The sequence below is a fragment of the Brachybacterium sp. ACRRE genome, assembly GCF_022346485.1.
GTDB classification, from domain to species: Bacteria; Actinomycetota; Actinomycetes; order Actinomycetales; family Dermabacteraceae; genus Brachybacterium; species Brachybacterium halotolerans.
The window spans coordinates 1-57,194 of record NZ_JAKRMO010000003.1; the positions used below are offsets into that span (position 1 = coordinate 1).

The following is a 57,194-nucleotide window of genomic DNA, read 5'->3' on the forward strand; positions in this document are numbered from 1 at the left end:
CCCCACTCCCCCGTCGTCCACACCCTGCGTATGCCTGTCCGGAATGTCCCACCCTCGTGATGTGCTGAGGTCTGGTCGTCCCGCGGGGACTGCGTGGTTCCCGGTCGGGACGGCGATCGACGGACGGCGACGAGGGGGTCGTGATGAGCACGGTGACGGAGGGACCGCCCGCGGCGAGCAGCGCGGAGAGGGGCGGGAGCGGTGGCACGGTGCCGCCCGAGGACGGCCCCCGCCTGCTCGACGACGCGGAGGCCGAGGAGCTCGCGACCCGGATCCAGGCGCATGCCGCGCACGTCGCGGAGGCCGAGTGCGCGCTGCTGGACCTCATCGGCGAGTTCGACGCGGGCGAGGGGACCCGCTGGTACGTGGGCGTGAAGTCGCTCGCGCACTGGCTGGGTTGGACGTGCTCGATGACGCCCGGCACCGCCCGCGAGCACGTGCGGGTCGCCCGGGCGCTGCGCGGGATGCCGCTGACCCACGAGGAGTTCGCCCGGGGCCGCCTGTCCTTCTCCAAGGTGCGGGAGATGACCCGCGTGGCGGGCCTCGTCGACGAGGAGACACTGGTGCTGATCGCGCGGGAGATGACGGCCGCGCAGCTCGCCTCTGCGCTGCGCGCATACCGGGCCGCGGAGGGCACGCGGATCCCGCAGGAAGCCCGCCGCGAGGCCTCGTGGCGGATGCGGGAGGACGGGATGATCGAGGTCCGCGCGGTCCTGCCCGCCGAGGTGGGCGCGGAGGTCGCCGCGGCGCTCGACCTCGCGACGCAGCGCGAGCAGGACGCAGGCGACGTTCCCGCGGACGCCGAACAGGATGTCCCGCCGATCATCGAGCAGACCCGGGCCGACGCCCTCGTCGACATGGCCCGCGCCTACCTCGACACGACGCCCGCCGACCGCAGCGGCGAGGACCGGCATCTCGTCGTCGTCCATGCGACACCGGACATGCTGGTGTCCGGGGAACCTCGGGGATCGGAACGGCACGAGGGGTCCGTGGCAGCACACCGCTCGGAACCCACACGGGATCTGACAGACCTGGCAGTCGGTGACGTTCCCGCGGGAACGCCTGCGACAGACGCCGGTACGCATTCAGCCACCCGCCCCGATGCGTCCGCCGCGTCCCCTCCCCTCCGGAACCGCTGCGAGATCGTGGGTGCGGGACCCCTCGAGGCCGCCACGGCGCAGCGGCTTGCCTGCACAGGGCTGATCGCGCTGCTGGTCACCGATGAGAACGGCGAGATCCTGCACCTGGGACGCACTCGCCGTCTCGCATCCCGCGCACAGCGCCGCGCCCTGCGCGTCGCCCAGCGCACGTGCGGCTTCCCGGGCTGCCATCAGACGAGGCACCTCGACGCCCACCACCTCGCGCCCTGGTCGAGCGGCGGCGGCACGGACATCGAGAACCTCGTGCTGCTGTGCCGGCGCCATCACGTGCTCGTCCACGAGGGCGGGCTGACGATCCGGCCGACGCGATCATCGGCGCCGCATGCGCCGGCCGACGGTCCGCGCTTCGACGTGCTCGACTCCACGGGCGCGCCCGTCCAGACGTACTGGCCGCACGTGCTCGAGCAGGCGGTCATCGTCCCGCTGGAGCCGGAGCACCCTCTCGTGCGGGACGGCGAGAGCGGTCCGCGCTACCAGTGGGGCGAGGGGGACACGAGGATCGCGCCGACGACCGCCGGCTTCGCATTCCGTCTGCGTGACGTCGTCGATGCGCTGTACGGGTCCGACCCCGACCCCGACCCCGACGAGTGAGCGGCTCTCAGGCGACGGACTCGCTCGCCGACCCCGAATCCTTCTCCGTCTCCGTCTTCTTCTCCTGCGCGTCCTGCGCCCTCACGGGAGCGGGGTTCGCGGCGAAGGTCCTCTCCCAGGCCTCGAAGGAGGTGAGCTCCGCGGCGGCCCGACGGTACTGACGACGCAGATCGTTCCAGTGACGGTAGAGGTCCGCATGGGTGCGCAGGCTGCGGGTGAGCATCTCCCGCACGTGATCGGGCCGGCGCTTGTACCAGGCGAGCTTCGTGCCGTCGGCGTTGGAGACCACGGCGCTGTCGTAGTGGCTGAGCGTCCACCACTTCGCATCCAGGTGCGGGATCTCTGCCTGCGGGTGCAGCCGCGAGGTCTCTCGCGGCGGAGCGAACATCTGCCGGGCCATCGTGCGCGCGGCCCACAGCGGCAGCCGGGAGCGGCGCGGCGGCGCGAATCCGCGGCCCTTGCGCGGGGGCTTGGCCATGCGCACGGCCGGGAACTGCTGGGCGTCGGTGAGCGTCGCGGAATCGTCGTACTGCTTGGCCATCGCGCGCAGCTCGGGCAGCTTGGTCCCGATCTGGTCGTGCAGGCCGTCGGGCCCGCGCAGCACGTCCTCCTGTGCCATCAGCCGCGCGGACTCGGTGTAGTACTGCATGGAGATCATGTGCTTGAAGTCGATGCTCTGCGACTCGGTGATCACATGGCCGCCGCGCTCGTAGACCGAGTGCAGGAGCGCGGTGATGATGCGGTTGCGCTCGTGGAAGTAGACCTGCCAGTCCAGGGCATCGCTCTTGTCGGTCCAGGTGATGTGCCAGACCGCGGCGCCGGGCAGGGACACCGTCGGGTAGCCGGCGGCCTTCGCGCGGAGCCCGTACTCGGCGTCGTCCCACTTGATGAACACGGGCAGGCTGAGGCCGATCGCGCGCACGGTCTCGGTGGGGATCAGGCAGGTCCACCAGCCGTTGTAGTCGACGTCGGCGCGGCGGTGCAGCCACGGCGTCGAGCGCAGCGGCTCGAAGCCGAAGTCGTGGCCGAGGCGTCCGCCGGGGCTGACCACGCGCGGCTGGATCGCCCACGGGTCGACGCCCTCGCCGAAGGCGTGCAGCACCGAGCGGTTGTTGAGGTCGAACATGTGCGCGCCCACGAGCATGGGCGTGGTCGTGAAGTCCGCGAAGGTCAGCATGCGCAGCAGCGACTCGGGCTCGATGTCGATGTCGTCGTCGCAGTTGATGACGTAGGTCGAGCGCCCGTTGGTCGCCGCCTCGTACATGCCGCGCGAGAAACCGCCGGAGCCGCCGATGTTGCCCTGCTCGATGATCTGCAGCTGCTCGCCCATCGCCGCCTGCAGCGGCGCGAGCTCCTCGTGGTCGCTGAGACGGTCGGACCCCTGGTCGACGACGTACATGGCGTCCAGCCGCTCGCGCAGGTCGTCGTCGCGGCTGATCAGGCCGATGTTGTCCAGGCAGTAGGACACCTTGTTCATCGTGGTCATGCCGATGGAGAAGGTGCCTTCGGTGCGGGCGAGGTCGGCGTCGGCAGTCCACTGGGCGTTCACGACGGCGACGGGGTCCGCCCCCGCGATCACGTCGAACCAGTACCAGCCGCCGTCGCCGAAGGCCGTCAGCGGGAGCTCGAAGACCGACTCCGTGTTCTCGCGCACCGTGCGGAACTCGTGGCGCTGGATCGCCCCGCGGGCGTTCGAGCGGTAGACGATGACCTGACCGCTGCCGGAGGTGCTCACCGTGAGCCGCACGGAGCGCACGGGCGTCCAACGCCGCCAGTAGCCGGCGGGGAAGGCGTTGAAGTACGTGCCGAAGGAGCGCACCGAGTGCGGGCCGACCTCGATGCTGTGGCGCGCGCTGAGCTCGTCGACGTCCGTGGTCGGGTTCTCCGCGCTGGGGGCGGCGGCCTCGTGGGTCTCCTCCTCCTCGCCGCCGAGGCCGAACGAGGCCGTCGAGATGCCCGAGCGGGCCGTGTGGGACTCGACGTAGAGGGGCACGATGTCCGGCGTCGGCACGAGCGGCATGATGAGCCGCTGGATCACGCGCTGCGGGGTCGACGGGGTGTTCGCGGCGTCGGCCTCCTCCGCGGAGGAGGGCATGGCTGTCGCAGGGGTGCTGGTGATGCTCACTGTGGGGGTCCTCCCGGCCGGCCCCTCAGGGGCGCGGCTGATCGTTCACTGGCGCAGCAGGTCGGCCAGCTTGTTGTCCACGAGGCTCAGGGCAGAGCCGATCGCCATGTGCATGTCGAGGTACTTGTAGGTGCCCAGGCGGCCGCCGAACAGGGTGCCCGGCTCGGCGTCCGCCATCTCCCGGTAGGCCAGCAGGGTCTCGCGGTCCGTCCCCGAGTTCACGGGGTAGTACGGCTCGTCCTCGCGCGCCGCGAAGCGGGAGTACTCGCGCTGGATGACGGTGCGGTCCGCGGGGTAGTCGCGCTCGGGGTGGAAGTGGCGCGGCTCGATGATGCGGGTGAAGGGGATGTCCGCGTCGGCGTAGTTCATGACCGACGTGCCCTGGAAGTCGCCCGTGCTCTCGAGGTGCTCGGTCTCCAGGTCGATGGTGCGCCACTTGAGGTCGCCCAGCTCGTAGTCGAAGTAGCGGTCGACGGGCCCCGTGTAGATCACCGGGAGCTGCCCGCGCACGGCGTCGCGGTGGTACTCCTGCGTGGTGTCGAAGTAGTCCGTGCCCAGCCGCACCTCGATGTTGGGGTGGTCGGCCATGCGCTCGAGCCAGGCCGTGTACCCCTGGGCCGGCAGGCCCTCGTGGGTGTCGTTGAAGTAGCGGTTGTCGTAGGTGTAGCGGACGGGCAGGCGGGAGATGATCCCCGCCGGCAGGTCCTTGGGGTCCGTCTGCCACTGCTTGCCGGTGTAGTTCTTGATGAACGCCTCGTAGAGGGGCCGGCCGATGAGCGAGATCCCCTTCTCGTCGAGGTTCTCGGGGTCGGTGCCCGCGAGCTCGCCGGCCTGCTCGGCGATCAGCGCCCGCGCCTCGTCGGGCGAGTAGGAGGCGCCGAAGAACTGGTTGATCGTGCCCAGATTGATCGGCAGCGGGTAGACCACGCCCTTGTGGTTCGTATAGACCTTGTGGACGTAGCCGGTGAACTCCGTGAAGCGGTTGACGTACTCCCACACGCGCTCGTTCGAGGTGTGGAAGAGGTGCGCCCCGTACTTGTGGATCTCGATCCCGGTGGTCTCGTCGACCTCCGAGTAGGCGTTGCCGCCGATGTGGTCGCGGCGGTCGATGATGACGACCTTCGCGCCGTGCTCGACGGCTGCGCGCTCGGCGACCGTCAGTCCGAAGAGGCCGGAGCCGACGATCAGCAGGTCAGGAGACGCCACGGGGATACCTTTCGACGGGTGCTCGATCGCGACCACCCTAGCCCAGCGCTGCGGCGCGTCCGCGCACTTCAGAGCCCTGATCAGGGCATGGCGTGCATGCTCCACCGGACGCTCACGGAGGCGTCACCGCCCGGCCGATCCGATGTCACCGGGTGTTCACCCGGCGTCGGGCCGGGCGAGGCCCAGGTCACGTCAGCGCATGCGCTCCACGAGCAGGCGGTACCCCAGACGGCGCATCCAGCCGGGCGCGAAGCGGTAGGCCCCGCGGCGCGCGAGGTTCGTCGCCGCCCCGATGGGCGTGGTGATGCCGTCGCGCAGGAAGGCGCGCTGCAGGCGCAGATCCGAGCGGAACATGCGGGCGCCGCCGCGGCGGGCGAAGAGGTCCTCGTCGACCCGGTAGTCCACGAGCACCTCGGGGAGGTTCGCGCTGCGCGCGCCGCCCAGCAGCATGCGCTCCCACAGCCAATAGTCCTCGAGGTGGTCGAGCTCGAGGTAGCCGCCGACGGCGAGCGCGGCGTCGCGGCGCATCATCACCGCCGGGTGCTGGAAGGGGCTGTGGCGCGGGAGGTAGGCGAGGATCTCGGCGTGCGTCAGCGGCCGCGTGCGCAGAGGGCCGGTGCCGACGGGCACCGCGTCGGAGAACTCCTGGAGGGTGCCGCTGATCAGGTCGAGGCCGCCTTCCTGCATCGCGCCGACCTGCAGGGCGAGGCGCTCGGGGCGGCAGAGGTCGTCGGCGTCGGCGCGGGCCACGAGCGCCGTGGCCGCGGCCTCGAGGCCGCGCTGGAGGGTGAGGGCGAGGCCCTGGTGGGCCTCGGCGCGCAGCACCCGGGCGGGACCGTGCTCGCCGGACTCGATCGCGGCGACGACGGCGTCGAGCTCGGGGGTCAGCGGCCCGTCGATGCTCAGCAGCAGCTCGGCCGGCGCGAGGGTCTGCTGCGCGGTCGCGGAGGCGACGGCCGCCGCGAAGCGATCGGCCCTGTCGCCGCGCCAGACGGGCATGAGCACGGTGACGTCACGGGCGACGGGCCGGTCCGACGGGACGGGGCCGTCCGACGGGACGGGGCGGTCCGACGGGGTGGTCGCGCTCATCGCCCGGCGGACCGCTCGACGCGGGCGATCGAGGACGCCGCCCCGGGGTCCTGGTCGAGGACCTGTGCGCCGGGCCGGGGGCCTCCGCGCAGGGCGTCGCGCAGACCGCGGGCGCCGACGCGCGCGAGCTCGGGATGGCGCACGAGCTGGCGCAGCCATCCGCGCACGGTGCTCCCGCCGTACATCGCGCGCTCCCAGAAGGTGAACGACCGCGTGCGGGTGAGCGCCCACAGGCGGTTGCGGACGTCGAAGTAGAAGCGGTCGCCCGGGGAGGCCTGCGCGTTGGCGAAGACCTTCGTGCGGTGCTCGACGACGGAGGCGGGGACGTGGATGCCGCGCCCGCGGCGCAGCAAGCGGCCGGTGTGCTCGAAGTCGTCGGACCAGATGAAGTAGTCCGCGTGCGGGAGGCCCAGGCGGCGCACGTCCTCGGCCCGCAGCAGCACCGAGACGTAGCTCGCGGTGCGGATCGGGTACCCGCCGGCGGCCTGTGCATCGGCCCGCTCCTGCGCGCTCGCGCCCACGCGCAGGCGCGGCAGGTTCATGGGGTGGGCACGGCCGTCGGTCCATACGGCCCGGGAGCTCAGCACGGACAGACGCGCGGGAGAGGCGTCGATCGCGTCCGTGAGGGCGGCCAGGGCGCCCGGCCGCGGGATGGTGTCGTCGTCCATGAGCCACACCCAGTCGGCGCGGTGCTGCTCGAGCGCGCGGGCGATGCCGGTCGCGAAGCCGCCGGCGCCGCCGACGTTCTCGTGCAGGTGCACCACGTCGGCCCCGATCGGGTGGGCGTCGGCCACGCTCCCCGAGGCGTCGGTCGAGGCGTTGTCCACGACCACGACCGCATCGGGCCGACGGTCCTGCGCCGCGAGCGCATCGAGGCAGGACTCGAGCAGCTCGGCGCGGTTGTACGTGACGACGACCGCGACGACTCTCACACCGCTGCTCGCGGCGTCTCGCGTGATGGGGGCGTCCTGCACGGGGTCTCCTCCGGGTCTGCGGGCGAAGGGCAGGTCACGGCGGCGCCTCCGCGTGCGTCGAAGTCTACGGAGAGCGCCCCGTGTTCACCCAGCCGTCCGGGCGCGCGCCACGAACACGTCACGTCCGCGCCGCGCAGCCGCTGGGCGCTCGGAGATCCCGGGGCTAGTCTGTCGGGCACGCGCGCCGACCCCGCTTCCCCCTCGTCGGCGCACACGACGGAAGGATCCTGCCCGTGGACGACCGGGACGAACGCTCGGCACGCCCCTCCGACCAGGAGGACCCGTTCGAGGACACCCCTCGCGCTGATCCCGCCCGCGGCGGCGCGCGCCCTCGCGCACCACGACCCGGCGCACCGCGCCGGCCCACCCCGCGCTCGCGGGCCCGCGCCGGCAGCAGCGTCCAGGCCGTCGGCCCCGCCTCGGGCGCACGCGCCCGACAGCCCGAGCAGCCCACGCGAGCCCTCCCCGTGAGCGAGAGGGCACCGCAGGGCCCCTCCGCGCAGCAGGGCTCCTCCCCCGTCTCCCCGTCCCGTCCGTCCTCCCGCCAGGCCGCCCCGGTGCATCACCACGAGGGCGCCGGCTCCGCGGGCGGCGGCGCGTCCGTCCCGCCCCCGGGCCCTCAGGGACCGGACCAGCCCGGCGGACCGCAGCGGCCCGGAGGCGCCCGTCGGCGCTCCCGCATCCCGCGGCCGATGCGGCTGGGCATGACCCTCGTCGCCCTGCTGCTGGTAATCGTGCTGGGCTGGGGCGCCGGACTCGCCCTCTGGGCGAACTCGCGGATCGAGCACGTCGACGCGCTCTCGGGCGCGGCGGACACGCCCGGCACGACGTACCTCATCGCGGGCTCGGACGCCCGCGGCGGCAAGAGCGTCGCCGATGACGGCACCGAGGGCGGGCGCGCCGACACGATGATGCTCCTGCACCGCGCCGCCAACGGGAAGTCGTACCTGGTCTCCCTGCCGCGCGACACCCTCGTGGACATCCCCGGGCACGGGAAGTACAAGCTCAACGCCGCCTACTCCTTCGGCGGGCCGAAGCTCATGGTCAAGACCGTGGAGGAGTTCACGGGGATGACCATCGACCACTACGTCGAGGTGGGCTTCGACGGCGTCACGGACACCGTGGACGCCGTGGGGCACGTGAACCTGTGCATCGACAAGGACGTGGACGACAAGAAGTCCGGGCTGAAGATGACCAAGGGCTGCCACGACGTCGGCGGGGAGCAGGCGCTAGCCTATGTGCGCGCCCGCTACTTCGACCCCACGGCCGACATCGGCCGCCAGGCCCGCCAGCAGCAGTTCGTCGCCGCCCTCATGGACCGCGTGACCTCGCCGGCGGTGCTGCTGAACCCCTTCGCGCAGGCGAAGCTCGCCGGCGCCGGCTCGGGCGCCCTGCTGACCGACGACCACACGGGCCTCGTGGACCTGGGACGGGCGGGGCTGGCCATGCGCCGCTCGATGAAGGACGGCACCAACCTGTCGATCCCGATCGTCACCGAGAACTACCAGACCAACAACTCGGGCGTCGCGATCCTCACCGACGAGACCGAGACGAAGCAGTTCTTCTCCTCGATCGAGGACGGCACCGCGACCGCGAAGTCCGGGGACTGAGCGAGGCTCAGCGGAAGAGCATGTCGATGACGATGTTCACCGAGTTGAGCATCGACTGGCCCTTCTGCTTCGAGTAGTCGGTGTAGAGGATGTGCACCGGGTGCTCGCGCACGGTCAGGCGCAGCCTCCCGATCTCCTCGACGATCTCGGAGGCGTGCGCCATCCGGTTCTGCTCGATGGTGATCCGGCGGCACGCGCCCCGGCCGATCACGCGCAGACCGTTGTGGGCGTCGGTGAGCTTCACCCCGGTGGTGAGGTTCGTGTAGCGCACGGCCGCGCGCAGCACGAGGCGCTTGAGCAGGCCCGGGCGCGTGCGCTGGTCGAGGAAGCGCGACCCCAGCACGAGGTCCACGTCCTCGCGCTCGCGCAGGCCGATCATCGCCGACGCGTCGTCGACCTGGTGCTGGCCGTCGGCGTCGAAGGTCACGACCTGGCGCATCGCGGGATCGCGCAGCGCATAGTCGATGCCGGTCTTCAGGGCGGCGCCCTGGCCCATGTTGAAGGGGTGACGCACCACGGCCGCCCCGGCCTCGGCCGCGATCTCCGCGGAGCCGTCGCGGCTGCCGTCGTCCACGCACACCACGAGCGGATAGCGGCGGCGCAGCTCGGTGACGACGTCGCCGATGACCTGGGCCTCGTTGAACAGGGGGATGACGAACCACGTCGAGGTGACGCCCGGGTCCGCCTGCTCGACGGTCCCGTCGGGGGACTCGCTCATCCACTTCCTCCCGGGACGACGTCCGCGCTGGGTGCGCTCAGGCCCAGGACGATACCCTGTCCACCGGGGACGATCCCGCGCTCGCACGCCGGGCGCGCCCCGCCCAGACAGCACGTCACATCCACGCGCCCGCGCGCGGGAGGAAGCAGGTACCGGTGAACACAGCCGTCGTCGCACTCGGGAAGATCGGGCTGCCGCTCGCCGTCCAGTTCGCCGAGGCCGGGAGCCAGGTGGTCGGCGTCGACGTGAACCCGCGCCAGGTCGAGGCGATCAACGAGTCCCGCGAGCCCTTCCCCGGCGAGGCCCATCTCGCCGAGAAGCTCGCCGAGCTCGTCCCCTCCGGGCGCCTGCGCGCGACCACCGACTACGCCGAGGCGATCCCCCAGGCCGACACCGTGGTGCTCGTGGTCCCGCTGTTCGTGGACGAGGAGACCTCCGAGCCGGACTTCGGCTGGATGGACGAGGCGACCCGCTCCCTGGCCCAGCACCTCACCGCGGGCACGACGGTCATCTACGAGACGACCCTGCCGGTGGGGACGCTGCGCGGCCGCTTCACCCCGATGATCGAGGAGATCTCCGGTCTCACCCAGGGCGAGGACTTCTTCATGGTCTTCTCCCCCGAGCGCGTGCTCACCGGGCGCGTGTTCGCGGACCTGCGCAAGTACCCGAAGCTGATCGGCGCGATCGACGACGAAGGCACCCGGCGCGCGCGGGAGTTCTACGAGTCGGTGCTCACCTTCGACGAGCGCCCCGACCTCGCACGCCCCAACGGCGTGTGGGACCTGGGCTCCCCCGAGGCAGCAGAGCTCGCGAAGCTCGCCGAGACCACCTACCGCGACGTGAACATCGCTCTGGCCAACGAGTTCGCCCTGTTCGCGCAGGACAACGGCATCGACGTCTACAAGGTGATCGAGGCCTCCAACTCCCAGCCGTACTCGCACATCCACCAGCCCGGCATCGCCGTGGGCGGGCACTGCATCCCCGTCTACCCGCGCCTGTACCTCTCGACCGATCCGCACGCCGAGACCGTGCGCACGGCCCGTGCCCTGAACGCCTCCGTGCCGGCGCGCCTCGTGCAGCGCGCGGAGGAGCTGCTCGGATCGCTCGCGGGTCTGCGGGCCGTGGTCCTCGGCGCGTCCTACCGGGCGGGCGTCAAGGAGACCGCGTTCTCGGGCGTCTTCCCGGTCGTCGCGGAGCTCCAGCGCCGCGGCGCGCAGGTGAGCGTGCAGGACCCGTTCTACTCCGACGAGGAGCTCTCCTCCTTCGGCTGGGCCGCCTGGCACCGGGGCGAGGACGCCGACCTGGTGATCGTCCAGACCAACCACCCGGAGTACCGGGAGCTCGGCGCGGGCGACGTCCCGGGCGTCCGCCTCGTCGTCGACGGCCGCGACATCACCACCGCCGAGAACTGGCAGGGCGTGCCCCGCCTCGTCCTCGGCGACGGGTCGGCCTCGACCCACGACGCGCCCTCCGACAGGGGCTGACGTGGTGGGCGCGATGGGGTCGACGCTCGTCATCCAGATCCTGCTGATCCTCGGGATCCTGGGGATCACGTTCTGGCTGTTCCGCACGCGCGGGGCCCGGCAGCTCGCCGTGCGGCGACTGCTGATCCTCGGCTTCGCGCTGTTCGCCGTCGCCGCCGTCGTCTCCCCCCGCCTGCTCACCCGCGTCGCCCACCTGGTGGGCGTAGGCCGCGGCGCCGACCTGCTGCTGTACGCGACCGTGATCGTCCTGCTGGGCGTCATCGCCCTGCAGGAGGTCCGCGCGAAGAACGAGGAGAAGCGCATCACCCACCTCGCCCGCCGGATCGCCCTGGACGAGGCCGAGCAGCCCGCCGCCTACCGCGAGCGCACGCAGGGCGGCGCATGACCGACCTGCTGCTCCTGGTGGTCGCGGGGATCGTGGTCCTCGCCGCAGCCGTCGTCCCCGGGTTCCTCGCCGTGCGCGTCCTCGGCGGCGGGCGTCTGCTCGCCCTCGCGCTCGCCCCCGCCCTGGGCTCCGCGATCGCGGGCGTGGGGGCGGTGATCGCAGGGAAGGCCGGCGTGCCCTGGTCGCTCGCGACCTTCGGGGTGCTCTCCGCGCTCATGATCGCGATCGGGCTGCTCGCCCGCCGCGCGGGCCTGCGCCTGCCGGCGACCGTGCTCGACGGGCGCCCTGTCGTCGAGGGCTCCGACGGGGCCGACGCCTCCGACGGGCCCGCTCCCCGTCGCCGCGTCCCGGGAGGCCCCTGGTGGATCCTCGGTGCGGCGCTCGTCGCGATCGTCCCGATCGCGTACGCGGCGGGAGGGGCCGACCGGGTGCTCGAGCGCTGGGACACCCTCTACCATCTCTCCGCCCTCGAGCGGATCCGCGAGACGGGCGATGCGTCGTCCCTGGTGATCGGCACGGTCGCGAGCACGACCGGGCAGCCGAACCCGTACCCCGGCGGCTTCCACGCGCTCGCCTCCCTGGTCCCCCTGGTGCCGATCCCGGTGCTGCTGAACGCCGCGTGCCTGGTGCTCGCCGTGGTGCCGTGGGTGAGCGGGCTGGCCCTGCTCGCCCGGGCCCTGTGGCCCGAGGTGAGCTGGGGGCCGTTCGCCGCGAGCGTCGTCGGGCTGCTCGCCCCCGCCGCGCCGTGGGACGAGTGGATCCATCTCTCGGCGATCCCGAACATGGTGGGCTTCGCGATGCTGCCCGGCGTGACCGCGGCGATCGTCGCTCTCTGGGGCGCCCTGCTGAAGGAGGCCTCCGGTGAGGGCCCGGGCGACGGTCCCGCCCCCGGCCACGGCATCCCCGGGCGGCCGGTGCCGCGGCATCTGGCCTCCGTGCTCGCGCTCGGCGGGGCGGGGCTGGGCCTTGCGCTCATGCACCCGAACGTCGCCGTCACGGCCCTGCTGCTGATCGCCGCGCTGAGCGCGGTGACCGCCCTCCCCCACGCCCGGCGCCGTCCCTGGCTGCTCGCCGTGCCGATCGCGGCGCTCGTGCCCGTCGGACTGCTCTCCTGGACTCCCCTCGCCGCGGTCGTCACCGACTTCGGCGGAGGGCTGAAGGTCTCGTGGTGGACGGGCCTGGGCGAGCTGCTGCTCGGCCTGCTCACGGTCTGGCCGATGGCGCTGGGCGTCATCCTCGCCCTGCTGTGGTGGCCGGGCCTCGTGGCGTCCTGGCGCAGCCCGCAGCGCTGGCTCGTGATCGCCTGGATCGTGATGGGCGTGCTCTACTTCGACTCCGCGATCGACTCGCCGCTGAACCTCTCGACCCTCTACTACCGCGGCCAGGACCGCCTCTCGATGCCGGTCACGATGCTCACGAGCGTTCTCGTGATCCCCGGCCTCCGCGCCTGGTCCCGGGTGATCGCGCCGCACGGCGAGAGGATCCCGCGCTGGGGCGCCGCCGTGCTGACACTCCTGGCAGTGGTCGCGGCCGCGAGCTCCGTGCCCACCCGGATCGACAATGCCCAGATGAACCTGGCCTGGACCTACGAGGGCCGCGGCCGCTTCCTCCAGCAGGACGAGGTCGAGGCCTGGGCGAAGGCCGCTCCGGAGATGGACACGAGCAGGAAGGTCCTCGCGAGCCCGTTCTCCGGTGCCTCCCACATGTACGCGATCCACGGACAGCAGGTGTACTTCCCCGTCGCCGGCATGGCCCTGACCTCGCAGGACAGGGCGCTGCTCTACGCCATCTCCGGGTCGAACGGCCCCGTGCCGCTCGCCGAGCAGTGCCAGATGCTCGAGGACGCGAACGTCGGGTACATCTACAAGGAGTACACCACCTACTCGTGGTCCTCCACGTTCGACCTGGTCAACCGCGCCTCCCAGGACCTCGGCACCACCGTGTTCACGACCGACCACTCGCAGCTGATCCGCGTCGACTGCGACTCCGGCACCTGAGAGGACCGCGCTCTCCCGGCATGACCTCCTCCGCCCCCTCGCCGGCGCCGCCCGCCCCGGCGCGCGAGTACCTGCCCCTCCTCGACGTCCTGAGGATCACCGCGATCCTCGGCGTCGTGCTGGTGCACGTGGTGGGAGGCGGCGTCGAGGCCGGGACCGTCGGGGTCGGCGTGACGGCGCTCGACATGGCGGCCTCCGCCGCCGTCCCCGTCTTCCTCATGATGACCGGCGCCCTGAACCTGCATCCGGCCGCCCACCGGCACGGCCCGGGCGCCTTCTGGCGGCGGCGCGCGGTGCGCGTGGTGCCCGCGCTCGTGGTGTGGTCGGCCGTCTACATGCTGCTCATCGACCCGCTCGCGGGGGCCGACATCTCGCCCGGCATCGCGCTCGACGAGATCATCACCGGCAGGACGGCGGTCCACCTGTACTTCCTCTGGGCGGTCCTCGGCCTCTACGCGATCGCGCCCGTGATCGCGGCGTTCCTGCACGAGCACGCGGCGCGCGAGGGCCGACGGGCCTGGTGGTCGGGCATCCTCGCCTGCGGCTGGACCGCGCTCGCCTTCGCCGTGCCCTTCCTCACCGCCGGGCCGACGGCGGGCGGGGCCCTCGACGGGCTCTCGCCGCACCGCCCGCTCGAGGCGGGCGCCCTCACCTACGGCCTCGCCTTCACGGGCTATTTCCTGATCGGGCGGGCGGCCGTGGTCGCCCTGCCGAGCCGGCGCACGGGGACATGGCTGCTCGCGCTGACCCCCGTGTGCGTCCTCGCGCTCACGGCCGTCTACGAGGCGGACCGGGGCGGGGCGGGCGCCGGGACGGGATCCCTGGCCGACGCGGGGATCGCGGTGCTCGGATCCGGCTACACCTCGCCCCTGGTCATGGCCTATGCGACCGCCCTGTTCGCGGGCATGACCGCGCTCGCGCTGCGGTGGCGGGTCGGACCGCGTGCCCAGCACGTGCTGCGCACGCTCGGGGACGCGACCTTCGGGGTGTTCCTCGCGCACTTCGCGATCCTCGTGCTGCTGCGGCAGCTGCCGTGGATGGGCGACGGGAACGAGCTGTGGCAGATGGCGGTCGCGTACGTGGTCGTGGTGCCGGTGTCCTTCGCGATCTCCCTGCTCGCGCAGAGGATCCCCGCGGTGCGCCTGGTGTTCTGAGCGGCCGGTTCTGAGCAGCCGGTCCTGAGCGGCGGGTCCTAGCGCACCGCCTCGAGGACCGCCTCGGCGGCACGCTCGGCGGCGCCCTGCAGGGAGGCGTTCTCCAGGGTCCAGGAGCGCAGGTGCTCCGGCGTCGGCCGGTCCTCGCCGGCGAGCGCGGAGAGCATCGAGGCGGCGACGGCGGCGGGGTCGTAGGCGCTCGCCCAGCCCAGCTGCGCATCGCGCACCCGCTCGAAGGCCGCGCCCTCCCCCGCGTGGATCACGGGCGTGCCCGAGGCGGTGGCCGCGTAGATCTTCGTGGGCAGGGCGAACTCGTAGCCCAGGCCCGGGGTGATCGAGCTCAGCCCGGCGACCGCGCCGCGCAGCACGCGCGACATGTCCGCAGGGGCGAGGCGGCCCCGGAACTCGACGCCCTCGATGCCCTCATCGGCCACCTTCTGCGCGAGCGCCTCCTTGCCGCTGCCCTCGCTGAAGAACAGCAGGCGGGCGTCGGGCCGCTCGGCGCGCACGCGCGCGAAGGCCTCGACGAAGACGTCGGCGCCCTGCCACTCGGAGACGGTCCCGCCGTAGACGAAGTACGGGCCCTGCGAGGTCTCCTCGGCGGGCTGCGGCCCGTCGGGCGTGAAGGTGTCCGTGTCGATGCCGTTGCCGACCATCGTGAGCGAGGGGCGACGGCCGATGAGTGCGGCGACCCGGTCGTCGACCCCCGGGGAGATCGTGAGGACCTTCGCGGCGCGCTTCCAGCTGGTGGTCTCCATGAGCCGCACCGCCGCGCGGATCGGGGCGGGGACGCCATCCACGCTCTCGGTCGCATCCGACCAGACGTCGGCCGCATAGAAGACCGTCGGGACCCGGCGCAGCACGCCGAGCACGGTCGCGACCAGCCCCGTCGTGGGCGGCGGCTCGGCGATGATCACGTCCGGCCGCCGCCGCAGCAGGAGGCGCAGGGCCAGCGGCACGTCGAAGCTCATGTAGCAGAGGTAGCCGCGCACCTGCTGCTGGTGGTCGCGCTTGACCGGGAAGCGCGAGACATGGCGCACCCTGTCCGTCCCGGTGACGCCGCGCGGGGGCCGGGTGGTGAGGACCGTGACCTCGGCGCCCGCCTCCTCGAGGGCCCGCACGAGCGCCTCCTCGCGGAAGGCCGCGGCGACGGCCTCGGGGGTGAAGACGCGGGTCGCGAGGACGATGCGGGGCGGCCGGCTCATCGGGTGCGCTCGCGCAGGGCGTCGACGACGCGCTCGGCGGCGTGCCCGTCGCCGTAGTGGTCGGGGCGCTCGGCCGCGGGCCGGGGTCGCTCGAGGGCCCGTGCGAGGCCCGCCGGGTCGGGGACGAGCTGGTTCCAGCCGTCCTCGAGGGTCTCGACCCATTCGGTCTCGGTGCGCACCGTGACGCACGGGGTGCCCAGCAGGTACGCCTCCTTCTGGAGGCCGCCGGAGTCGGTGACCACGGCGCGGGCGCGGGAGACGGCGGCCACGAGGTCGGGGTACGCGAGCGGATCGCCCACGTGCACGCTGCCGCCCTCGAGCGGGAGACCCGCCTCACGGGCCTTCGCCACCAGGCGGGGGTGGGCGAGGAGGGCGATCGGCAGGGGCGCGGCCTGAAGGGCGCCGAGGACGGCCGCGAGGCGTTCGGGGTCGTCGGTGTTGTCGGCCCGGTGGATGGTGGCGACCGCGAAACCTTCCGCGGGGTCGATGCCCGCGGGAAGGTGCAGCGGCTGGTCGGCGACGGAGGCGGCAACCCGCAGGCAGACGTCGGTCATCACGTCCCCGACCACGAGGGTGCGGGAGCCCAGGCCCTCGCCCTCGAGGTGCTCGCGGGCGACCTCGGTGGGCGCCAGCAGCAGATCGGCCGCATGGTCGGTGAGCACGCGGTTGTGCTCCTCGGGCATGCGGCGGTTGAAGGAGCGCAGGCCGGCCTCGAGGTGCGCGACCCGCACGTGCATCTTCACCGCGGCGAGGGTGCCCGCGAGCGTCGAGTTGGTGTCGCCGTAGACGAGCACCCAGTCCGGCTGCTGCACCTCGAGGACCTCGTCCATCGCGGAGAGCATCGCGCCGGTCTGGCGGCCGTGGCTGCCCGAGCCCGCGCCCAGGTTCACGTCCGGCGCGGGGATGCGCAGGTCGGCGAAGAAGACGTCGCTCATGGCGGCGTCGTAGTGCTGCCCGGTGTGGACGATGACGTGCTGGACGTCGTCCCGCTGCGCGGCGGCGTCGGCGACCGCCGCGAGCTTCACGAACTGCGGGCGTGCGCCCACCACGGACAGGATCTTCATCGGGCTGGTTCTCCTGGGGGCTCGGGGACGATCGCGCAGGTACAGTGTGCCCGACCCACGATATTCGTCCCAGGAGCGCCATGCCCGAGCCTGACCCCGCGCCGCGCGTCGCGGTCCTCGTGCACAACGATGCCGCGAACGACTCGCGGGTCCTCAAGGAGTCGGCGTCGCTGCGCGCGGCGGGCATGGACGTGCGCATCATCGCCGTCGAGCGCCGGTTGAAGGGGCACGCCGTGGGCATCACGCAGCTGGCGGGCGGGATCGCCCTCGAGCGCGTCCCCGAGTTCGCCCTGGAGCGGATCGCCCCGCAGCTCACGCGGCTGACGCGGCGCGGCAGGGACGCGGGCGCGGCGGAGCCGGCGCCCGCGTCGGCCGATGCCTCCTCCTCGTCGGCTCCCGCTCGACCCCGGGGCCTCGCCGCCCACGTGTCCGCCCGTGCGCGCCGCGCCGGGACCGCCGTCGCCGGGGACCTCGGCAGGCGCGCCTACCGCACGATCGAGCTGGGCACCTTCTGGTGGCGCTCGGCCCGCGCCGCCCGGGGCTTCGCGCCCGACGTGGTCCACGCGAACGACACGAACACCCTGGTCCCGGCCTTCGCCGTGCAGCTGCTCGCCCGCCGCGAGGGGCGCCGTGTGCGGATCGTCTTCGACTCCCACGAGCTCTGGCGCCATCGCAACGTGGGCGAGCGCCGCCTGCTCGCGCCGCTGCTCGAGGCGCTCATCGAGCACATCGCCGTGCCGCGGGCGGACGCGGTGATCACCGTCTCCCCCTCGATCGCCGACTGGCTGCAGCGCACCTACGACCTGCGCTCCCGTCCGCTGCTGGTGCGCAACGTGCCCGCCGCCGGGCCGCTGCCCGAGCGCGCGGCCGGTGTGCTGCGCGAGCGGGCCGGCCTTTCCGAGGACGATCTCGTGATCGCCTACGGCGGCCGCCTCACCACCGCCCGCGGCATCGAGGAGACCATCGCCGCGCTCCCCCACCTGCCCGCGCGCGTGCACTTCGTGCTGCTGGGATACGGCGAGGCCGACTACGAGCGCTCGGTCCTCGCGGCCGCGCGCGCCGCCGGCGTCGCGGACCGCGTGCATCTGGTGGGCGCGGTCGCCCCCGCGGAGGTCTCCTCGGCTCTGGTCGACGGGGACGTCGCGGTGGTGCACGTGCAGCCCGTGTGCCTGTCCTACCGCTTCGCCCTGCCCAACAAGCTCTTCGAGTCGATCCGCGCGGGCCTGCCGATCGCCGCCGCGGACCTCCCGGACATGCGCGCCGTGGTCGAGGAGCTGGGGGTCGGGGAGGTCTTCGAGGGCTCCGATCCGGTCGAGCTCGCCGCCGCCCTGCAGCGGATCCTCGCCGCCCCGGAGGACTATCGCCGGCGGGCGCGCGAGGCCGTCCCGGACCTCACCTGGGAGGCCGAGGCCGCCGGGCTGCTCGAGGCGTACCGCCTGGTGCTCGCCGGGGAGGACGCATGAGAGCCACCCTGCTGACCACCTGGTTCCCCACGCAGGCCGCACCCTCGCGCGGGTCCTTCGTGGTGCGCGACGCGCGCGCGATCGCCGAGCACGCCCAGGTGCGGCTCGTGCATCTGGTCCCGCCCGCCGACGACGACGGCACCCGGCGGCTCGAGCACGAGGGTCTGGACGTGCTGCGGATCCCCATGGATCCGCGCCGTCCGGATCAGGTGCTGCGCGCCGCCCGGGCGCTCGGACCTGCCTTCGACGGCGCCGACGTGGTCCATTCGATGGCCTTCTCGACGCTCCTGCCGCTCGCTCTGCGACGGCCGCGGGCGCCCTGGCTGCACACCGAGCACTGGTCGGCGCTCACCACGCCGGAGACCCTGCCGGCGCCCGCGCGGGTCGCGCTGCCGGCGCTCTCCCGCCTGCTCGCGAAGCCGGATCGGGCGACGGCCGTGTGCGAGTACCTCGCCGAGCCGCTGCGCGTCGTGCGGGGGCACCGGCCCACCGACGTGGTCCCGTGCATCGTCGACCCCGGGGCCCTGGTCCCCCGCCGGGATCGGGCCGACGGGTCGCTGCGGCTGGTCTCCACGGGCGGCCTCATCGACCGCAAGGATCCCCTGGTCGCCGTGGGCACCGTGGCCGAGCTGACGAGCCGCGGCGTGGACGCGCACCTGACCTGGCTCGGGGAGGGCCCGCTGCGCGAGGAGACGCTCGCCCTCGCGCGCGAGCTCGGGATCGAGGAGCGGATCGCGCTGCCGGGCACGGCGAGCGCCGCGGGAGTGCGCGAGGCCCTGGGGGACGCCGACCTGTTCTTCGGGCCCACGCGGGCCGACAACTTCTTCGTCTCCGCCGCCGAGGCGATCGTCGCGGGGCGCCCCGTGGTGCTCGGCGCGACGGGAGGTCAGGGAGAGTACGTCGAACCCGCCGTCGGCTCCCTCATGGACGCGCAGGATCCCGTGCGCTACGCGGACGCGATCCTCGACGTCGACGCGCGCACGCGGGAGCTGAGCAGCGAGGACATCGCCGCGACCATCGGCGACCGCTTCTCGACGCGGGCCGTCGGCGCCGCCTACGCCACGCAGTACACGCGACTGCTGGACGAGGCCGAGGACGCCGCCGGTCGCGGCGACGCCGGGACGGGGATGCAGCGATGACGCCGCTCAGCTCCCCCGCGAAGCCCGTCGACGTCGTCATCGCGTGCCACACGCCCGAGCGTCCCGTGGGCCGCGCCGTCGCCTCGATCCTCGAGGGCAATGCCGAGCACGCGAACGTGGTGGTCGTCGCCCACAACCGACCCGCCGACGAGATCCGCGGCGCGATCCGACCCGAGCACCGGGACCGGGTGAGGATCCTCGAGCACCGCGACAGGTTCCGCTCCGCCTCGGGTCCGTTCAACGCCGGGATGCGCGAAGGCACCGCGCCGTTCGTCGCGATCATGGGCTCGGACGACACCCTGGCACCGGGCGCCGTCGCCTCCTGGCTCGCCGTGCAGGAGCGCACGGGCGCCGAGTTCGTCCTCACCCGCCTCGCCCTCGGCACCTCCGGCCACGGGGTGCCCACCCCCGCGGCGCGGATGCTGCGCGGGGGCCTCGCGGACCTCGCCCGGGATCGTCTCGCCTACCGCTCGGCGCCGCTGGGGCTCATGAGCCGGGCGATGCTCGCGCGCACCGGGGCGCATCTCGTGGAGGGCGCGACCGTGGGCGGCGACGTGGGCATGGTGACGCAGATGATGGCGACCGTGCCCACCGCCTACGACCGCTTCGGCCCTCCCTACGTGATCGGCGAGGACGCCGGGGACCGCGTGACCTACGTGATCCGTCCGATGCGCGAGCAGCTCGGCTTCTTCCCCGATCTGCTCGAGGCCGACTGGTTCGCCGCGCTCCCCCGCCCCGCCCGCCGCGCGATCGGCACGAAGCTGCTGCGCATCCACGTGTTCGGCGCCGTCTTCTACCGCCAGGACGGCGAGATCTGGACGCACGAGGAGCGCGAGGCGCTCGCGGAGATCTCGGCCGACGTCCTGCGCCGTGCCCCCGGGTGCGCCCGCCCGCTGTCGCGGGCCGATCGCCGACTGCTCGATGCGTGCCTGGACCCCGGGATCGGGGCCGACGAGCTCATGTCCGCCGCGCGCGATCGGCGCCGGCACGGGCGCCCCGCGACGCTGCTTCCCCGCGAGCTCACCCAGGTGCTCGCCCGCGAGGCGCCGCCGCGGTTCATGGCTGCGTCGCTCGCCGTGCAGATGCTGCCGCGGGTGCGTTGACGTTCCCGCGGGAACGTCACTCCCCCACGATCGCGGCGACGGCCCTCTCCCACGTCCGCACCTGCTGCTCGGCGCTGAGCTCGTCCGCGGCGGCGTCGCTCGCGCGCTTCCAGCCGTCGACCGTCTCCAGGGTCAGGCCAGCGATCTCCGCGTGCATCGCCGGGGCGTCGGCCGCCGGGAGCACTGCGCCCAGTCCGTGCGCGCGCACCAGCTCCGCCATGTCCGGGGAGGGGCCGACGATCACGCCGGTCCGGCCCTGCACGGCCTCGAAGAGCTTGTTGGGCAGGGAGTGCTCGAGGTTGAAGGTGGTGTTCGGGAAGACGACGAGGGAGACGTCGTACTCGGCGACGGTGTCCACGAGCTGCACGAAGGGGACCGGGTCCCGCAGCGCGACGCCCGGGACGTCCTCCGCGAGCTGCGCGAGGCGCTCGATGTACCCGGGCTCGCTGGGCATGAGCATGAGGTCGAGGGTCGCGCGACCCTCGAGGCCCCGCATCGCCTCGATCATCGACTCGAGGTGACGGTTCGCCCGCGCCACGCCGGTGTGCAGCAGGCGGATCGGCTCTCCCGTCGGCCGCACCGGCAGGTCCCGACGGGCGGAGGCGTTGGTGACGACCTCGACCTCGATGCCGAAGCGCTGCGCGTACTCGCGGGCCAGACCGGGCGAGACCGTCGTCACCGAGGCGACGCGGGGCAGGCACGTGCGGCACAGCCAGCGCTGGTAGGGGGCGACGAACCAGCGCCAGCTGCGCTGGTGCTCCTTCTCGCGCGGCGCGTACTCGTGCAGATCGGCGTGGACGCCGCGGCGGGGCTCGAGCCACAGGGCCAGCGGCAGGGTGTTCGTGTCGTTGGCGAGGACGGCGTCCATCGTGCCCCGTCGGCCCTCGAGCAGGTCGTGGGCGGCGCGCACAGCGCTCATCGACCAGTGGGCACCGCGGAAGCGGCGCGTGAGCAGGTGCCGCTTGGAGTCGGGCCAGGCGCGGGTGCCCTCGGGGATCTCCACGTGCTCGACGTCCGGGTGCGGGCTCGGCCCGAAGCCGACGGTGGTCACGTGGTACCGCGGGGCGAAGAGGGCGATCTGCCGCTGCACGCGCGGGTCGCTCACCAGGTGCGAGAAGGATAGGATCACGAGGCTCGGGCTCATCGGGCGCTCCCCTCCCGCGAGCTCTCGTCGTCGGCACCGTCGTCGAGGCCGGCCTCCAGCCCGTGCTCGACGTCCTGGGCGACCTTCTCCTGCACCCCGCCGCGCACGAGGCCGGCGAGGGCGGCCTGCTCGGCGAAGGCGGGGACCGCGCCCACGACCTCGTCGAACGTGCCCTGGGCGAGCACCTCGCCCTCCTGCATGTAGAAGACGACGTCGCAGTGCTGAATGGTCGCCAGGCGGTGGGCGATGGTGATCGTGGTGACCTCCTCGCCGAGGTCGCGGATGCCCGCGGTGACGGCGGCCTCCGTGGACGTGTCCAGGGCGCTCGTGGCCTCGTCGAGCACGAGCACCTGCGGATCGGAGTACAGGCCGCGCGCGATGCCGAGGCGCTGGCGCTGCCCGCCGGAGAGCGTGGTGCCGCGCTCCCCGACGGTCCCATGGATGCCGCCGGGCCGCTCCTCGATGGTCTCCAGCAGCTGCGCACGCGAGAGCGCGTCGTGGACGCGGTCTTCGTCGACGTCGGCAGGATCCCAGGTCAGCGCCACGTTCTCGGCGACGCTCACATCGAACAGGGCGACCTCCTGGGGCACGTAGCCGACCTGGGAGCGCCACTGTCGCATGACGGTCGTGATGTCCTGCCCGCCCACGAGGATCCGTCCCGCGGTGGGGGTGATCAGGCCCAGCAGCAGGTCCACCATCGTGGACTTGCCGGCCCCCGAGGTGCCGACGAAGGCGGCCGAGGACCCGGCGGGGATCCGCAGGGACACGCCGCGCACGGCGGGCTCCTCGCGGCTGGGGTACACGAAGCTGACGTCCTCGAGGACGATGTCGCGGCGGCCGGGAGCGAGCTCCGCGGAGTCCGGCCGCTCCGTGCGGGAGACGTTCTCCCGGGCCTGCTCGATGTCGTCGATGATGTAGTCGGAGAACGCCGCGTTGGTGAGGATCCGGTTCTGCGTGGACTGGAAGCGGGTCAGCGAGGGCACCAGGCGGAAGCCCGCGACGCCGAACAGCGCGACCGAGGACAGCGCGCCCGTCGGCCCGCCGGAGAGGTAGCCGACGCCGCCGACGACGACGAAGCCGCCCACCAGTCCGGCCTCGAGCACGAAGCGCGGCATCTGGTTGTAGTACTGGGCGAAGGCGCGGGTCTCGGAGGCCAGGTCCCGGCGGTCGGCGACGATCTCCCCGACCTCCTTCTCGTTGCCCTTGAGGGTGATCTCCTTGAGGGCCGAGAGCACCTCGCCGAGCAGGCGGACCACGCGGATCGAGTTGTCGCGGTTCACGGCGCCGTTCCTCACGGCGAGCGGGGAGATCACGCGCGACATGACGAGGGCGACGAGCCCCAGGTAGATCATCGTCGCGAGCGCGAGCTTCCAGTCCAGGACGAACAGGCCCACGGTGATCACGGAGATCGTCGCGAACTCGCTGATCACGGTCATCGAGGGCATGAGGACGTTCGCGACCACGGCCGCGACGCCCGAGTCGACCATGCGGATGATCTCCTGGCTCGAGCGGGAGGTGCGGTCCACCCACGGGGACGACATGTAGGAGCGGAAGAGCATCTGCCCGATGGCGACCTCGTGCTTGGCGAAGCGCTTGGTGGCCTCGCGGATCGTCAGCAGGTTCAGGGCGCTCTTGACGATCGTGAGCACGACGAACACGCCCACGAGCCAGACGACCTGCCCGAAGCCCTCGAACGTCCAGCCGACCACGGGGATCACCACGGTCTGCTCGCCGCCCATGAGCGCCTGCAGGGCGATCGCCATGGCGCCGAGGCCGATGACGTCGAGCAGAGCGAGCAGGCTCATGACGGTCGCGAAGGCCCACAGGAAACGTCGGGAGTCGCGCGGGAGCACGGACATCGTGCGCAGCACGGTCTGGAGGGTGCGCTTCACAGGGGCCTTCCTTCGCGGGGTACGGGCGGGGGCGCCGCGCCGGGTGCGCTCACGCTACCGTGCGCGGTCCGTGAGGACCCTGCGCCGGCCGTCAGCACAGGGGCTCGATCTCATAGAGGGCGTAGGGCCCCTCGCGGTCCACCAGGCGCAGCTTGGAGCGCGGGATCTTCGCGAGGCCCTCCCACAGCACGGACGCCTCGGGGGCGATCGCCTCGCCGGAGTCCGCGGAGGTGTCGACGTAGAGGTGGGTGGGGCCGACCTCGTGCAGCGAGGTGCACACCTTCGCGTCGCGGTCGGCCTTGAAGGCGTAGCGGGCGACGCGGCGCGAGTCGAGCGTCTGCGGCTCGGCGAGGGTGGGGAACACGGTCTCGACGCCGCCGATCGACCAGTACAGGCCCTCGCCGTCGCGCGGGTTGCCGATCACCACGGCGTCCGCGGGCAGCGCGGCGGCCGTGCGCTCGATGAAGTCGCGCTCCTCGGGGGTCGCGTAGGAGGCGATCTGGACGCCGTAGTCGGTGTAGGCCAGGGAGCCGGCGAAGGGCAGGCGGCCGGGCAGCACGGCCGCCACGAGGGAGACGAGCGCGAGGACCACGAGGGCCGACGTGCCGCGCGAGGGGCGGCGCCCCTCACCCTCGGCCCGCGCGTCCCGCGCCCACAGCGCGTCGAGCCCGATGGCCGCGAGGGCGACGAGGGCGCACATGAGGAGCGGGGCGATGCGCTCGCGCGCCCCGTACCAGGGGTTCACCCACGTGCGCGCCCAGATGGAGTCGAGGTTCGTGAGGACGCTCAGGCCGAGCGCGAGGGCCAGCAGCACGATGGCCGTTGTGCCCAGGCGGCGGCGCTCGCGCACCGCCTGCATCGCGCCGAGCAGAGCGAGCACCCACACGGCGAGGATCGGCCATTGGATGCTGCCGAGCGCGGAGACGCGGGGACGGTCGGTGACCAGGGAGGCGAGGAAGGCCGTCCACGGCCACGGGCGGGTGGTGGTGAGGTCCATCGAGGCGAGCAGCAGGTGCGAGGTGATCCCGTAGGCCAGGAGCACGAGCGCGATCACCGCGAGCTCGAGGACCCCGCGGCGGCGCGTGCGGGCCCGCGTCACGTCGAGGACGCCCTGCGCGAGGATCCCCGCGAGGAGGGCGACGGCGAGCGAGAACAGCGTCGAGGGGTGGGCCGCGACCGCCCCGACGAGGAGCAGGACGCAGGGCCAGAGCTCGGCGGCGCGGCGCTCACCGCTGCGCACGGCGCGGTGGATCGCCCACAGGGCGCCGAGGGCGGGCGGCAGGCACAGCGACCCCAGGGCCGAGGGCCAGAGTCCCATCACCAGGATCATCACCGGCAGCGAGAGGAACATCGGCGCGCACAGCGCGGCCAGCATCGGCAGCACCCGGACCTCGCGCAGCGTGCCCCGGCCGCCCTGGAGCAGCGCGACCATGGCGCCGAGGGCGCCCGGGATCGCGGCGACCATCGCGAGGGCCATGGCGTTGGCGGCGGTGATCGCGTCACCGGGGAGCAGGGCGGCCAGGACGTCCCAGCCGGCGGGATAGAACGTGGTCTCGTGATAGATGCCCTGCAGGGCGGTGAACAGGAAGGCGTCGCGGTCCGCGCGCACGAAGGCGATCGCGGCGATGTGGAAGGACGCGTCGTAGCTGCCGTTGAGGGTGTCGATGCCGCCCATGTGGCGGGCGGCGGAGCCGGCCATCAGCAGGCCCAGGGCGAGGGCGAGAGCGCCCGGGGCGAGCGCGAGCGCCAGCGCCCGCGGGCGCCGGTGCCGGTGCGACAGATCGGCGTCGCACCCGTCGGCCCGTCGGCCACGTCCCCGCGCCTTCCGCCGCGCCCGCCTGATGATCAGCAGGCGCGCGCCGAGCACGAGGACGAGCACCACGAGCAGCTGCACGCCGGCGGTGACCAGCGACCATGGGATGCCGAGCAGGTGGTCGAGGGCGCCGAGGACCACCGCGAGCAGCACGGTGATCGCCGGGGCGGCTCCCCAGCGCCATCCGATGCGGGCCCCGCCCGCGATGAGCAGCAGTGCGCCGGGGGCGCACAGCAGCGCCCAGGCTCCCACCACGGGGAGGAGCCAGCCCCAGGTCATCGGCGCGTCGATCCGGTCGGCTCCTCGCCGGCAGTCGGCTGCTGCGGGGAGAGCGCCTCGGCGTACCGGGCGGTCACGGTCGAGGCGGTGCGGCGCTCGACGACCCACGCCCGCGCCTCGGCGGAGACCTCGGTGAGGGCGCCCTCGCGCTCGATCCGCAGCACGCGCTCGACGGCCTCGTCGAGGTCCTCGACCACCCAGCGGTCGGGGTAGATGACGCCCGCGCCGCCGTAGGGACGGGCGTCGGGCCAGTTCCTGATCAGAGGGACGCAGCCGGCCGCGATGCCCTCCATGACGGCCTCGTGGACGCCCTCGTGCAGCGAGGAGGAGATGATCCAGCCGGCCATCGCGAGCAGGTCGGGCACGTCCGAGCGGGCGCCCAGCACCTGCACCGCGCCCGCGGGGAACTGCGCGATGCGTCGGCGCACGCGGGCCTGGAACGCGGTGTCCTGCGCGGGGTCCTCGGGCAGTCCGGGGCCGATGAGCTGCAGACGGTGACGCGGATCCTTCGCGCGCACGCGCTCCAGCAGGTCCAGGGTGAACAGCACGTCCTTGACGGGGCGCAGCCATCCCACCTGGGCGAGCAGATGCGGGTCCCGGTCCGCGCGGGGCTCCGGGCCCAGTCCGTAGGCGAGGAAGTTGTCGACGCCGATGATCTCGCCCGCGCGCTCGAGGTTCGGCGTGAGGTGCTGGATGAGGGCGCGCACGTGCGGGGAGACGAACAGCACGCGGTCGACGACGTCGAAGACCGTCAGCAGGGGGAAGGGCGTGTAGGCCTCGAAGCGGTGGATGCGCGCGGCGGCGAGGCGCGGCATGTCCGCGAGCAGGGAGACCCAGGTGAGCACATGGTGGCCCCATTCCACGAGCACCACGTCGGCCCAGTCGAACGGCTCGGCCAGGGCCGCGGGCGTGGGCAGCCGGCGTCCCGTGCGGGCGAGCTCCATGCGGGCGCGCAGCACGCGCTCGCGGGTGGGCCGCTCGGCGGGCGGGAGGTCGTCGACCTCGACGCGCCGCACCTCGAAGCCGTACGCCTCGAGGGCGTCGATGACGGGGTTCACGAAGGTCCAGTTGCGCTGGGCGATCACGAGCAGGCGCACGGGGGCGGACTCCTCCGCCCCGGACGCTCCCGCGGATGCCGCGCGCTCCCGCGGAGCGGGGCGGGAGGGCCCCTCGTCGCGGACGGGCGGGGCGAGCAGGAGGCGGCCCACCGCGCTCGCGCGCACGGGCGCGAGGAAGCCGTCCGGATCGGTGATCAGCGGGGAGTCCTCCAGCCCGTAGTGGAGGGAGGCGTGGTAGGCCACGCGCAGGGCCTTGTCGAACCACTCGACGGCGCCGTCGTCGTCCCCGCGCGCGAGCAGCGCGTCGGCCCGCCGCAGCTCGGCGAGCATCTCGCCGCGCCACGCGGCAGGGACCTCGCCGCGGTCCATGCGCCGGGTCAGACGGAGGTAGCGGGCGCGCGCGCCGACGCCGCCGGGGAGCACCGAGGCGGCCCTGACGCCCGCGCCCAGGGCGCGGCGCCGCAGCGTCGCGAGGCCGGACCGCGCCGATGTCGGAGACGTCTCGCGACGAGCGCTCATGCCCTCCCCCGCTCTCACGGGGCGACGTCGGCGGGGCGGACGATCCTGCCCTCGCGGGCCGAGCGCAGCACCGCCTCGACGGCGCGCACGGTCTGCAGGCCCTCGCGCATGGTGACGATGTTCGAGGGATCGCCTGCGACGGCGTCGCGGAACGCCTCGTGCTCGGTGCGCAGCGGCTCCGTGCGGCGCAGGGAGTAGCGGACCATGTCGCCCTCGCTGACCCCGCGGAAGGAGGCCATGGAGTCCCAGAGGTTCGTGGCGCTCTCGCCGTTGGCGTAGAAGGTGAGGTCCGCGTTCACGGTGTCCGCGACCAGTGCCCCGTTCTCGCCGGTCACCACGGTCACGCGCTCCTTGAACGGCGAGAGCCAGTTGACCAGATGGCTGGTGATGGTGCCGCTGGCGAGCTGACCGGAGACCGAGACCATGTCCTCGTCCTCGCGGCCGGAGCGGCGCGTGGAGAACGCCGCGACCTGCGCGAAGTCGCTGCCGGCGACCCAGGCGGTGAGGTCGAGGTCGTGGGTCGCGAGGTCCTTGACCACGCCCACGTCGGAGATGCGGGCGGGGAAGCCGCCCTGGCGGCGGGTCGAGATCTGGAAGATCTCCCCGAGCTGGCCGTCGGCCAGGCGACGGCGCATCTCCTGCAGGGCCGGGTTGAAGCGCTCGATGTAGCCGACGGCGCCCACGAGGCCCGCCTGCTCGTAGGCGGCGGCGATCTCCTCGGCCTCGGCGACGTCGAAGGCCAGCGGCTTCTCGACGAGGCAGTGCACGCCCGCCTCGGCGAAGGTGAGCGCGACGTCGCGGTGGAACTGGGTGGGCACGGCGATGACGGCGTAGTCGATGCCCGCGTCGACCAGCGCGCGCGCATCGGGCAGCACGTCGTAGCCGGGGGCCGCGCCGTGCGGGTCGCCCTGGGGATCGGCGACGGCGACGAGCTCGACGCCCTCGAGGGCGCGCAGGTTGCGGGCGTGGTGGCGGCCCATCATGCCCAGGCCGATGAGCCCGGCGCGCAGGGGCCGACGATTCTCCGTGCTCATGCGGCACCCCCGGCGGCGACGGCGGCGACCGCGGCGACGATGCGCTCGAGGTCGTCCTCGGTGAGGCTCGGGTGGACGGGCAGGGACAGCACCTCGCGGGCGGCCCGCTCGGTGACCGGGAGGTCGAGGCCGAGGCCGAAGGAGGGCAGGCGATGCACGGGCGTCGGGTAGTAGACGCCGCAGCCCACCTGGTGCTCCTCGCGCAGGGCGGTCGCGAAGGCGTCGCGCTCGGCGGCGCTCGCGCCCTCGATGCGGATCGTGTACTGGTGGTAGACGTGCTCGGCGCCCTCGCGCACGACGGGCGTGACGACTCCGGCGACGTCCGCGAGGCCCTCGTCGAGGGCGGCGGCGTTCGCCCGGCGCTGCGCGGTCCAGCCGGCGAGCTTGGCGAGCTGGACGCGGCCGATGGCGGCGTGCAGGTCGGTCATGCGGTTGTTGAAGCCGGCGACCTCGTTGGCGTACTGGACCTCCATGCCCTGGTTGCGCAGCAGCCGCACGGCCCGGGCGAGCTCCTCGTCCTCGCAGGCGACCATGCCGCCCTCGCCGCTGGTCATGTTCTTCGTGGGGTACAGGGAGAACATGCCGAAGCGGCCGAAGGTGCCGACCTGCCCGCCCTTCCAGGTGGCGCCGTGCGCCTGGGCCGCGTCCTCGGCGACCCAGAGGCCGTGGCGGCCGGCGATCTCGACGATCGTGTCGATCTCGGCGGGGTGGCCGTAGAGGTGCACGGGCTGGATGCCCACGGTGCGCCCGGTGATCGCGCCCTCGATCGCGGAGGGGTCGATGCAGAAGGTGTCCAGGTCGATGTCGACGAAGACGGGGGTCGCACCGGTCACGGCGACGGAGTTCGCGGTCGCGGCGAAGGTGAAGGAGGGCACGATGACCTCGTCGCCCGGGCCGAGGCCCAGGGCGACCATGCCCAGGTGCTGACCGGAGGTCCCGGAGTTCACGGCGACCGTGGGGCGGGAGCCGGCGAGCTCGGCGGCGAACTCCTGCTCGAAGGCCGCCACCTCGGGGCCCTGCGCGACCATGCCGCTCCTCAGCACCCGGTCCACGGCCTCGCGCTCCTCGTCCCCGATGAGGGGGCGGGCCGCAGGGATCATCTGCTCGCTCATGCGTGCTCTCCGTCCGTCGTCTCGTCCTGCTTCTCGGCCCCGGCGTCGGAGGCGAGGGCGAGCCCGCCCGTCGTCTCGTCGGCCACGTACCACTCGCCCGTCGTCGGGCACACCCAGGCGTCGGTCCCGTCGGACGCCGGCTCGAGCTTCTCCCCCGAGCGGCCCACCCAGGCGATGCGACGGGCAGGGGCCCCTGCGACCAGGGCGTGGGGCACGACGTCGCGGGTGACGGTCGATCCCGCGGCCACCATCGACCAGGCGCCGATGGTGACGGGGGCGACGCAGACGGCGCGCGCGCCGATCGAGGCGCCCGCCTCGCAGGTGACGCCCACCGGCTCCCAGTCCGCGGCGGACTTCGGGGAGAGGTCGGGGTTGACCGCGCGCGGCCGGTGGTCGTTGGTGAACACGGCGGCGGGGCCCACGAAGACGCCCTCGGCGAGCGCCGCGGGCTCGTAGACGAGCGCGTAGTTCTGCACCTTGCAGCCATCGCCCATGCGCACGCCGGTGCCGATGTAGGCGCCGCGGCCCACGATGCAGTCGCGTCCCAGCTCCGCGTCCTCGCGCACCTGCGCGAGATGCCAGATCGCGCTGCCCTCGCCGATGCGGGCGGTCTCGGCGACGTCGGCGGAATCCACGACGCGCACGCCCTCGCGCGAGGCGGCCGGGCGGTCGGCGGATCCGGCGGGCGACCCCGTCGGCGACCCTGTCGGCGATCCGGTGGACGACTCGGAGGTCTCGTTCATACCCCGAAGATATCGGAGGGCGCCCGTCAGGACAGGGACGAGCGCAGCGACTCGCCCTTGGCGTGCGCAAGGTCGCGCAGCTCGCCCTGGAACTCGCGCATGCGCTCGCGCAGGCGCTCGCCCTCGGCGTCGTCGGACGCCCCGAGGATGCGGGCGGCGAGCAGCCCGGCGTTGCGGGCGCCGCCGATGGAGACGGTCGCGACGGGCACCCCGGCGGGCATCTGCACGATCGACAGCAGGGAGTCCATGCCGTCCAGGTGCGCGAGCGGCACGGGCACGCCGATCACGGGCAGCGGGGTGAGGGCGGCGAGCATGCCGGGGAGGTGGGCGGCGCCGCCGGCGCCCGCGATGATCACGCGCAGCCCGCGGTCCGCCGCGGTGCGGCCGAAGTCGACCATGTCCTCGGGCATGCGGTGCGCGGAGACCACGTCCACGTGCACGTCCAGGCCGAACTCGGCGAGGGCGTCGCGGGCGGGGCCGAGCGTCGGCCAGTCGGAGTCCGAGCCCATCACGATCGCGACGCGCGGGGCGTCCTGTGGCGTGGTCATGCGTTCTGCTCCTCGTGCACGGCGTCGATGATCAGTCGCTCGGCGCGGTGGGCGCGCGCGAGCAGGTCCGCGGGATCGCTCCCCGCGAGGGTAACGTGGCCGACCTTGCGGCCGGGCCGCACGCTCTTGCCGTAGAGGTGGACCTTGAGCTCGGGGTCCCGCTCCATCGCCTCGCGGGCTCCCGCCGCGAGGTCCTCGCGGGCCCCGCCCAGAAGGTTCACCATCACGGCGTGCGGGGCGAGGGGCTCGCTCGCGCCGAGCGGGAGGTCGGCGACGGCCCGCAGGTGCTGCTCGAACTGGCCGGTGACGGCGCCGTCCATGGACCAGTGGCCCGTGTTGTGGGGGCGCATGGCGAGCTCGTTGACGAGCACGTCGCCGCCCTCGGTCTCGAACAGCTCGACGGCGAGCATGCCGGTGACGCCCAGGTCCTCGGCGATCCGCAGGGCGAGGCGCTGAATGCGCTCCTGGTCCGCGGGGTCGAGGTCGGGGGCGGGGGCGAGCACCTCGAAGCACACGCCGTCCTTCTGCGTCGAGCGGACCACAGGGAAGGCGAGCATCTCGCCGCCCGGCCGGCGGGCGACCTGCGCGGAGAGCTCGCGGGTGAAGGGCACGAGCTCCTCGACGAGCAGCTCCTCGTGGTCCTCGAACCAGTCGGCGACGTCGCCGCCGGCGGAGACGATGCGCACGCCGTGGCCGTCGTAGCCGCCGCGCGGGGTCTTCACCACGGCGCGGGCGGCGGTGCCGAGCTCGGCGAGGGCGGCGTCGACGTCGGCCGGCGAGGCGGCGCGCCACCAGCGCGGGCAAGGGTGCCCGAGCCCGCTCAGGCGCTCGCGCATGAGCAGCTTGTCCTGGGCATGGACGAGGGCGGCCGGTCCGGGCCGCACGGCGGCGAGGCCGTCGCGCTCGATGCCCTCGAGGATGTGGGGCGGCACGTGCTCGTGGTCGAAGGTGAGGACGTCGACCTCGGCGGCGAGCGCGCGCACGGCCTCCTCGTCGTCGTGGCGGCCGATCCGCACGCGGGCCGCGCCCTGCGCGGCGGACTCCGCGGGGTCGGTGGCGAGCACCGTGATCGGCAGGCCCAGCTCGATCGCGGGGCCCAGCATCATCCGGGCGAGCTGCCCGCCGCCGATGACGCCGATGCGCGGCGCCGCAGGACCGGTCGTGGCGGGCACCGCGGGGGCGCTGGTGGAGGCGGGGTCGTTCTCAGGGATGTCGGGGAGCACGCCCCCATCCTAGGAGCGGCTGCGGTCCTCGGGCGCCGACGTCCGGGCCGACGCACGGGCGCGGTGCCCGTGCCCGGCGCTCCCCCGGCGACGGCGCGGCAGCACCGCGCCCTGTGGGAGGGAGCCCAGCTCGTCGGCCGACTCGGCGCCGAGCACGGTGTCCTCCTCGCCCGCGGTGACCTCGTCGGGAGCGGAGATGAGGAAGACCCCGAAGGTCGCGGGCTGCTCGCTCAGCAGCTCGAGGCGACCGCCGTCGTCCTCCACGAGGGTGCGGGCGAGGGCGAGCCCGACGCCCGTCCCGGACGTGCGCCCGGAGACCGAGCGCTCGAAGACGCGCTTGCCGAGCGCGGGGTCGATGCCGGGGCCCTCGTCGGAGATCTCGACGACCGTGGACTTCTCGTTGCGGCGTACCTTGACCAGCGTGCGTCCTCCGCCGTGGGTGAGGGAGTTCTCCACGAGGGTCGCGACGACCTGCGTGAGCGGTCCCGTGGACCCCCAGACGGCGGCGGCGCGCGGCACCTGGATGCGCAGCTCGCGGCCCGCGGCGCGGTACGCCGGGGACCACTCCTCGCTCTGCTGGGTGAGCACGGTGCGCAGCTCGACCACGCCGGGAGTGCGGCGCTGGGAGGAGCGGGGGGCGTTGATGAGGTCGTGGACGACCTCGGTGAGGCGGTCGATCTGCTCGAGGGAGATCCGGGCCTCGTCGCGCACCCACTCCTCGGAGCTCGTGGCGAGGATCTCGTCCAGGCGCATGGAGAGCGCGGTGAGCGGTGTGCGCAGCTGGTGGGAGGCGTCGGAGGCGAGTCGGCTCTCGGCCTCGAGGCGCTCGGTGAGCTGGGCGCCGGAGTTCGCGAGCTCCTCGGCGACGGTGTCGATCTCGGTGATGCCGCTGGGTCGCCAGGGGCCGCGGGCGCGGCCCGATCCCATCTCCTCGGCGCGCCGGGTGAGGCGGGCCAGCGGCGCGGAGATCCGCTGGGCCTGCCAGAGGGCGACGGAGACGCCGATGGAGATCGCGGCCAGCCCCGCGACGATGATGAGCACGGCGGCGCTCGCGGTGTGGGCGCGCACGTCGGCCTTGGTGATGGTGACGGTGACGTTCACGCCCGAGGTGCCGGGCGTGGAGATCACCTTCGTGCTGTTGCCCGGGTCCGGGCCCGCCTCGATGGTGCGGCCCTCATAGGTGACCGTGATGTGCACGGCGAGGTCGGGCTGCGAATCGGCGATCTGCTGGAGCATCGCCTTGTCGATGGGCCGGTCGTCGCTGATGCGCTTCTCGGCGTTGGTGCGGACCTCGTTGGCGATGGAGGTGGCGCGCGCGGTGAGGTTCTGGTCGGTCAGCTGAAGCCACGAGTACGCCAGCGGGATGCCCAGCAGCAGGACCGTGAGGATGACCGTGATGACCGTCGCCTGCAGCACTCGCGTGCGCACGCGTCAGCTCCCGTCGCCGGTCTCGAAACGGAAGCCGACGCCGCGGACGGTGGTGATCCTGCGGGGATTGGTCGCATCATCGCCCAGCTTCCGACGGAGCCAGGAGATGTGCATGTCGAGGGTCTTGGTCGAGCCCCACCACTCGGCGCCCCAGACCTCGCGCATGAGGTCGTCACGGGTGACCACGCTGCCGGCCTCGCGCACGAGCACCGTGAGCAGGTCGTACTCCTTGGCGGAGAGGCTGAGCTCCTCGCCGTCGACGTAGGCGCGGCGGGCGGAGACGTCCAGGGACACGCCGTTGACGTCGAAGGCGCTCGTGGACTCCTCGACGGTCTGGGCGCGTCGCAGCAGGGCGCGGATGCGCGCCTGCAGCTCGCCCAGCCGGAAGGGCTTGGTGACGTAGTCGTCCGCGCCGGCGTCGAGGCCGACGACGGCGTCGACCTCGTCGGCGCGGGCGGTGAGGATCAGGATCGGGGATTCCAGGCCGCCCTTGCGCAGGCGCCGAGCGACCTCGAGGCCATCGAGGTCCGGGAGCCCCAGATCCAGGATGACCAGGTCGATCGGGTCCCCGGCGGCGGCGATGCCGAGGGCATCCATGCCGCGCGAGGCGCGCGAGACCGTGTAGCCCTCGCGGTCGAGCGCGCGGGACAGCGGTTCGGCGATCGCGGAATCGTCTTCGACGAGCAGCAGTCGTGTCACAGGAGGCATCCTACGTCCCGACCTGTGCGCCCGCTCCGAGGCGCGAGCGCGGGCCCGCTCCCGGGCACCCGCATCACAGGCCCATGTCCAGGGGCTCGGAGGTGCCGCGGGTGAGCGCGACGGCCTCGACCGTGCCGATGCCGTGCAGCTCGGTGGGGCGGATCTCGGAGGCGCTGAATCCGCCGGGCAGCGCGCGCTCGACGGCCTCGGCCGTGGCGAGGTCGACGAGCACCCCGCCCGGGTCGGCGACGCTCTCCAGTCGCGCCGAGAGGTTCACGGTCGGCCCGAACACGTCGCCGTAGCGGGAGAACATCGACCCCCAGCACATGCCCACGCGGGCCGAGGGCAGATCGGGGTCGTCGCGGATCGCCTCGGCGATCGACACCGCAATCTGGGCGCCGTCCTCGGGCGCGTCGGCCAGGAACATGATCTCGTCGCCCACGGTCTTGACCACGCGGCCGCCGCCCACGGAGATGATGTCGCGGCAGGTGACCTCGAACTGGGTGACGACGTCCGCCAGCTCCGCCCCGCCGAGGGAGCGCGAGAGCCGCGTGAACTGCACGAGGTCGGCGAATCCGACCGCACGGTTCAGGGGGAACACCTCGTCGTGGGTGCCGTTCTCGCTGGCCTGCAGCACCTCGGAGCCGGCCCGCGCGGAGTACGCGGCGAGCTGGCGGCGGAAGGTGAACAGCACCTGGGTCTCGAGGGTCTCGATGAGCTGCGGGACGGTCTCGAGCATCTGCTCGCGCGCCTCGCCGTCGTCCTTCCCGTCGCGGGTCTTGGCCTCCTCGACGAGGGCCTCGGTGATCCACATGGCCAGGCGCCCCATGTGGTAGCCCAGCCCGCGGGAGATCGAGGTGAAGGCCCGCTCGGAGATCGCGCCGTCGTCGACCATGGCGACCAGGTCGCCGATCGCGAAGGCGTCCTCGTCGGTGAAGACCACGGTGTCCTCGTCGACGGGGCCGAAGCCGAGGGAGCGCCAGTAGGTGGAGATCAGGCGCTCGGGGATGCCCTGCTGCTCGGCGAGGTCCCGGCGCGAGTGCTCGCGCGGTCCCTGCAGGAGCACCCGCTCGAGAGCGCCCACGCTGCGGCGCACCGACTGGAAGCGGCGGTTGAGGGCGGCCATCTCCGCCGGGGAGATCTCGGCCTCGCGCAGGTTCTCGGATCCCTCGAGGTCGTCGATCGCGGCGAGGGCGTCGTGCGGCACGGGCTCGCCGGGGGCGGCGCCCTCGGGCTCCGCGTCGAGGTCGGCGTCGCGGGCGTCGGGCTCGAGGTCCGAGGCGAGGTCCGGGTTCTCGTCGGTCACGGATGGGTCTCCTGGATGTCGTCGGGGGAAGCAGGGGCGGAGGTCGCGGCGGTCGCTCCGGGCGGCGCCGGCGGCGGGCCGTCGCCGACGGTGCGCAGGTGCCGCACATCGCCGGCCGAGACGACCCGCTCCGCGCCCGCGGGCAGGCCCAGCACGAGCCGGCCGTCGGCGTCCAGGCGCAGGGCCCGGGCCGTCGCGCCGCCGCTCGGCGCCTGCCCGGCGTCCGCGCCCGCAGCGGGGACGGACGTCGCGGAGAGGTCGTCGAAGCGCACCTCGCGCCCCAGTGTGAGGCACGCCATACCATAGCGTCCGCGCTGGCCGCTCGCCATCGCGTCCCCCTCGTGGACGTCCAGCAGGGCGAGCTCGCGCTCCACCCCCTCGGCGATCGCCGCCGCGAGGGCACGCGCCGCGGCGTCGCGCGCGGGGTCGGCGGGCCCCAGGTCGGAGGGCCCCGGGTCGGCGGAGGCGATGCCCCCCTCGCCCCAGAGCCAGGCCGGGGGCAGCGCCGCGGGGTCGGAGAGCTCGATGGGGCCGGCGAGGTTGACCCCGATGCCCACCAGGACGTGGTCGGAGCCGTCCCCCTCGAGGAGGATGCCGCCGAGCTTGCGCCCATCGGCGGTCAGCAGGTCGTTGGGCCATTTGAGTCCGATGCCGTCGGCCGCGCCGGTCGCGCCGCGCAGCGCCTCGAGCGCACCGAGGCCCGCCACCAGCGGGTACCAGGAGCGCGCCGCGGGATCGGTCCCGCTCCTGCGCGCGAGCGTGAGCGCCAGCCCTCCGCCCGGGGGCGTGCTCCACGGCCGTCCGAGCCGGCCGCGCCCGCTGCGCTGGTCGCGCGTGAGGACGGCGAGCGGGGGCTGTTCGCCGGAGCGGAGCAGATCCCGGGCGGCGTCCTGGGTGGACGAGGTGTGGTCGAGGACATGCAGGGCGGGTGCGCGCCCTCCCTGCGTCCTCGTCTCTCTGCTGGCCATGCCCGTTCCCGTCCTCCTGCTCGTGCCGGGCCGCGCGCGCCCTCCCGGGGGCCGCGACCTGCCCGCGGCGCCCCGGGTGCGGGGGCGCAGCGCCTGGGTAGCGTAGTATCCCCGTGTTTCCCCGACGGTCCGCACAGGAGGTTCCGTGACCGACGCCCCCCGGCCTCTGAACACGGCCGAACGACTCGCCGACCTGCAGAAACGCGAGGACCGAGTCGTCCACGCAGCTGATGAGGTCGCGGTCGAGAAGCAGCACGCACGCGGCAAGAAGACCGCCCGCGAGCGCATCACCGACCTCCTGGACGACGGTTCGTTCGTCGAGACCGACCGTTTCGTGACGCATCAGTCCCATGCCTTCGGGCTCGAGAGGCGTCGTCCCGACGGCGACGGCATCGTCACCGGGTACGGCACGATCGACGGTCGCCAGGTGTGCGTGTACTCCCAGGACTTCACGGTCTTCGGCGGCTCGCTCGGCGAGGCCCACGGCCGCAAGATCCAGAAGGTGCAGGACCTCGCGCTGTCCACGGGCGTGCCGATCATCGGCATCCTCGACGGCGGCGGCGCGCGCATCCAGGAGGGCGTCGCCTCGCTCGCGATGTTCGCGGGCATCATGCGCCGCAACACCCGCGCCTCGGGCGTGATCCCCCAGATCTCGCTGGTGATGGGTCCCGCCGCAGGCGGCGCCGTCTACTCCCCCGCGCTCACGGACATCATCGTGATGGTCGAGAAGACCTCGCACATGTTCATCACCGGGCCCGACGTGATCCGCACGGTCACCGGGGAGGACGTCGGCTTCGAGGAGCTCGGCGGCGCGCGCACCCATTCGACGCGCTCGGGCGTGGCCCACTACATGGCGCCCGACGAGGACGACGCGATCGAGTACGTCAAGGACGTCCTCAGCTACCTGCCCTCGAACACGCTCAGCCCGGCCCCGTCGTTCCCCACCCCGTTCGAGGAGCAGGCCACGGCGGAGGACAGGGGCCTGGACGACCTGATCCCCGACTCCCCCAACCAGCCCTACGACATGCTGCGGGTGCTGCAGACGGTGCTGGACGAGGGCGAGTTCCTCGAGATCCAGCCCAGCTTCGCCCAGAACATCATGGTGGGCTTCGGCCGCATCGAGGGCGGCAGCGTCGGCATCATCGCCAACCAGCCCTCGCACTTCGCGGGCACCCTGGACATCGACGCCTCCGAGAAGGCGGCGCGCTTCGTGCGCCTGTGCGACGCGAACAACATCCCGGTGCTGACCTTCGTGGACACCCCCGGCTTCCTGCCCGGCACCGACCAGGAGTTCAGCGGCATCATCCGCCGCGGCGCGAAGCTCCTGTACGCGTACGCCGAGGCGACCGTCCCGCTGGTCACCGTCATCACCCGCAAGGCCTACGGCGGCGCCTACATCGTCATGGGCTCCAAGGACCTCGGGGCCGACGTCAACCTCGCCTGGCCCACCGCGCAGATCGCCGTGATGGGCGCGCAGGGCGCCGTGAACATCCTGCACCGCCAGAACCTCAAGAAGGTCGCGGAGGAGGGCGGCGACGTCGAGGCCGAGCGCGCGAAGCTGCAGACGGAGTACGAGGAGGAGTTCGCGACGCCGTACGCCGCCGCCGAGCGCGGCTGGATCGACAGCGTCATCGAGCCCTCCGCCACGCGCGTGCAGATCGCCCGCGCGCTGCGCATGCTCCGCACGAAGCGCCAGTCGCTGCCCACCAAGAAGCACGGGAACATCCCGCTGTGAGCGGGAGCGGTGCGCCGGGTGAGCCGGATCTGCGCGGCGGCCAGGCGGTCGCCGTCGCCGGCGGCGACGTGCGGCTGGTCGCCGGACGCCTGGCCGACGACGAGCTCGCCGCGATCGCGGTCGCGGTCTCCGCGATGAGCGTCGCGAGCCGCATCGAGGCCGGCGAGCGCGAGCTGGCCGACGAGCATCGAGGAGCGGCGGGCGCCTGGTCGGACGCCTCCCACAGCTTCCCGCGCTCCCACGCCCTGCGCGGTCTCCCCTCCGAGTCGGCCTGGATGTTCTCCGACCGCTGACCCCACGGGCCTCCTCGCCTAGTCTGGCGTCATGACCTCCGACGCCCCATCCCAGACCCCCGCCCGACGTGCGCGCACGGCCCTCGACGCCGTGGCCGACGAGCACGTCGCCCGCTCCATCGAGTCCGACCCGTTCCTCGCCACCTCCCTGGGCGTCCCCGGGCACGAGGGCGAGGTGACCGACTACTCCCCCGCCGCGCACGCCGCCCGCACCGACCAGGCCCGTCGGACCCTCGATCGCATCGATCGGACCCCTGACGAGGACGCCGTGGACGCGGTCACCCGCGCCGCCATGCGCGAGCGCCTGGGCCTGGAGATCGAGTTCGCGGACCGCCGCCTCGACGTCGCGAGCGTCAACAACCTCGCCTCGACCCTGCAGATGCGCGACGTGTTCGACCAGATGGCGACCGACACCGCCCAGGACTGGGAGGTCATCGCCGAGCGCCTCGCGAAGATCCCGCAGTCACTCGAGGGCTGGGCCGAGTCCCTCCGCGAGGCCGCCGCCGAGGGGACCGTCTCCGCCCGTCGCCAGCTGGAGCTCGGCGCCGCCCAGGCCCGCGGGTACGCCGAGGACTTCTTCCCCTCCTTCGCGCACGAGGCGATGGGCGACGAGACCCAGCGCGAGCGCGTCCAGGAGGCGGCCGCCGAGGCGTCCCGCGGCTACCAGCGGATCGCGGACGTGCTCGACTCCCTGCGCGACCAGGCTCCGGAGGCCGACGCCGTGGGGCGCGACCACTACCAGCTGGCCTCGCGCCTGTTCCTCGGCGAGGAGGTCGACCTCGAGGAGACGTACGCCTGGGGCATCGACCAGCTGCACGAGATCATCGCCGAGCAGGAGCGGGTGGCGGGCCGGCTGAACGCCCACTACGGCAACGACGGCGGATCCTCGATCGAGGCCGCCCGCGCCTCGCTCGACGCTGACCCCGCGCGGATCCTCCACGGCACCGACGCCCTGCGCGCCTGGATGCAGGAGAAGTCCGACACCGCGCTGCGCGAGCTCACCGGCACCCACTTCGACATCCCCGAGCAGCTGCAGCGCCTGGAGTGCATGATCGCCCGCACGGGCTCCGGCGGCATCTACTACACGGGTCCCAGCGAGGACTTCACGCGGCCCGGCCGGATGTGGTGGGACGTGCCGCCGGAGAACACGGAGTTCCGCACCTGGACGGAGACCACGACCGTCTACCACGAGGGCGTCCCGGGCCATCATCTGCAGGTGGGCACCCAGACCCTCCAGGCCGCGACGCTCAATCGCTGGCGCGCGCTGATGTGCTGGGTCTCCGGGCACGGCGAGGGCTGGGCCCTGTACGCCGAGAAGCTCATGGACTCCCTCGGCCACCTCGAGGACGACGGCGACCGCCTGGGCATGCTCGACTCCCAGCGCATGCGCGCCGGGCGCGTGGTCCTGGACATCGGCCTGCACCTCCAGCTGCCCGTGCCCGAGGGCCTCCCGGGGGCCGACGGCGGGTCATGGACCTTCGACGCCGCCTGGGACTTCATGGCCCCGAACTGGGGCGCGAGCGAGGCCGAGCGCCGCTTCGAGCTGAACCGCTACACGGGCTGGCCCGGCCAGGCCCCGTCCTACGCCGTGGGCCGTCGCACCTGGGAGCAGCTGCGCGCGCAGCACGTCCCCGCGGGCGGAGACCCGCGCGAGTTCCACCGCCGCGCCCTCGAGCTCGGCAGCCTTCCCCTCTCCGTCCTCAAGGAGGCCCTGGCATGAGCACGATCGACGAGTCCCTGCCCCTGCTCCTGCTCGCCTCGGGCTCGGAGGGGCGCCGCGCGACCCTCGAGCGGGCGGGCATCGAGTTCGACCGGATGGCCGCCGATCTCGACGAGGACGGCCTGCTCGAGGCCGCGGGCGATCTCGAGCCCGCCGAGGCGGTGCTGCTGCTCGCCCGCGAGAAGGCCCACGCGGTCGTCGAGGCGTCCGAGGGCGGTTGCGTCGTCCTCGGCTGCGACTCCATGCTCGAGGTCGACGGGGAGGTCATCGGCAAGCCCCACACGCCCGAGCGGGCCAGGGCGCGCTGGCGGGAGCTGCGCGGGCGCAGCGCGGTGCTGCACAGCGGGCACTGGCTCGTGGACGACCGCGACGTCGAGGACGAGGGCACGGGCGCGACGATCGGGGCGACGGCGAGCGCAGAGGTCTCCTTCGCCGATCTCTCCGACGAGGAGATCGAGGCCTACGTCGCGACCGGCGAGCCGCTCGGCGTCGCGGGCGGCTTCACGATCGACGGGATCGGCGGCCCTTTCATCACCTCCGTGACGGGGGATCCGCACGCCGTCGTCGGCCTGAGCCTCCCGCTGCTGCGCGATCTGCTCGCCCAGATCGACATCGGCATCCACGAGCTCTGGCGCGAGGGCTGAGGCCCGGGCGCGGAGTCGCGCGGAGTGAGGTGCGCGGCGCGACGCGCGGGAGGATTCGACGCGCGCTCCCGCTGAACTAGACTCGACCCGATCATCTCCCCCGGAAGGACCCGCCCCATGGCATCTCGCAACTCCCAGCACCGCCCGTTCGGATCGGTGCTCATCGCCAATCGCGGGGAGATCGCGGTGCGTGTGGCCAGGGCCTGCAAGGACGCGGGGCTGCGCTCGATCGCCGTCTACGCGGACCCCGATCGCAACGCCCTGCACACCACGGTGGCCGACGAGGCCTACGCGCTGGGCGGCGAGACCGCCGCGAACTCGTACCTGGTCGTGGACAAGCTCCTGGACATCGCCGAGCGCTCGGGCGCCGAGGCCGTCCACCCCGGATACGGCTTCCTCTCGGAGAACGCCGAGTTCGCGCAGGCCGTGATCGACGCGGGCCTGGTGTGGATCGGTCCGCCCCCGTCGGCCATCGAGTCGCTCGGCGACAAGGTCTCCGCGCGCCACATCGCCGAGAAGGCCGGCGCGCCGCTCGTCGCGGGCACCAAGGACCCTGTCGAGGGCAGCGACGAGGTCGTCGCCTTCGCCCGCGAGCACGGCCTGCCGATCGCGATCAAGGCCGCCTTCGGCGGCGGCGGCCGCGGCCTCAAGGTCGCCCGCGAGGAGTCCGAGGTCCGCGAGCTGTTCGACTCCGCGGTGCGCGAGGCGACCGCCGCCTTCGGCCGCGGCGAGTGCTTCGTCGAGAAGTACCTCGACGCCCCGCGGCACGTGGAGACGCAGTGCCTCGCCGATTCCCACGGCAACATCCAGGTGGTCTCGACCCGCGACTGCTCCCTGCAGCGCCGCCATCAGAAGCTCGTCGAGGAGGCGCCCGCGCCGTACCTCAGCCGCGAGCAGAACGCCGAGCTCGTGGCCGCCTCGAAGTCGATCCTCGCCGAGGCGGGTTACGTGGGCGCCGGCACCTGCGAGTTCCTCGTGGGCACGGACGGCACCATCTCCTTCCTCGAGGTCAACACGCGCCTCCAGGTCGAGCACCCGGTCTCCGAGGAGGTCGCCGGCGTGGACCTGGTGCGCGAGCAGTTCCGCATCGCCGCCGGCGAGAAGATCTCCTCGGCCGACCCGATCGCGCGCGGCCACTCCTTCGAGTTCCGCCTGAACGGCGAGGACGCGGGCCGCGGCTTCCTGCCCTCGCCCGGCGTGGTGAAGCTGTTCTCCCCGCCCTCGGGCCCCGGCGTGCGCGTGGACTCCGGCGTGCGCGAGGGCGACGAGGTCTCGGGCGCCTTCGACTCGATGCTCGGCAAGCTCATCATCACCGGCGCGACCCGCCAGGAGGCGCTCGAGCGCTCCCGCCGCGCGCTCGACGAGTTCCGCATCGAGGGCATGCCCACGGTGCTCCCCTTCCACCGGAAGGTCGTGAGCGACCCGGCGTTCGCGCCGGCGGACCCCAAGACCCCGTTCTCCGTCCACACCCGCTGGATCGAGACCGAGTTCCACAACGACATCCCGCAGGCCGCGCTGCCGGCGCAGCCCGAGGAGCCCGAGGGCCGCGAGTCCGTGGTCGTCGAGGTCGACGGCCGCCGCGTCGAGGTCAGCCTGCCGGCCTCCCTGCGCGCCCCGCAGCAGCCCGTGCGCCAGCGCCGCCGCGTCGGCAAGCGCCAGGCGGAGGCCGGCTCCGCGGGCGGCGCCGCCGTCACCGCGCCGATGCAGGGCACGATCGTGAAGATCATGGTCGAGAACGGGCAGAGCGTCGCCGACGGCGACCTCGTGCTCGTCCTCGAGGCGATGAAGATGGAGCAGCCCATCACCGCGCACCGCTCCGGGAAGATCTCGGGCCTGGACGCCGAGGTCGGCGCCACCGTGTCCGCGGGCGCCGTGCTCTGCAGCATCGAGGACTGAGAGCGCTCGTCACCGCACCCGCACGGGCGCGCGGGTCCGCGCTCCCCGGCCCGTCCCGGGGTGCTGCGGCGCCTACTCCCCCGCGGGCCGTCTCGCCGCCTCGGCGATCGAGCCGGTGAGCGAGGGGTAGACGGTGAAGGCCGAGGCGAGCTCGTCGGCCGTCATCCGCTGCGCGACGGCGAGGGTGATGGGGTGGATGAGCTCGCTCGCCCGCGGGGCGACGACCACCCCGCCCATCACGGTCCCCGATCCGGGGCGCACGACGAGCTTCACGAAACCGGCCGTGAGCCCCTGCATCTTCGCGCGCGGGTTCGTCGCGAGCGGGAGCACGTGCACCTCGCCGTCGGCCCCGTCGACGAGCTCGCGGGCGCCGAGCCCGACCATGGCGATCTCGGGGCTCGTGAACACGGCCGAGGACACCTGCTGGTGGATGAGCGGGCTCACCGCATCGCCGAGGGCGTGGTGCATGGCGATGCGCCCCTGCATGGCGGCGACGGAGGCGAGCGGGTGGACGCCCGTGCAGTCGCCCGCCGCGTAGACCCCGCGCACGGAGGTGCGGGAGACCCGGTCGGTGTCGATGTGACCGCTCGGCCGCAGGCGCACGCCCGCCTCCTCGAGCCCCAGCCCCGCGGTCGCGGGGACCGCGCCGAGGGCCATCAGCACGTGGCTCCCGCGGATCTCCCGGCCGTCCTCGAGGGTGACGAGGACCCCTTCCCCGCTGCCGTCACCGTCGTCCCCGCCGTCGGCGCCGTCGCCGTCGGCGACCCGTTCGCGCCGCGCGGACGCGGCGCGCGAGCGGGAGCACAGGGTGACGCCGCGGCGGGTGAAGGCCTCCTCGAGCACGGCCGCGGCGTCCTCGTCGCCTCCCGGGAGCACCCGGTCGCGCGAGGAGACCAGGGTGACCTCGCTGCCGAGGGCGCGGTAGGCGCTCGCGAACTCGGCGCCGGTGACGCCCGAGCCGACGACGATCAGGTGCGAGGGCAGCTCGTCGAGGTCGTAGAGCTGGGTCCAGGACAGGATCCGCTCGCCGTCGGGGCGCCCCTCGGGCAGCTCGCGGGGTCGCGCGCCGACGGACAGCAGGACCACGTCGGCCGGGAGCACCTCGACGACCTCGCCGTCCGCCGAGAGCACCGCCACGTGCTCGGCGTCCTCGAGGCGTCCGCGTCCCGCGCGCACCACGACGCCGGAGGCCGCGAGCGAGGCCGCGATGTCCTCCGACTGGGCGCGGGCGAGGGCGCGCAGCCGCTCGTTCACGCGCGCGAGGTCCACCGTGAGGGACCCGGCGACGGGCTCTCCGGCGTCCTCGGCGTCGCGGATGCCGAGCCCGGCCGAGGCGCCGACGAGGTCGAGGACGTCGGCCGTGGCGACGAGGCTCTTGGAGGGGACCACGTCGGTGAGCACCGCCGCGCCGCCGATGCCGCGCTCCTCGACGAGGGTCACCCGGGCGCCGGTGCGCGCGGCCGTCAGCGCCGCCTCGTACCCGCCTGGACCTCCGCCGATGATCACGACCCGCGGCTTCGCGCCGTCGTCGGCGCCGGTGCGGTCGGGGTCCGGGGGCAGTGCTGTGCTCGGATCGGCCATCTGCTCATTGTGGCCCACGAGCCGCCGTAGGCTGGGGCGCATGAGCGAACTCGACGTCGATCCCCAGGCCGCGGCCCGCGAGGCGGCCGCCCGCATCGCCGAACTCAGCGGCGTCCCCCGTCATGACATCGCCCTGGTGCTGGGCTCCGGGTGGGGCGGCGCGGCCGACCTGCTGGGTGAGACCGTCTGGGAGGCTCCCGCGACCCAGGTCCCCGGCTTCCGCGCGCCCGCTCTCGCGGGCCACGTGGGGACGCTGCGCTCCATCGCGATCGAGGGCGGCGACGCCCACGCGCTCGTGATCGGGGCCCGCACCCACTACTACGAGGGCGCGGGGGTCGAGGCGGTGGTGCACGGCGTGCGCACCGCCGCGGCGACCGGCGCCGGCACCATGGTGCTGACCAACGGGTGCGGCGGGATCGACGAGTCCTGGGCGCCCGGCACCCCGGTGCTGATCTCCGACCAGATCAACTTCACGGGCGCGAGCCCGCTGCGCGGCGCGACCTTCGTGGACGTCACCGATCTGTACACCCCGCACCTGCGGGACGTGGCCCACGAGGTCGACCCCTCCCTCGCCGAGGGCGTGTACATGCAGTTCCGCGGCCCCAGCTACGAGACCCCCGCCGAGGTCCGCATGGCGCGCACGATGGGCGCGACGCTCGTGGGCATGTCCACCGCGCTCGAGGCGATCGCCGCCCGCGAGGCGGGCATGGACATCCTGGGCATCTCCCTGGTGACGAACCTGGCGGCCGGCATCAGCCCGACCCCGCTCAGCCACGAGGAGGTCGTCGAGGCGGGCCGCGAGGCCGGGCCGCGCATCGCAGACCTGCTCGCGCGCGTGGTGCGCAGGATCGCCGAGGCCGTGTGATGATCGACGCGCAGCTGCGCTCCCGCGCGCAGGAGTGGATGGACGACGATCCCGACCCGTCGACGCGGACCGCGCTGCAGGGCCTGCTCGACCAGGCGGACGGAGAGGGCCAGGAGGCCGCGGCCGCGGCCGAGGAGCTGGCCGACGCCTTCGACGGCACCCTCGCCTTCGGCACCGCGGGCCTGCGCGGTCGCATGGGCCCCGGCCCGCACCGCATGAACCTCTCCGTGGTCTCCCGCGCCGCCCGCGGCCTGGCCGACCACCTGCTCGGCGAGCTCGGCCGAGGCGGCACCGACGCGGCGCCGCTCGTGGTGATCGGGCACGACGCCCGCCACCACTCCGAGGCCTTCGCGCGGGAGTCCGCGGCGATCATGACGGCCGCCGGCTGCCGGGTGGTGCTCTCCGACGGGCACTGTCCGACCCCGCTCGTGGCCTTCGCGACCCGGCACCTGGACGCCGACGCCGGGGTCGTCGTCACCGCCTCCCACAATCCTCCGGCCGACAACGGCTACAAGGTGTACCTGGGCGGCCGTGCGAGCGACGCCGACGGGCGGGGCGTGCAGATCGTCCCGCCGTCGGATGCGCAGATCGCCGCGCGCATCGCGGCCGTCGGCCCCGTCCGGGAGATCCCGCGGGCGGAGTCGGGCTGGGCGGTCATGGACCCCGCCGTCCCCGAGGCCTATCTCGAGGCGATCTCCACGATCCTGCAGCCGGACTCGCCGCGCGAGGCGCGGATCGTGCACACCGCCATGCACGGCGTCGGCGGGGCGACGGCGATCGCCGCCCTCCACCGGAACGGCTTCACGGATGTGCACTCGGTCGCCAAGCAGGCCGATCCGGACCCGGACTTCCCCACCGTCGCCTTCCCCAACCCCGAGGAGAAGGGCGCGATCGACCTCGCCCTCGAGCTCGCGCGGACCGTCGAGGCCGACGTGGTGATCGCGAACGATCCCGATGCCGACCGCTGCGCCGCCGCGGTCGTGGATCCCCACCTGGGCGGCTGGCGGATGCTCACGGGCGACGAGCTGGGCGTGCTGCTGGGGGCGCGGCTCATGCGCGTGCACGGCACCCGCGGCGTGTTCGCGAACTCGGTGGTCTCCTCCCGCTGGCTCTCGCGGGTCGCCGAGGCCGAGGGCCGCGGGTCGGCGACCACGCTGACCGGCTTCAAGTGGATCTCCCGCGCCCCGGGCATCGTCTTCGGCTACGAGGAGGCGATCGGCTACTGCGTCCTGCCGGACGTGGTGCGCGACAAGGACGGGCTCTCGACGGCGCTGCTGGTCGCGGAGGCCGCGGCCGACGCGCGCTCGCGCGGACGCAGCCTCGTGGAGGATCTCGACGACCTCGCGCGGTCCACGGGGCTCTTCGCGACCTCTCAGCTCTCGATCCGCGTCACCGAGCTCTCCGAGCGCGACGTGATGATGGCGCGCCTGCGCGAGCAGCCGCCCCGCGCTCTCGCGGGCAGCGCCGTCACCGAGGTGCAGGACCTCGCCGAGGGATCCGTGGCGACCACGGGCCTGCCCCCGACCGACGGCGTGCTGCTCGCGACGGCCGACGACTCCCGCGTGATCGTGCGGCCCTCCGGCACCGAGCCCAAGCTCAAGTGCTACATCGAGGTGCACGAGGCGGTGGCCCCTGAGGCTGACGCGGCAGCGCTCGGCGACGTGCGGACGACCGCCGCCGCACACCTCGAGCAGATCACCCAGGAGATGCGGACGTCCCTGACCGGGGCATGAGGGGCGCCATGCAGAGGATCGCCGTCGTCGGATCGGGCGGGAGCGGCAAGACCTACGTGTCCCGCGCGCTCGGGAAGATGCTCGACGTCCCGGTCACGCATCTCGACGCCGTGTACTACGACGAGGACTGGCATCCGCTGCCCGCCGAGCAGTTCGCAGCGCGCCAGCGCGACATGGTCAGCGGGGACCGGTGGGTGATCGACGGGAATCACTGCGCGACGCTTCCGATCCGTCTTGCCGCATGCGACACCGTGGTGATGATGGACGTGTCCACGGCAAGCGCACTCCTCGGGGTCCTCTGGCGACAGCTGCGCCATGGCGCCGGCCACCACGCGAACGGGGTGCACAACCGTCTGAACCTCGGCGTGCTCTGGTACGTCGCGACCTACCGGCGGCGCATGCGTCCCCGGATGATCGCCGAGATGGCCCAGGTCGCCGAGCACGTCGACGTCGTGCGACTGACGAGCCGACGGCGGGCGCGACGCTGGCTGCGTGACCTCTCGGCGCGCCGATCGACGATCCCGGTGCGAGACGCGCACCCCACGACGCACGGAGGAGATGACCAGTGATGACCGATGGTCCGCGCGAGAGCGGTCTGCTCCCCGTCGCCGACGGCCAGAGCATCTACTGGGAGGAATGGGGCGCCCCGGACGGTGTGCCCGCCCTGTATCTCCACGGCGGTCCGGGCGGCGGGCTCGGCAGGAGCGGGTACCGCTACCGGTTCGACCTCGAGCGCACCCGGGTGATCGGACTCGAGCAGCGCGGCTGCGGACGTTCGCTGCCGCACGCCTCGGATCCCGAGGTGCCCCTGGCGGCGCACACGACGCAGCACCTCATCGACGACATCGAGGCCCTGCGCGAGGCGCGCGGCGTGGAGCGCTGGATCCTCAACGGGGTGTCCTGGGGCTCCACCCTCGCCCTCGCGTACGCGCAGTCCCATCCCGAGCGGGTGCTCGGCGTGGTGCTGTTCGCGGTGACGACGACCCGCCGCCGGGAGATCGACTGGATCACCGAGGGCGTGGGGGCGATCTTCCCGGAGGCCTGGGACCGCTTCGCCTCCTTCGCCGAGGGCGCGGGCATTGGATTTGCGCGCGGTGAGGGCCGGATCGTCGAGGCCTACGCTCGCCTGGTGAACTCCGCGGACGCGGCCGTGCGCGACGCGGCCTCGCGGGAGTGGGCGCTGTGGGAGGACACCCACGTCTCGATCGGCGTCGGGGCCGCCGACAGTCCCGGCGGCCGCAACGGAGCGCAGCACAACGGGCCTCGCCCCGCAGTGCGCCGCGATCCGCGCTGGGAGGACGACGCGTTCCGTCTCGCCTTCGTGCGCCTGACCACGCACTACTGGTCGCACGACGGATTCCTGGACCCGCCGCTGCTCGAGAACATGGCGGCGCTGGAGGGGGTGCCCGCGGTGCTGATCCATGGTCGCCGGGACGTCTCGGGCCCTGCCGTGACGGCGTGGGAGCTGCACCGCCGCTGGCCGGGATCGACGCTCGTCATCGACGAGCAGGACGGGCACGGCGGCACGTCCATGGTCGAGGCGTGGAGCGCCGCGAACGCGAGGCTGCTCGATCCCGTCGGCCCCTGATCAGCGCTCGCGGCGCCGGTGCCAGATCTGATGGGCGCGGCCGCTGGGCAGCGTGACCGACTCGATGACGAAGTCGTCGGAGGAGGGCAGGCCGCCTTCGAGCAGACGCGTGCCCGATCCGATGGTGACCGGCACGATCGTGAGGTGCATCGTGTCGACGAGGTCGGCCGCGAGGAACTCCCGCACCGTGGTCGGTCCACCGCCGATCCGCACGTCCGTGCCCGGGGCGAGCTCATGCGCCCTCTGCAGGGCCTCCTGCGGCGAGGCGTCCAGGAAGTGGAAGACGGTGCCGTTGTCGAAGGCGATCGGCTCGCGCTCGTGGTGGGTGAGGACGATGACGGGCGTGCGGAACGGCGGCTCCTCGCCCCACCAGCCGCGCCAGCCGTCATCGGGCCACGGCCCCGTCTGCGGGCCGAACTTGCGTCGGCCCATGATCTCGACGCCGATGCCCTGGCCCCACAGGCTCGTCATCGCGGCGTCGAAGCTGGGGTCCTCGACCTTGTCGACGCCGTGGATGGCGCGGCCGTCGAACCCTCGGGTGAGCGCGATCGCCTCTCCGAACGGCTCCTCGAAGGTCACGTAGGAGCCTGCGGCGAACCCGTCGAGGGAGACGAACATGCCCTGCACGCGGGTCCGCGAGGCATCGGCGGAGGTCGTGGTGTCGGTGCGGTCGGCGCTCATGCCTCGAGTATGCGCGCCGTGCTCTCCGCGCGCGTGTCCGTTCGTGCGGGCCCTGACCTCGCTCTCCCGCGGGAGCTCCCGGCTGCTCGGAAATCGCTGGTCCCCCGATGCGCGCGGGCATACCCTCGCGCCATGACCGGACTGGCACTGGACGGCATCGACGTCGACGCGCACTCGCCCGAGATGCTCGCGGTCTTCTGGGCCGCACTCCTCGACCGCGAGGCGGCACCTGACACAGCACCCGGGACGGGAGGCGACTGGTGCGTCGTGCCGAGCGGCCGTGCGGGTGAGGGTGAGGGTGAGGGCCTCCGCCTGCGCTTCGTGCCGACGAGCATCCCGAAGGCCTCACAGAACCGCATCCACCTCGATCTCACCACCACGAGCGCCTTGTCGATGGAGGCGATGATCGCGCGTGCGCTCCGCGCAGGGGGTCGGCGGGCCGACATCGGCCAGGGCGATGAGGACCCGCACGAGGTGCTCGCGGATCCCGAGGGCAACGAGATGTGCATCATCGAGCCGGGCAACGGATTCCTCCGCGGCACCGGGGTGATCGGCGCCGTCAACTGCGACGGCACCCACGCGCTGGGCGGGTTCTGGAGTGCGGCCCTGGGCTGGCCGCTGGTCTGGGACGAGGGCGAGGAGACCGCGCTCCAGTCGCCCCGCGGCGGTGCCAAGATCACCTGGTCGGGCACGCCTCTGATGCCACGCCACGGGAGGGACCGGATCCGCCTCGCGCTCCGCGTCCGGGACGACGCGGAGCTGGATGCTGCGTGCGAGCGGCTGGAGCGCCTCGGCGCGCGCGTCGCATCAGCGGGCGGTCCGCCGGCCGGGGCATCATCGACGACGATGGCGGATCCGGACGGCAACGAGTTCGTCGTGCGCGTCGCCCTGCCGCACTGAGCGGATCTGCACGCCCGACCCGAACTCAGCGCCCGCGGGCGGCCGCCTTCGCGAGCAGCCCCGTGGGGAGGAAGCGGGTGAGTGCGACGATCGCCCGGTAGCGGCGGCTCGGCACGGAGATCGCCCTGCCGCGGGCGACGTCGTGCAGGGACTCCTCGACGACCCGCGGCGCATCGAGCCACATCCACCCGGGGATGCCCTCCTTGCCCCGCGCCAGGCCCATCCGGGCATGGAACTCCGTGTGGGTGAAGCCGGGGCAGACCGCCGTGACGCTCACGCCGCGCGGCCGGTATCGGGCGTTCGCCCAGCGGGAGAAGCTCACGGTCCAGGCCTTCGCGGCCGAGTACGTGGAGCGCGGGGTGAAGGCGGCGACCGAGGCGATGTTCAGGATCGCCCCGCGCCCGCGCTCGAGCATGCCGGGGAGGACCGCATGCATCAGTCGCATGGGCACCTCGTCGTGCAGGCGCAGATGGCGCACCTCGTCCTCGATGTCGTTGCGCTCGAAGGCGAGGGGCAGTCCGAAGCCGGCGCTGCTCACGAGGACGTCGACGGGACGCGAGGGCTCCGAGAGCCGGGCGACGACGGCCTGCACGTCCGCGTCCTGCGCGAGGTCCGCGGACAGCACCTCGATGCCGTCGGCGCCGAGGCTCTCGAGCTCGGTCGCCAGCTCCTCGAGCGCCGATGCCCGGCGCGCGACGAGGACCAGATGATCGCCGCGACGGGCGAGGGCACGCGCGTACTCCGCGCCCAGTCCCGCGCTCGCCCCGGTGATGAGCGACGTCCGCGTCATCGGTGCTCTCCCGACCCCGTGCTCAGTACCCGGAGCCGGCGGCGTCGCCCTCGAGGACGCCGCGGGAGCCGGAGAGGCCGAGCCGGGAGGCGCCGGCGGCGACCATCGCCTCGGCGGCCTCGCGCGTGCGTACGCCGCCCGAGGCCTTCACGCCGAGCCGGTCGCCGACCGTCCTGCGCATGAGGGCGACCGCGTGCTCGGTGGCTCCGCCCGCGGGGTGGAAGCCGGTGGAGGTCTTCACGAAGTCGGCGCCCGCGCGCTCGGCCGCCTCGCACACGGCCACGATCTGCTCGTCGCTGAGCACGGCCGACTCGATGATCACCTTGAGCACGGTCGGTGCGGGAACCGCCTCGCGCACGGCGCGGATGTCGGCCTCGACGCCGTCGACGTCGCCGGAGACCGCGAGGCCCACGTTGATGACCATGTCGACCTCGTCCGCCCCGCGCGCGACGGAGTCCGCGGCCTCGGCGGCCTTGATCGAGCTCTGGTGCTGGCCCGAGGGGAAGCCGCACACGGTCGCGACCTTGACGGTGGTCTGGACCGGGAGCATCGAGGGCGAGACGCAGATCGAGTAGGTGCCGAGCTCCTCGGCCTCGCGGGCGAGGGCGTCGACGTCGGCCCGCGTGGCCTCGGGCTTGAGCAGGGTGTGGTCGATCATCGGGGCGAGCTGATCATTCGGGAGGTTCGTCATGACGCAGATTCTTCCACGCGCAGCTCGGGGGCGGGACTGCCCCAACACACGCCGACGCCACCTATCTACCTGTGTGATAGGTTCGATTCGTCGTTCGGCGCCGCACGCAGGATCCGCCCCGAGGGCTTCACCCCCGGCGCACCCGATGCGCCCCGTCGCCGGGCACAGCGATCCCCACTCAGTCCCTCCCGAGGAGTCCCGTCGATGTCGACGTCCGTGCAGTCGTCACCCCCAGAGCGCGCCACCCTGTCCGCGCACGTGGATCCGTACAGGGTCGACGGCTCGCAGATCACCGATCCGCCGCGCACCTTCCGCGGCAAGCTGCGCTTCCTGGGTCCGGGCATGATCACCTCGGCCGCCGTCGTCGGCTCCGGCGAGCTGCTCACCGCGACCACGCTGGGCGCGCAGGTCGGCTTCATGCTGCTGTGGCTCGTGCTGGTCTCGACGTTCCTCAAGGTATGGGTGCAGATCGAGCTCGCCCGCTGGTCGATCTCCACCGGCAGGGTCGCGATCGACGGCTACGACGACGTCCCTCCCCGCATCCTCAAGCGCGGCTGGATCTCCTGGCTCGTGCTGCTGATGTTCCTGCAGTTCTTCATCGGCCAGGCCGGCGTGATCAGCGCCTCCGCCTTCGCCTTCAGCTCCCTGATGCCGATCGGCTCCGAGCCCTATTCGCTGCTGTCCATCGGCGTGTGGGTCGCGATCCTCGTGGCGGTCGCGATCGGGATCCATGTCTTCAACCGCTACGCGGTCGTCGAGAACGTCTCGACGGTGCTCGTGCTCGTGGTGACCGCCTTCGCCGTGATCATGCTGTTCCTGCTCAACGGCACCGACTACGCATGGACCCTGGGTGACGTGGCCGACGGCATGCAGCTGCGGATCGCCGCGGGATCCGCGGGCGTCGCCCTGGCGATGTTCGGCATGACCGGCGTCGGCGCCGGCGAGACCACCGCCTACACCTACTGGGTCGTCGAGAAGGGCTACGCGGCCTGGACGGGCGTCGACGACGGCTCGCAGGCCTGGATCGACCGCGCCCGCGGATGGATCTCGGTGATGAAGGTCGACGTCTGGGTCTCCTGGGTCATCTACACCTGTTCGACCGCGGCCTTCTTCATGCTCGGCGCGGCCGTCCTGCACCCGCAGGGCCTGGTGCCGGAGGGCAACGAGGTGATGGTGACGATCTCGTCGATCTTCGACTCGACGGTCGGCACCTGGGGCGGGGTCGTCTTCCTCGCCGGCGCGGGCCTCGCCCTGTTCAAGACGATCCTCGCGAACGTCCCGAGCCTGGGCCGCCAGGTCGGGCACACCCTTGCGATCTTCGGCGCCTACGACTGGTCCGACCAGGTGGTCCGCGACCGCTGGCAGCGGGTGATCATGATCGTGCTGCCGATCGGATGGGGCGTGCTCGGCACGCTCGTCTCCTCGCCGCTGGCCCTCGTGGTCATCGCGGGCATCCTCAACGCGATCTTCCTCATCGGCGCCGCGATCGCGACCCTGTACCTCGCGCGCACGCAGACCTCGCCGGCGATCCGCGACGGGCGTCCCACTTCGGTGATGCTGTGGATCTCCGCGATCGCGATCATCATGGTGGGTGTGATCGGACTGGTGAACTCCCTGTGAGCACGACGCCCGCCTGGGCCTACCTCTCGGACGACGGGACCGGCGAGGAGGGGACGGCCCTCAGCCGCGAGTCCCTCGCCGCCCGCGCCCGCCAGGCGGTGCTCGACCTCATCGACGACGAGGGGCTCGGCGAGGGCGACACCCTGCCCGCGACCGGCGCGCTCGCCGAGCGCTTCGGTGTCTCGCGCACGGTCGTCCGTGAGGCGCTGAGCGCGCTCGCGGCGCTGGGCATCATCGAGATCGCCAACGGTCGCAGCGCGAGCGTGCGCGCACCGGACCACTCCCTCATCCGCTTCTCCCTCGCGCGCGCCCTGCGCGAGTCGCCGGGCGGAGGATTCACCGCCCTCATGGACCTGCGCTCCCCGCTCGAGGCGCGGGCGGCCCGCCTCGCCGCCGTGTCCCTCGCGTCCGAGGAGCGGTCGGAGGACCGTCAGGGCCTCGCCGACCTGCTCCGGGAGATGGGCGAGGCTCTCGAGGACTCCGAGCGCTACCCGCAGCTGGACCTGCGCCTGCACGGCGAGATCGCCCGGCTCAGCGGGAACCTCGCGCTGCAGGGCGTGCTCGACGCCGTGCGCACTCCGCTGTTCCGCGCCATGCAGGACCTGCGCGCGACGCGCGACACCCGCGGCCTCGTGGGCGCCGAGCACGCCGAGCACGTCCGCATCGTCGAGGCGATCCTCGCGGGGAACGCCCGCGGCGCCGAGGCCGCCATGGCCGAGCACATGGAGGCCGTCGCCTCCCTGGACGCGCCGGCCGCGCCCGGACGCACGCGCCCGGGTTGAGCCCGCGGGGCCGCTCCCGCTCCCACTTCGCTTCCGCTCCACCGCTCCACCGCTCCCTCGAAAGGCGAACACCATGCGCGCTCTCCAGCTCCAGAAGGCACAGGACCTCCGGGTCGTCGACCGCGAGATCCCAGAGCTCGGTCCCGACGACGTCCAGATCGACGTCGAGTGGGGCGGCATCTGCGGCTCGGACCTCGGCTACTGGCGCCACGGCGCGACCGGGACCGCCCAGATGCGCCACCCGCTCGTGCTGGGCCACGAGGTCTCCGGCCGCATCCGCGCCCTCGGCCAGGACGTCGAGGGGCTGACGGTGGGCCAGGCGGTCACCGTCCACCCCGCGCGCACCACCGGTCCCCTGCCCGAGCGCCTCGCCGGACGGGACAACCTCCATCCCGATCTCACCTACCTGGGCTCCGCCATGCGCGACCCGCACACCGACGGCGGCTTCGCACAGGTGCTGCAGGTGCGCGCCGCGCAGGTGGTCCCGCTGCCCGAGGGCCTCGACACGCGACGGGCCGTGCTCGCGGAGCCGCTGGGCGTCGCGATGCACGCCGTCCACCGGGCGGGCGACGTCGAGGGCGCGCACGTGCTGGTCAGCGGCTGCGGCCCCGTCGGCCTCCTGGTCGTCCTCGCCGTGAAGGCCGCGGGCGCCGCCCACGTCACCGCGATCGACCTCGCCGAGCCCGCGCGCGCCGCGGCCGCCTCCGTGGGGGCCGACGTCACGACCGACTCCCCCGAGGGCATGGACGAGCGCATCAGCGTCGCCTTCGAGTGCTCCGGGGCGCCCGCCTCCCTCGACGGGATCATCCGCTGCATCCCCCGCGCCTCCACGATCGTGCAGGTCGGGAACCTGCCCGTGACTCCCGTGACGGTCTCCCTGGGGCCGATCGTCTCCAAGGAGATCGACTACCGCGGCACCTTCCGCTTCGTCGCCGAGATCGAGGACGCGGTGCGCCTGCTGGCCGGGAGCGACACGGCGGAGCGCGTGATCAGCCACGAGTTCCCCCTCGACGAGGCCGAGGCCGCCTTCACCACCGCCGGGACCGATCCCACGAGCAGCAAGGTGATCCTGCGCATCGGCTGAGCGGGCGGTTCCCGCGTCCTCGTCGGGGCCCGATCCCCTAGACTCGGACCCCATGACAGACCCCGCCGCAGCCCCCGCCTCACCCCGTCGGATCGTCCTGGTGGCGGGCCCCTCGGGCAGCGGCAAGGGCGTGATGACGCAGCGCAGCGGGCTTCCTCTCGTGCCTCTCGACGAGTTCTACCGCGACGGCGACGACGAGGCGCTCCCGCAGCGCTTCGGGATCGTCGACTGGGACGACCCGGCGTCCTGGAACGTGGGCGCGGCGCTCGAGGCGCTCACCGCTCTCGCCCACGACGGCCGGGCGGACATCCCCGAGTACTCGATCTCCCGCTCGCGGCGCACCGGCACGCGCACGCTCGAGGTCGACGAGGAGCGGGTCATCGTCGCCGAGGGCATCTTCGCGGCCGAGCTCATCGCCCCGCTGCGGGCGGCGGGCCTGCTCGCCGACGCCCTCGTCGTCGACCGTCCCGCGCCCCTCGTGTTCTCCCTGCGCCTGGCCCGCGATCTCTCCCAGTCCCGCAAGCCCCCGCTCACGCTCGTGCGACGCGGCTGGGGACTCGCCCGCGACCAGCGCGGCGACGTGGCCCGCTGGAGGGCAGCCGGGATGCGCTGCGTCGGCCTGCGCGAGGGCACCGCCCACCTGCGCGCCCTCGCGGACACGGCCCGCGCCGAGGCCCGGGTGCAGAGCCCGACGCGCTCCGTCGGCGCTCCCGAGGCAGCCCCCGGGGCGGCATCGGGCGGGACCGGGCCGGCCGTGCTCACCATCGCGGCGGTCTGCTTCCTGCGCGAGGGCCCGTCGGGACTCGAGCTGTTCGCGGTCCGCAAACGCGGCACCGACGCGTTCATGCAGGTCGGCGGCAAGCTCGAGCCCGGGGAGGACGCCCGTGAGGCGGCCGTCCGCGAGGTGATCGAGGAGCTCGACGTCGTGCTCGAGGAGGAGAGCCTGGACCTGCTCGGCGAGTTCGAGGCCCCGGCCGCGAACGAGGCCGAGACCATCGTGCGGGCGAGCGTGTTCCTCGCACCCTCGGACTCCCTGCCCCGCGACGTCGAGGTCTTCGCGGAGCTCGAGGAGGGCCGCTGGTTCCCCCTCGACGCGGACGACGCCCCCGGGGTGCAGCTCGCGCCGCTGATGACCGATCACATCGTCCCGCGCCTGCGCTCGCTGCTCGGCTGAGCGGGACCGCCCCGCGGGCCTCAGGCGATGCGGTCCAGCACGATCCGGCGCGCGTCCTCGGAGGCGGTCGCCTCGATCGTCCAGGCACCGTCGATCGCCTCGAGCGCGCGGCCGAAGCGGTCGGGCGTGTCGGTGTGCAGGGTCGCGAGCACCTCGCCCGCGGCGACCCTCTCCCCCACCACCTTGTGGAGCTCGACGCCCGCGCCGGCCTGCACGGCCTCGCCGGGACGGGACCGCCCGGCGCCCAGGCGCCAGCCGGCCACGCCGACCTGCAGGGCGTCCAGGCCCGTGACCACGCCGTCGGCCGACGCCCGGACCTCCTCGGTGTCCGATGCCACGGGCAGAGGCGCCTCGGGATCGCCGCCCTGGGCGGAGATCATGCGCTTCCAGGTGTCCATCGCGCGGCCGTCGGCGAGGGCGGCCTCGACGTCGACGTCGTCCTTCCCGGCGGCGGCGAGCATCTCGCGGGCCAGCGCCACCGTGAGCTCGACGACGTCCGCGGGGCCGCCGCCCGCGAGCACGTCGAGGCTCTCGCGGACCTCGAGGGCGTTGCCGACCATCCGGCCGAGCGGCGCGGACATGTCGGTGAGCAGGGCGACGGTGCGCACGCCCGCGTCGGTGCCGAGGTCGACCATCGTGCGGGCGAGCTCGCGGGCGTCGGACTCCTCGCGCATGAAGGCGCCGGCGCCGGTCTTCACGTCGAGGACGAGCGCGGCGGTGCCCTCGGCGATCTTCTTGCTCATGATCGAGCTCGCGATCAGGGGGATCGCCTCGACGGTGCCGGTGACGTCCCGCAGCGCGTAGAGCTTCTTGTCAGCCGGGGCGAGGCCGGAGCCGGCCGCGCAGATCACGGCGCCCACGTCCTCGAGCTGCGCCATCATCTCCTCGTTGCCGAGGTCGGCCCGCCAGCCCGGGATGGACTCGAGCTTGTCCAGGGTGCCCCCGGTGTGGCCGAGCCCGCGCCCGGAGAGCTGCGGGACGGCTACGCCGAAGCTCGCCACGAGCGGGGCGAGCGGGAGCGTGATCTTGTCGCCCACGCCGCCGGTGGAGTGCTTGTCCGTCGTGGCCTTGGACAGCGAGCCGAAGTCCATGCGCTCGCCGGAGGCGATCATCGCGGCGGTCCAGCGGGCGATCTCCTCGCGGTCCATGCCGCGCACGAAGATGGCCATGGCGAGCGCCGCCAT

48 protein-coding genes (1 of these 48 running past the window's edge) are annotated in these 57,194 nt (G+C 73.4%); 23 read left to right on the plus strand and 25 right to left on the minus strand.

The window, feature by feature from the left end; translation table 11 throughout:
* Positions 1-143: 143 nt before the first annotated feature.
* The gene (locus tag MHY49_RS01325) at positions 144-1,751 is read left to right on the plus strand and encodes an HNH endonuclease signature motif containing protein (RefSeq protein ID WP_239201975.1); all 1,608 of its coding nucleotides are present in this window, start codon (positions 144-146) and stop codon (positions 1,749-1,751) included.
* Between the two features lie 7 nt (positions 1,752-1,758).
* Here the strand turns inward: MHY49_RS01325 and MHY49_RS01330 are convergent, their stop codons facing one another.
* The 4 genes from MHY49_RS01330 to MHY49_RS01345 all read right to left on the minus strand — a co-directional run bounded on the left by MHY49_RS01330 (position 1,759) and on the right by MHY49_RS01345 (position 7,145).
* Positions 1,759-3,876 carry a glycosyltransferase gene (locus MHY49_RS01330; protein WP_370645940.1) on the minus strand — a complete coding sequence of 706 codons (2,118 nt, stop codon included), beginning with the start codon at positions 3,874-3,876 and terminating at the stop codon, positions 1,759-1,761.
* A 45-nt stretch (positions 3,877-3,921) separates the two neighbouring features.
* Positions 3,922-5,082: a UDP-galactopyranose mutase gene (gene glf / locus MHY49_RS01335; RefSeq protein ID WP_239201977.1), complete on the minus strand. Its 1,161-nt coding sequence runs from the start codon at positions 5,080-5,082 to the stop codon at positions 3,922-3,924.
* A gap of 192 nt (positions 5,083-5,274) precedes the next feature.
* A complete protein-coding gene (locus MHY49_RS01340; protein ID WP_239201979.1) occupies positions 5,275-6,171 on the minus strand; it encodes a glycosyltransferase in 897 nt (298 codons plus the stop codon).
* The gene (locus MHY49_RS01345; protein ID WP_239201981.1) at positions 6,168-7,145 is read right to left on the minus strand and encodes a glycosyltransferase; all 978 of its coding nucleotides are present in this window, start codon (positions 7,143-7,145) and stop codon (positions 6,168-6,170) included. Before MHY49_RS01345 ends, MHY49_RS01340 begins: the two co-directional genes overlap by 4 nt.
* Before the next feature lie 233 nt (positions 7,146-7,378).
* On the opposite strand from MHY49_RS01345, the gene MHY49_RS01350 reads away from it, so the two are divergent.
* Entirely contained in the window at positions 7,379-8,755 is a 1,377-nt protein-coding gene (locus tag MHY49_RS01350) for an LCP family protein (RefSeq protein ID WP_239201983.1), read from the plus strand.
* A gap of 7 nt (positions 8,756-8,762) precedes the next feature.
* Here the strand turns inward: MHY49_RS01350 and MHY49_RS01355 are convergent, their stop codons facing one another.
* Positions 8,763-9,473 (minus strand): glycosyltransferase family 2 protein, encoded by a 711-nt coding sequence (locus MHY49_RS01355; protein ID WP_239201985.1) that lies wholly within the window; start codon positions 9,471-9,473, stop codon positions 8,763-8,765.
* Positions 9,474-9,628: 155 nt separating this feature from the next.
* Between MHY49_RS01355 and MHY49_RS01360 the strand changes: the two genes are divergently transcribed.
* Genes MHY49_RS01360 through MHY49_RS01375 form a run of 4 tightly spaced genes read left to right on the plus strand, consistent with a single transcriptional unit; the run spans position 9,629 to position 14,493 of the window.
* The gene (locus tag MHY49_RS01360; RefSeq protein WP_239201987.1) at positions 9,629-10,957 is read left to right on the plus strand and encodes a nucleotide sugar dehydrogenase; all 1,329 of its coding nucleotides are present in this window, start codon (positions 9,629-9,631) and stop codon (positions 10,955-10,957) included.
* Between the two features lie 13 nt (positions 10,958-10,970).
* Positions 10,971-11,342 (plus strand): DUF2304 domain-containing protein, encoded by a 372-nt coding sequence (locus MHY49_RS01365; protein WP_239201989.1) that lies wholly within the window; start codon positions 10,971-10,973, stop codon positions 11,340-11,342.
* Positions 11,339-13,339 carry a DUF6541 family protein gene (locus tag MHY49_RS01370; protein ID WP_239201999.1) on the plus strand — a complete coding sequence of 667 codons (2,001 nt, stop codon included), beginning with the start codon at positions 11,339-11,341 and terminating at the stop codon, positions 13,337-13,339. The genes MHY49_RS01365 and MHY49_RS01370 overlap by 4 nt, the downstream gene beginning before the upstream one ends.
* A gap of 20 nt (positions 13,340-13,359) precedes the next feature.
* The gene (locus tag MHY49_RS01375) at positions 13,360-14,493 is read left to right on the plus strand and encodes an acyltransferase (protein ID WP_239202001.1); all 1,134 of its coding nucleotides are present in this window, start codon (positions 13,360-13,362) and stop codon (positions 14,491-14,493) included.
* Positions 14,494-14,531: 38 nt separating this feature from the next.
* On the opposite strand, the gene MHY49_RS01380 is transcribed toward MHY49_RS01375, so the two are convergent.
* Both MHY49_RS01380 and wecB read right to left on the minus strand, forming a co-directional pair.
* Positions 14,532-15,698, minus strand: a complete 1,167-nt coding sequence (locus tag MHY49_RS01380; protein ID WP_239202003.1) for a glycosyltransferase family 4 protein — start codon at positions 15,696-15,698, stop codon at positions 14,532-14,534.
* Positions 15,695-16,762 (minus strand): non-hydrolyzing UDP-N-acetylglucosamine 2-epimerase, encoded by a 1,068-nt coding sequence (gene wecB / locus MHY49_RS01385; protein WP_239202005.1) that lies wholly within the window; start codon positions 16,760-16,762, stop codon positions 15,695-15,697. The genes MHY49_RS01380 and wecB overlap by 4 nt, the downstream gene beginning before the upstream one ends.
* An 80-nt stretch (positions 16,763-16,842) precedes the next feature.
* Here wecB and MHY49_RS01390 point away from each other — a divergent pair, with 80 nt between their 5' ends.
* Genes MHY49_RS01390 through MHY49_RS01400 form a run of 3 tightly spaced genes read left to right on the plus strand, consistent with a single transcriptional unit; the run spans position 16,843 to position 20,467 of the window.
* Positions 16,843-18,225 carry a glycosyltransferase gene (locus MHY49_RS01390; protein ID WP_239202008.1) on the plus strand — a complete coding sequence of 461 codons (1,383 nt, stop codon included), beginning with the start codon at positions 16,843-16,845 and terminating at the stop codon, positions 18,223-18,225.
* On the plus strand, positions 18,222-19,364 hold the full coding sequence (locus MHY49_RS01395) for a glycosyltransferase (protein WP_239202009.1): 1,143 nt from the start codon (positions 18,222-18,224) through the stop codon (positions 19,362-19,364). Before MHY49_RS01390 ends, MHY49_RS01395 begins: the two co-directional genes overlap by 4 nt.
* Positions 19,361-20,467: a glycosyltransferase family 2 protein gene (locus tag MHY49_RS01400; protein WP_239202011.1), complete on the plus strand. Its 1,107-nt coding sequence runs from the start codon at positions 19,361-19,363 to the stop codon at positions 20,465-20,467. The genes MHY49_RS01395 and MHY49_RS01400 overlap by 4 nt, the downstream gene beginning before the upstream one ends.
* A 16-nt stretch (positions 20,468-20,483) precedes the next feature.
* Here MHY49_RS01400 and MHY49_RS01405 read toward each other — a convergent pair whose 3' ends face one another.
* From MHY49_RS01405 to MHY49_RS01465, 13 genes are all read right to left on the minus strand, one after another.
* Complete coding sequence (locus MHY49_RS01405) at positions 20,484-21,611, minus strand: glycosyltransferase family 1 protein (protein WP_239202012.1); 1,128 nt, start codon at positions 21,609-21,611, stop codon at positions 20,484-20,486.
* Positions 21,608-23,503, minus strand: a complete 1,896-nt coding sequence (locus MHY49_RS01410; protein ID WP_239202013.1) for an ABC transporter ATP-binding protein — start codon at positions 23,501-23,503, stop codon at positions 21,608-21,610. Before MHY49_RS01410 ends, MHY49_RS01405 begins: the two co-directional genes overlap by 4 nt.
* A gap of 91 nt (positions 23,504-23,594) precedes the next feature.
* Positions 23,595-25,595: a DUF6541 family protein gene (locus tag MHY49_RS01415; protein ID WP_239202016.1), complete on the minus strand. Its 2,001-nt coding sequence runs from the start codon at positions 25,593-25,595 to the stop codon at positions 23,595-23,597.
* The gene (locus MHY49_RS01420) at positions 25,592-27,172 is read right to left on the minus strand and encodes a glycosyltransferase (RefSeq protein WP_239202018.1); all 1,581 of its coding nucleotides are present in this window, start codon (positions 27,170-27,172) and stop codon (positions 25,592-25,594) included. The genes MHY49_RS01415 and MHY49_RS01420 overlap by 4 nt, the downstream gene beginning before the upstream one ends.
* Before the next feature lie 14 nt (positions 27,173-27,186).
* Positions 27,187-28,206: a Gfo/Idh/MocA family protein gene (locus MHY49_RS01425; protein ID WP_239202020.1), complete on the minus strand. Its 1,020-nt coding sequence runs from the start codon at positions 28,204-28,206 to the stop codon at positions 27,187-27,189.
* Entirely contained in the window at positions 28,203-29,318 is a 1,116-nt protein-coding gene (locus tag MHY49_RS01430; RefSeq protein WP_239202022.1) for a DegT/DnrJ/EryC1/StrS aminotransferase family protein, read from the minus strand. Before MHY49_RS01430 ends, MHY49_RS01425 begins: the two co-directional genes overlap by 4 nt.
* Complete coding sequence (locus tag MHY49_RS01435) at positions 29,315-30,061, minus strand: acyltransferase (RefSeq protein ID WP_239202024.1); 747 nt, start codon at positions 30,059-30,061, stop codon at positions 29,315-29,317. The genes MHY49_RS01430 and MHY49_RS01435 overlap by 4 nt, the downstream gene beginning before the upstream one ends.
* Before the next feature lie 26 nt (positions 30,062-30,087).
* On the minus strand, positions 30,088-30,609 hold the full coding sequence (gene purE / locus MHY49_RS01440) for a 5-(carboxyamino)imidazole ribonucleotide mutase (RefSeq protein ID WP_239202026.1): 522 nt from the start codon (positions 30,607-30,609) through the stop codon (positions 30,088-30,090).
* Positions 30,606-31,781 carry a 5-(carboxyamino)imidazole ribonucleotide synthase gene (locus MHY49_RS01445; protein ID WP_239202105.1) on the minus strand — a complete coding sequence of 392 codons (1,176 nt, stop codon included), beginning with the start codon at positions 31,779-31,781 and terminating at the stop codon, positions 30,606-30,608. The genes purE and MHY49_RS01445 overlap by 4 nt, the downstream gene beginning before the upstream one ends.
* A gap of 60 nt (positions 31,782-31,841) precedes the next feature.
* Positions 31,842-33,260 carry an ATP-binding protein gene (locus tag MHY49_RS01450; protein WP_239202028.1) on the minus strand — a complete coding sequence of 473 codons (1,419 nt, stop codon included), beginning with the start codon at positions 33,258-33,260 and terminating at the stop codon, positions 31,842-31,844.
* A gap of 3 nt (positions 33,261-33,263) precedes the next feature.
* A complete protein-coding gene (locus MHY49_RS01455; RefSeq protein WP_152354412.1) occupies positions 33,264-33,959 on the minus strand; it encodes a response regulator transcription factor in 696 nt (231 codons plus the stop codon).
* A 73-nt stretch (positions 33,960-34,032) separates the two neighbouring features.
* Positions 34,033-35,265, minus strand: coding sequence for an adenylate/guanylate cyclase domain-containing protein (locus MHY49_RS01460; protein WP_239202030.1), 1,233 nt, complete (start codon positions 35,263-35,265; stop codon positions 34,033-34,035).
* Positions 35,262-36,233 (minus strand): biotin--[acetyl-CoA-carboxylase] ligase, encoded by a 972-nt coding sequence (locus MHY49_RS01465; protein WP_239202032.1) that lies wholly within the window; start codon positions 36,231-36,233, stop codon positions 35,262-35,264. Before MHY49_RS01465 ends, MHY49_RS01460 begins: the two co-directional genes overlap by 4 nt.
* A 145-nt stretch (positions 36,234-36,378) precedes the next feature.
* Between MHY49_RS01465 and MHY49_RS01470 the strand changes: the two genes are divergently transcribed.
* The 5 genes from MHY49_RS01470 to MHY49_RS01490 all read left to right on the plus strand — a co-directional run bounded on the left by MHY49_RS01470 (position 36,379) and on the right by MHY49_RS01490 (position 42,521).
* Positions 36,379-37,968 (plus strand): acyl-CoA carboxylase subunit beta, encoded by a 1,590-nt coding sequence (locus MHY49_RS01470; protein WP_239202034.1) that lies wholly within the window; start codon positions 36,379-36,381, stop codon positions 37,966-37,968.
* Positions 37,965-38,261 (plus strand): hypothetical protein, encoded by a 297-nt coding sequence (locus tag MHY49_RS01475; protein WP_239202036.1) that lies wholly within the window; start codon positions 37,965-37,967, stop codon positions 38,259-38,261. Before MHY49_RS01470 ends, MHY49_RS01475 begins: the two co-directional genes overlap by 4 nt.
* Before the next feature lie 31 nt (positions 38,262-38,292).
* Complete coding sequence (locus MHY49_RS01480; RefSeq protein ID WP_239202038.1) at positions 38,293-39,981, plus strand: DUF885 domain-containing protein; 1,689 nt, start codon at positions 38,293-38,295, stop codon at positions 39,979-39,981.
* Complete coding sequence (locus MHY49_RS01485; protein ID WP_239202040.1) at positions 39,978-40,625, plus strand: nucleoside triphosphate pyrophosphatase; 648 nt, start codon at positions 39,978-39,980, stop codon at positions 40,623-40,625. Before MHY49_RS01480 ends, MHY49_RS01485 begins: the two co-directional genes overlap by 4 nt.
* 117 nt (positions 40,626-40,742) lie before the next feature.
* A complete protein-coding gene (locus MHY49_RS01490; protein ID WP_239202041.1) occupies positions 40,743-42,521 on the plus strand; it encodes a biotin carboxylase N-terminal domain-containing protein in 1,779 nt (592 codons plus the stop codon).
* A 72-nt stretch (positions 42,522-42,593) separates the two neighbouring features.
* Here MHY49_RS01490 and MHY49_RS01495 read toward each other — a convergent pair whose 3' ends face one another.
* The gene (locus MHY49_RS01495; RefSeq protein WP_239202043.1) at positions 42,594-44,102 is read right to left on the minus strand and encodes an NAD(P)H-quinone dehydrogenase; all 1,509 of its coding nucleotides are present in this window, start codon (positions 44,100-44,102) and stop codon (positions 42,594-42,596) included.
* 40 nt (positions 44,103-44,142) lie between these two features.
* On the opposite strand from MHY49_RS01495, the gene MHY49_RS01500 reads away from it, so the two are divergent.
* The 4 genes from MHY49_RS01500 to MHY49_RS01515 are packed head-to-tail and all read left to right on the plus strand — an operon-like array spanning position 44,143 to position 48,288.
* Entirely contained in the window at positions 44,143-44,967 is an 825-nt protein-coding gene (locus MHY49_RS01500) for a purine-nucleoside phosphorylase (RefSeq protein ID WP_239202045.1), read from the plus strand.
* Positions 44,967-46,700, plus strand: a complete 1,734-nt coding sequence (locus MHY49_RS01505) for a phospho-sugar mutase (RefSeq protein WP_239202047.1) — start codon at positions 44,967-44,969, stop codon at positions 46,698-46,700. Before MHY49_RS01500 ends, MHY49_RS01505 begins: the two co-directional genes overlap by 1 nt.
* 8 nt (positions 46,701-46,708) lie before the next feature.
* Positions 46,709-47,269 (plus strand): hypothetical protein, encoded by a 561-nt coding sequence (locus MHY49_RS01510; RefSeq protein WP_239202049.1) that lies wholly within the window; start codon positions 46,709-46,711, stop codon positions 47,267-47,269.
* Positions 47,269-48,288, plus strand: coding sequence for an alpha/beta fold hydrolase (locus MHY49_RS01515; protein WP_239202051.1), 1,020 nt, complete (start codon positions 47,269-47,271; stop codon positions 48,286-48,288). The genes MHY49_RS01510 and MHY49_RS01515 overlap by 1 nt, the downstream gene beginning before the upstream one ends.
* On the opposite strand, the gene MHY49_RS01520 is transcribed toward MHY49_RS01515, so the two are convergent.
* Entirely contained in the window at positions 48,289-48,969 is a 681-nt protein-coding gene (locus tag MHY49_RS01520) for a dihydrofolate reductase family protein (protein ID WP_239202053.1), read from the minus strand. It abuts the gene before it with no gap.
* Positions 48,970-49,101: 132 nt separating this feature from the next.
* Here MHY49_RS01520 and MHY49_RS01525 point away from each other — a divergent pair, with 132 nt between their 5' ends.
* Complete coding sequence (locus MHY49_RS01525; protein ID WP_239202055.1) at positions 49,102-49,869, plus strand: VOC family protein; 768 nt, start codon at positions 49,102-49,104, stop codon at positions 49,867-49,869.
* A 25-nt stretch (positions 49,870-49,894) separates the two neighbouring features.
* Here MHY49_RS01525 and MHY49_RS01530 read toward each other — a convergent pair whose 3' ends face one another.
* Both MHY49_RS01530 and deoC read right to left on the minus strand, forming a co-directional pair.
* On the minus strand, positions 49,895-50,659 hold the full coding sequence (locus MHY49_RS01530; protein WP_239202057.1) for an SDR family oxidoreductase: 765 nt from the start codon (positions 50,657-50,659) through the stop codon (positions 49,895-49,897).
* 22 nt (positions 50,660-50,681) lie between these two features.
* Positions 50,682-51,350 carry a deoxyribose-phosphate aldolase gene (deoC, locus tag MHY49_RS01535; protein ID WP_239202059.1) on the minus strand — a complete coding sequence of 223 codons (669 nt, stop codon included), beginning with the start codon at positions 51,348-51,350 and terminating at the stop codon, positions 50,682-50,684.
* A 204-nt stretch (positions 51,351-51,554) separates the two neighbouring features.
* Here deoC and MHY49_RS01540 point away from each other — a divergent pair, with 204 nt between their 5' ends.
* The 4 genes from MHY49_RS01540 (at position 51,555) to MHY49_RS01555 (ending at position 56,010) form a co-directional block, all read left to right on the plus strand.
* A complete protein-coding gene (locus tag MHY49_RS01540; protein ID WP_239202061.1) occupies positions 51,555-52,970 on the plus strand; it encodes an Nramp family divalent metal transporter in 1,416 nt (471 codons plus the stop codon).
* Positions 52,967-53,752, plus strand: a complete 786-nt coding sequence (locus MHY49_RS19260; protein ID WP_239202063.1) for an FCD domain-containing protein — start codon at positions 52,967-52,969, stop codon at positions 53,750-53,752. Before MHY49_RS01540 ends, MHY49_RS19260 begins: the two co-directional genes overlap by 4 nt.
* Positions 53,753-53,825: 73 nt before the next feature.
* On the plus strand, positions 53,826-54,836 hold the full coding sequence (locus tag MHY49_RS01550) for an L-idonate 5-dehydrogenase (protein WP_239202065.1): 1,011 nt from the start codon (positions 53,826-53,828) through the stop codon (positions 54,834-54,836).
* Between the two features lie 52 nt (positions 54,837-54,888).
* The gene (locus MHY49_RS01555; RefSeq protein ID WP_239202067.1) at positions 54,889-56,010 is read left to right on the plus strand and encodes an NUDIX domain-containing protein; all 1,122 of its coding nucleotides are present in this window, start codon (positions 54,889-54,891) and stop codon (positions 56,008-56,010) included.
* Positions 56,011-56,030: 20 nt separating this feature from the next.
* Here the strand turns inward: MHY49_RS01555 and MHY49_RS01560 are convergent, their stop codons facing one another.
* On the minus strand, positions 56,031-57,194 hold the 3' portion of the coding sequence (locus MHY49_RS01560; protein ID WP_239202069.1) for a thymidine phosphorylase. It continues 123 nt past the right edge of the window; 1,164 of the gene's 1,287 nt are visible here — the last part of the coding sequence; the start codon falls outside the window, past its right edge — the gene reads right to left on this strand; it ends in the stop codon at positions 56,031-56,033.

Bases quoted from the DNA above. Each gene is read 5' to 3' on its own strand.
- MHY49_RS01370 (WP_239201999.1), top strand. From the start codon at position 11,339: ATGACCGACCTGCTGCTCCTGGTGGTCGCGGGGATCGTGGTCCTCGCC.
- MHY49_RS01375 (WP_239202001.1), top strand. From the start codon at position 13,360: ATGACCTCCTCCGCCCCCTCGCCGGCGCCGCCCGCCCCGGCGCGCGAG.
- MHY49_RS01525 (WP_239202055.1), top strand. From the start codon at position 49,102: ATGACCGGACTGGCACTGGACGGCATCGACGTCGACGCGCACTCGCCC.
- MHY49_RS01540 (WP_239202061.1), top strand. From the start codon at position 51,555: ATGTCGACGTCCGTGCAGTCGTCACCCCCAGAGCGCGCCACCCTGTCC.
- MHY49_RS01505 (WP_239202047.1), top strand. From the start codon at position 44,967: ATGATCGACGCGCAGCTGCGCTCCCGCGCGCAGGAGTGGATGGACGAC.
- MHY49_RS01520 (WP_239202053.1), bottom strand. From the start codon at position 48,969: ATGAGCGCCGACCGCACCGACACCACGACCTCCGCCGATGCCTCGCGG.
- MHY49_RS01480 (WP_239202038.1), top strand. From the start codon at position 38,293: ATGACCTCCGACGCCCCATCCCAGACCCCCGCCCGACGTGCGCGCACG.
- MHY49_RS01430 (WP_239202022.1), bottom strand. From the start codon at position 29,318: ATGAGCGAGCAGATGATCCCTGCGGCCCGCCCCCTCATCGGGGACGAG.
- MHY49_RS01510 (WP_239202049.1), top strand. From the start codon at position 46,709: ATGCAGAGGATCGCCGTCGTCGGATCGGGCGGGAGCGGCAAGACCTAC.
- MHY49_RS01555 (WP_239202067.1), top strand. From the start codon at position 54,889: ATGACAGACCCCGCCGCAGCCCCCGCCTCACCCCGTCGGATCGTCCTG.
- MHY49_RS01485 (WP_239202040.1), top strand. From the start codon at position 39,978: ATGAGCACGATCGACGAGTCCCTGCCCCTGCTCCTGCTCGCCTCGGGC.
- MHY49_RS01380 (WP_239202003.1), bottom strand. From the start codon at position 15,698: ATGAGCCGGCCGCCCCGCATCGTCCTCGCGACCCGCGTCTTCACCCCC.
- MHY49_RS01465 (WP_239202032.1), bottom strand. From the start codon at position 36,233: ATGGCCAGCAGAGAGACGAGGACGCAGGGAGGGCGCGCACCCGCCCTG.
- MHY49_RS01515 (WP_239202051.1), top strand. From the start codon at position 47,269: ATGACCGATGGTCCGCGCGAGAGCGGTCTGCTCCCCGTCGCCGACGGC.
- MHY49_RS01490 (WP_239202041.1), top strand. From the start codon at position 40,743: ATGGCATCTCGCAACTCCCAGCACCGCCCGTTCGGATCGGTGCTCATC.
- wecB (WP_239202005.1), bottom strand. From the start codon at position 16,762: ATGAAGATCCTGTCCGTGGTGGGCGCACGCCCGCAGTTCGTGAAGCTC.
- MHY49_RS01500 (WP_239202045.1), top strand. From the start codon at position 44,143: ATGAGCGAACTCGACGTCGATCCCCAGGCCGCGGCCCGCGAGGCGGCC.
- MHY49_RS01395 (WP_239202009.1), top strand. From the start codon at position 18,222: ATGAGAGCCACCCTGCTGACCACCTGGTTCCCCACGCAGGCCGCACCC.
- MHY49_RS01405 (WP_239202012.1), bottom strand. From the start codon at position 21,611: ATGAGCCCGAGCCTCGTGATCCTATCCTTCTCGCACCTGGTGAGCGAC.
- MHY49_RS01355 (WP_239201985.1), bottom strand. From the start codon at position 9,473: ATGAGCGAGTCCCCCGACGGGACCGTCGAGCAGGCGGACCCGGGCGTC.
- MHY49_RS01325 (WP_239201975.1), top strand. From the start codon at position 144: ATGAGCACGGTGACGGAGGGACCGCCCGCGGCGAGCAGCGCGGAGAGG.
- purE (WP_239202026.1), bottom strand. From the start codon at position 30,609: ATGACCACGCCACAGGACGCCCCGCGCGTCGCGATCGTGATGGGCTCG.
- MHY49_RS01415 (WP_239202016.1), bottom strand. From the start codon at position 25,595: ATGACCTGGGGCTGGCTCCTCCCCGTGGTGGGAGCCTGGGCGCTGCTG.
- MHY49_RS01550 (WP_239202065.1), top strand. From the start codon at position 53,826: ATGCGCGCTCTCCAGCTCCAGAAGGCACAGGACCTCCGGGTCGTCGAC.
- deoC (WP_239202059.1), bottom strand. From the start codon at position 51,350: ATGACGAACCTCCCGAATGATCAGCTCGCCCCGATGATCGACCACACC.
- MHY49_RS01365 (WP_239201989.1), top strand. From the start codon at position 10,971: ATGGGGTCGACGCTCGTCATCCAGATCCTGCTGATCCTCGGGATCCTG.
- MHY49_RS01400 (WP_239202011.1), top strand. From the start codon at position 19,361: ATGACGCCGCTCAGCTCCCCCGCGAAGCCCGTCGACGTCGTCATCGCG.
- MHY49_RS01435 (WP_239202024.1), bottom strand. From the start codon at position 30,061: ATGAACGAGACCTCCGAGTCGTCCACCGGATCGCCGACAGGGTCGCCG.
- MHY49_RS01495 (WP_239202043.1), bottom strand. From the start codon at position 44,102: ATGGCCGATCCGAGCACAGCACTGCCCCCGGACCCCGACCGCACCGGC.
- MHY49_RS01390 (WP_239202008.1), top strand. From the start codon at position 16,843: ATGCCCGAGCCTGACCCCGCGCCGCGCGTCGCGGTCCTCGTGCACAAC.
- MHY49_RS01530 (WP_239202057.1), bottom strand. From the start codon at position 50,659: ATGACGCGGACGTCGCTCATCACCGGGGCGAGCGCGGGACTGGGCGCG.
- MHY49_RS01420 (WP_239202018.1), bottom strand. From the start codon at position 27,172: ATGAGCGCTCGTCGCGAGACGTCTCCGACATCGGCGCGGTCCGGCCTC.
- MHY49_RS01425 (WP_239202020.1), bottom strand. From the start codon at position 28,206: ATGAGCACGGAGAATCGTCGGCCCCTGCGCGCCGGGCTCATCGGCCTG.
- MHY49_RS01340 (WP_239201979.1), bottom strand. From the start codon at position 6,171: ATGAGCGCGACCACCCCGTCGGACCGCCCCGTCCCGTCGGACGGCCCC.